The organism is Streptomyces sedi (genome assembly GCF_006335015.1).
Taxonomy (GTDB): Bacteria; Actinomycetota; Actinomycetes; order Streptomycetales; family Streptomycetaceae; genus Streptomyces; species Streptomyces sedi.
The window spans coordinates 167,616-210,150 of record NZ_VDGT01000013.1; the positions used below are offsets into that span (position 1 = coordinate 167,616).

Below are 42,535 nucleotides of genomic sequence, written 5' to 3' on the forward strand. Positions count from 1 at the left end.
ACCGGCCCACACCCGTCACCTGCGGGCGTGTAGGCTGGTCCGGCCTTGAGGGCGCCAGGACGCACGGGCACTCGCCGCCTTAGCTCAGTTGGCCAGAGCAGCTGTCTTGTAAACAGCAGGTCGTCGGTTCGAATCCGACAGGCGGCTCACGCCGTCCCCTCTGGCCTTCGGCGTGGCGCGGTCCGCGGTTCTCCGAATCGGCGCGAAGGCCGGGGGAACGTTTACCTGCCGGCAACGGACACCTTCCGCTCCGGTGGGCGCCCGTCCGAGCGGACGCCCCTTCCCTCCCGGCGCCGGGTTCCCTCCCGACGCGTACCGGCCGGCGCGGGACAACACACCTAGGCCAGGTTCCACTCGCAGCCGCCGGACGCCTCCAGGTACTCGCCGTCGTTGACCGTTACGCGGCCCGGGCCCTGGAGGTTCTCGTTGGCGATGATCGCCTCGAACTCGCCGCTGGAGTCGCTGTTGCGGGACCAGTAGCACATGGGCCACGCCCCGTCGGGGTCCGGGCCCTCGGTGGTGTACTCGCCCGGCGCGATGTCCTCGCCCGCGAGGTGGACGCCGTCGGAGAACGACTCCGCCGGCCCCAGCTGATGGAACCCCGGCTCGGGTTCCGGTTCGGGGTCGGCGTCCCTCGTCTGGGCCACCTCCGGCTCCGACCCCGCCGAGATGGACAGGGACGGCTCCGCGCTGGCGCCGGCGTCGTCCTCGGTGCCGCTCGCGGCACCGATACCGACCCCGACGAGGAGGCAGACGACGCCGACCGCGCCGTGGGTGAGCAGCGTCTTGCGCTGGCTTCGAGGCGGGGCCGGGGGCATGGGGCGGGGGCCGGGGGTCCCGGTGTGTGGCGGCGTGTCTTCGGGGCCCTGTCCCTGTGGCCAGCCGGGCTGATCGGTCATGGTCTCCCCCTCCGGGTCGTGCGAGCGGCGGTGTGGGGGGTGCGCCGATGATGTCGCCCGGCGCGGCGGGGGGAGGACGCTATCGGCACACCGTGATGATTTTGTTACCGAGGGTCAGTGGCGCTGGAGGCTGCGGGGCGGAGGGGGTTTCTGGCGGCGAGAGGCCGAAGCCGTTGGCGTGGTCGGCCTGTTGACCCGCCGGGGCGGGCGAACATAGAAATAACCGCGCACGTCTCAACATGAGCGAACAAGGGATCGTCGATGCACGATGGGTCGTACCTCAACTTCCGCTCGGCGGGCGCCGCGCTGGTGCTGGACTGCACGGGGGACGGGCTGCCCCGGGTCGTGCACTGGGGTGCCGACCTGGGCGAGCTGACCCAGGACACGATGGCGGCCATGGCCCGCGCGGCGGTCCCGCAGATCGCCTGGAACAACGTGGACGTCGTGGTGCCGCTGGCCCTCGTCCCCGAGCACTCGGCCGGCTGGCAGGGAACGCCGGGCCTCACCGGGCACCGTGCCGGCACCGACTTCTCCACCGCGTTCACCGTCACCTCCCTGGTGAACGAGGAGCGCGCGCTGACGGTCGTCGCCGAGGACGTGGTCGCCGCCCTCGAACTGCGGCTGGAGATCGAGCTGACCGCCAGCGGCCTGGTGCGCCAGCGGGCCGTCCTCGCCAGCCTCGCCGACGAGGGCACCGCCCCGTTCACCCTCGACGGGCTGCTGCTGGCCCTCCCGGTGCCGGAACGCGCCGCCGAACTCCTCGACATGACCGGCCGCCACCTGCGCGAACGCACCCCGCAGCGGCATGCGTTCACCCTCGGTACCCATCTGCGGGACGGCCGCAAGGGCCGCACCGGCACGGACGCCGTGACCGTGCACCTCGCGGGCGAGACCGGCTTCGGCTTCCGCGCGGGCGAGGTCTGGGGGCTGCACGTCGGCTGGAGCGGCAACCACCGCTCCCTCGCCGAACGCACCCACACCGGCGTCTCCCTGCTGGCCGGCGGCGAGCTGCCGCTGCCCGGCGAGATCATCCTCGGTCCCGGGGAGAGCTACACCTCCCCGTGGGTCTTCGGCAGCTACGGGCGGCACGGCCTCGACGAGCTGGCCGGCCGCTTCCACGGCCATCTGCGCGCCAGGCCGCACCACCCGAGCGGCCCGCGCCCGGTCACCCTCAACGTCTGGGAGGCCGTCTACTTCCGCCACGACCTCCCCAAGCTCAAGGAGCTGGCCGACGCCGCCGCCGAGATCGGCGCCGAGCGCTTCGTGCTGGACGACGGCTGGTTCCGTGGCCGGCGCGACGACCGGGCCGGCCTCGGCGACTGGTACGTGGACGAGGACGTCTGGCCCGAGGGGCTCCACCCGCTGGCCGAGTACGTCAGGGGCCTCGGCCTGGAGTTCGGCCTGTGGGTCGAGCCCGAGATGGTCAACCTCAACTCCGACCTGGCCCGCGCCCACCCCGAGTGGATCATGGCGACCGGCGACCGGCTGCCCCCGGAGTCCCGGAACCAGCAGGTGCTGGACCTCGGCCATCCCGAGGCCTACGCGTATGTGCGGGGACGCCTCGACTCGCTGGTCGGCGAGTACGCGCTGACCTATCTGAAGTGGGACCACAACCGCGACCTGGTGGAGGCGGGACACCGCCCCACCGGCCGGGCCGGCGTCCACGCGCAGACCCGCGCCGTCTACCGGCTCCTGGACGAACTGCGCGCCCGCCACCCGGGGTTGGAGATCGAGTCCTGCTCCTCCGGCGGCGGCCGGGTCGACCTCGGCATCCTGGAACGCACCGACCGGGTGTGGACCAGCGACTGCATCGACGCCCTGGAGCGTCAACGCATCCAGCGCTGGACCGGCGTGCTGCTGCCCCCGGAGCTGATGGGGGCGCACGTCGGCGCGCCCACGGCACACACCACGGGACGCACCCACGGCCTGGAGTTCCGCGCCGGCACCGCGCTCTTCGGCCACCTCGGGATCGAGTGGGACCTGACCGCCGCCTCGCCGGAGGACCGCGCCGCGCTCGCCGAGTGGATCGCGCTCCACAAGCGGCTCCGCCCGTTGCTGCACACCGGCCGCGTGGTGCGCGAGGACCACGCGGACCCCGCGCTGTGGGTGCACGGCGTGGTCGCCGAGGACGGCGGGCACGCGGTCTTCGCGCTGGCGCAGGTCGCCACCGGGGTGCAGCTCCCGTCCGGCAACGTGCGGCTGCCGGGTCTCGCGCCCGACGCGCTGTACCGCGTCGCGCCGCTGCCGCCGGCCGACCGGTCGCGCGGGCCGGCGCTGACTCCGCTGCCCTGGTGGGGCGAGGGCGTCACGCTGCCCGGCCGGGTGCTCGCCGAGGTCGGCGTGCGGGCGCCGATCCAGCACCCGGAGCGGCTGGTGCTGTTGGAGGCACACCGCGTGGAGGGGTGAACGAGCGCGGCCGGTGCGGGACGCGCGCCCCTCGTGCGCGTCCCGCACCCCCCCCGCTCCGCGCCCCCGCCCCCGGCGCGGGGGCGCGGGGTCAGGGGAGGAGGACCACCTTGCCCGTGGTGGCCCTGCCCTCCAGGGCGCGGTGCGCGGCGGCTGCTTCGGCCAGCGGGAACGTGCGGGTCAGCGGCGCGAACACGCCCTCGGACAGCAGCGCGAGCGCCTCCTCCTCCAGCAGGCGCAGGTTCTCCGCGCCGCCGATCCGCTCGAAGAGCGCCGGCCCGAGCGCGGACCGCGAGGTGACGCCCAGGGCGGCCCGTTCCTCGGGGGCGGCGAGCAGCGGCCCTGAGCCGTCCAGCCCCGACGAGGCCGCCCCGTAGGCGACATGGCCGCCGCCCCGGCCCAGCAGCCCGAGGGCGGCGCGGGCGCGCTCCCCGCCCACGCCCTCGAAGAGATGGCGCACCGGTCGCTCGCCGAAGGCGGAACGCACGGCATCGGTCCAGCCCGGTCGGTCGTAGTCGACCGCGAGGTCGGCGCCCAGCGCCCGCACGGTCGCGACCTTCTCCTGGCCCCCGGCCGCGCCGATCACCCGCGCCCCGCGGTGCCGCGTGTACTGCGTCAGCAGCGAGCCGATCCCGCCGGCCGCCGCCAGCACCAGCACGGTGTCACCGCGTTCGACCGTGGCGAACCGCAGCAGGCCCATCGTCATCCGGCCGGTGCCCAGGACGGCGACGGCGTGGGTCTCCGGCACCCCGTCGGGCAGCCGGTGCAGCCGGGTGACGTCGGTGGCGGCGAGTTCGGCGTAGCCGCCGGGCGCCATGCCGAGGTGGGCGGAGACCCGTTGGCCGAGCCAGGAGGCGGCGACGCCCTCGCCGACCGCGTCGACGGTGCCGGCGACCTCGCGGCCCGGGACCGTCGGCAGCTCGACGCGCGGCCAGGCGCCGCCGGGCGCGACGCCCCGGCGCAGCGCGGTGTCCACCAGGTGCACCCCGGCGGCGGCCACGGCTATCCGCACCTGCCCGGGGCCGGGGGACGGGTCCTGGACGGTCTCGTAGGAGAGGTTCTCCGGCGGGCCGAAGGCGTGCAGACGGATCGCGTGCATGGGTTTCCTCGGTCGTTTGAGAACGGACGGCCCCCAGCCTGCTTCTTCAAGTCGACTTGAAGCCAAGGGTCTTCGGGCCGCCCCGGAACGGCCGGGACCGCGACTGTCAGTGGCGCCCGGCAGGATGGCCGCATGGTGAGCGGAGCGGGCAAGGGACGGACCGGCAGGAGCACGGGCGGGGGCGAGGTGCGGGCGCCCGTGCGCCCGCGGCTCGCGCTGCCGGTCGAGCCGGAGGTCTTCGACGGGGCGGCGGGGCTGGGGGCCGAGGAGGACTACGACGGGTTCGAGTTCGTCTCCACCGACCTGAGCGGCGCCCTCGCGCCCGGGGCGACGTTTCTCGACTGCGCGCTGCGCGGCTGCGTGCTGGACCGGGCGGTGCTGCGGGGCGCGCGGCTGCTGGACAGCCTGCTGACCGAGGTGCGGGGCGTCGGCGTCGAGCTGTTCGAGGCGGAGCTGCGGGACGTGGAGATCAGCGACGCCCGGCTGGGCGGGGTGCAGTGCGGCGGCGCCAGGCTCACCCGGGTGCTGGTGCGCGGCGGCAAGATCGACTATCTGAACCTGCGGCAGTCCCGGCTGGTCGACGTCACCTTCGAGGGCTGCGTGCTGGTCGAGCCCGACTTCGGCGGCGCCACCCTGGAGCGGGTCTCCTTCGACGACTGCGAGCTGCGCTCACCCGACCTCACGGGCGCCACGCTGCGGGACGTGGACCTGCGCGGCCTCTCCTCGTTCGAGCCCGGGCGCGGCGTCGACCGGCTGGCGGGCGCGGTGATCAGCCCCGGCCAGCTGGTGGAGCTGGCGCCGCTGCTCGCCGCCCAGCTGGGGGTGCGGGTGATGCCGACGGCGTAGCACGGCTGAGGAAGGGAGGGGGCGGGCGGTCGCGGGTACCGCACCCGGGCGGTACCCGCGGGAACGTCGGCGGCGTCGGCCGTCAGTGCCCGCCGTGGCGCGGACGGTCGCCGAGGGTGAGCGTCTGCTCGTCGTGCGCGGGGATCCGGTCGTCGGCCGGCCGCGGGGTGTGGGGAACGGGCTGGCCGGGGGCCGGTTCCGGTCGGGCGGCGTGCCGTCCCGACCCGGCGCGGCCGGTCGTCTCGCGCTCGGGCCCCAGCCATCTGCGGAAGACCACCGAGGTCGGCCGGACCAGGGCCGGGCCGAGCAGCAGCAGCGTCGCGGCGGCGACCGCGGTGCCCAGCGTGGCGCCCGCCGCCACGTCGTGCGGGTAGTGCACCCCGACGGCGACCCGCAGCAGCGCGCCGAGTGCGGCGAGCGGCAGCGCGACGACGGCCAGCCGCGGCAGCAGGATCGCCAGGCCGACGCCGAGGGAGACGGCGAGCGTCGAGTGGTTGCTGGGGAAGGACCAGTCACCCGCGGGCGGGCACTCGGCCAGCGCCATGGCGTCGGACACCGCGCGGCACGGCCGCTCCTCCTCGATCACGACCTTCAGCGCCTCGCTGATCCCGTAGGCCGCCAGCATCCCGACGCCCACGGCCATCGCTCCGGCGACACGGCCCGCCTCGCCCGCGCGCAGACCGGCGAACCAGACCCACACCAGCACCAGACCGAGCACGATCAGCGTGCCCTCGGTGGCGATCTCCAGCGCGTGCCCGAACCACGAGGGGGTGCCGTCGACCCACTCGGTGATCGACCGGTAGATGTCGACGGAGGCGCCGTCGACCACGTGCACCGGTCCGTCCTCGCCCAGCCCTCCGGGCCAGAGCCAGAGCAGGATCGCCGCACCCGCGAGGAGCGACGCCACCGCCACCGCCAGTCGGCGGCCGGGTCCGCCGAATTCAGGATCTGTTTCCATGGCAGCTGAACGTAAGCCATCTGGGCGTCATGCTCCCATGCGGGCGGGCGGCGAGCGGTCCCCGCCTTCGACCGGATGAGGGCTGACTGGCCCTCGGATGTCCGAATTCGTCCCTCCGGCGCGACTGTTGACGGGCCGTAGGTGTGAGATCTCTCACCGTGCCCGGCGACGTCGTGGGCGGCTATGCCGCGAGAGAAGGGGCGGGTGATCGCCGGAGCGTGCGTCGGACGACGGCCGACGGAACGCCGGCCCGAGGAAATACGGAACGGTCCGGGATTGTCTCTCGGCGAAGTCGAACGTAGAGTTGTCCGGGTGACTGCCGGGTCGGCCATGGGCCATCAGCGAGTTGGGTTCCCGGCCTCCGAGTGAGGTCGGCGCGGGCGCGAGGCCCGCCCACTCTTCTTCTTTCCTCGCCCTTTCTCGAAACCTTCTTCCGCGCCGTCGCGCGCCCATCTGAGCTGCGCGCTTCGTGGCGTTGAGTCGTTCTGCCGCATTCCTCTGTCTCCAGGCGCGCCTTCGCGCCCGCCGTCGAGAAGAGACGTCTTCCCTGTGCGTCAAACGACGAAATCGGCCTGCCCACATTCGTTCAAAGGAATCAACGTATGGCTTCTTCTTCCCGTGTCGCTCACTCATTCAACGAACAGGTAATCCAGGAGTTCCGCGCGCGCGGCGGCATCGTCTCGGGGCCCCTGGAGGGTGGGCGGTTGCTGCTTCTCACCACACGAGGGGCGCGTACCGGCTCCCCGCACACCACGCCGCTGGGCTATCTGCCCGACGGTGGGGAACGGGTGCTCGTCATCGCCTCGGCGGGCGGCTCGCCGCACCACCCCGACTGGTACCGCAACGTGCTGGAACATCCCGAGGTGACCGTCGAGAACGGGCTGTTCACCTACGACGCGCACGCGACCGTGCTGCACGGCGAGGAACGCGACCGGCTCTTCGCCCGCGCGGTCGCCGACAACCCGGGCTGGGGCGAGTACGAGACCAGGTCGGGCCGAACGCTGCCGGTGGTGGCCCTCGCCGCGGCGGGGCCGCCGATGGCCGACACCCTCGGCGAGACCATCCGGCGGCTCCATGAGGGGTTCCGGCGCGAACTCGCCCTCATCAGGCGGGAGATCGCGGCCGGCGAGCCGACCGGGCTGGGCGCCCAGCTCCGGGTCAACTGCCTGACCCTCTGCCTCGGGCTGCACCATCACCACGCCGGCGAGGAGGGGATGCTCTTTCCCGCGGCCGAGGCGAGTCACCCCGAGCTGGCGCCCGTCGTGCGGAGGCTGATCGAGGAGCACCGGACCGTCGCCGAACTCACCGAACGGCTCAGGGTGGCGGTCTCGGAGCCGGGGACCGACCGGGAGCGGACGATCGCCACAGTGGTGGAGCTGACGGAGCGGTTGGAGGCCCATCTCGACTACGAGGACGAGGCCCTGGTCCCCTTCCTCGACGCCTGACCCTCCGGTGCGGTGAGCCGGGCGCCAGGATGCACCCGGCTCACCGTCCGTGATTCGTCGTTGACTTGGAGTGCACTCGCACTCCTACCGTGACGGCCATGACTGCGAACACGACACCACAGCAGAGGATCGACTCGGGGTTCGGCGTCCGCACCACCGCCGCGGAGGTGCTGCGCGGGATCGACCTCACCGGCACCCTGGCGCTGGTCACCGGGGGCTACTCGGGGCTCGGGCTGGAGACCACCCGCGCGCTGGCCGGCGCGGGGGCGGACGTCCTGGTGGCCGGGCGGCGGCCGGACGAGGCGCGGCGGGTGCTCGAAGGACTCGACCGCGTCGAGGTCGCCGAGCTGGACCTCGCCGACCTGGGCAGCGTGGCGCGCTTCGCCGACGGCTTCCTGGCCTCGGACCGCGTGCTGCCCCTGGTCATCAACAACGCGGGGATCATGGCCGCCCCGGAGACCCGCGTCGGGCCGGGCTGGGAGGCCCAGTTCGCCACCAACCACCTGGGGCACTTCGCCCTGGTCAACCGGCTCTGGCCGGCCATCGCCCGGGCCGGGGGCGCCCGCGTGGTCTCCGTCTCCTCGGTGGGCCACCAGCACTCGCCGATCCGTTGGCACGACCCGCACTTCGCCGAGGGCTACGACAAGTGGAAGGCGTACGGCCAGGCCAAGACGGCCAACGTGCTCTTCGCCGCGTGGCTGGACCGGCTGGGCCGGGGGTCGGGGGTGCGGGCGTTCTCGCTGCACCCCGGGGGCATCCTCACGCCGCTGCAACGGCACATGGAGCTGGCGGAGATGGTGGAGTACGGCTGGGTGGACACCCAGGGGAACGCGTTGAACCCGGACTTCAAGACGCCCGAGCAGGGCGCGGCCACCCAGGTGTGGGCGGCGACCTCGCCGGCGCTCGACGGGTTGGGCGGCGCCTACTGCGAGGACTGCGACATCGCGGACGCCGCGCTGGTGCGGGACTACGCGCTGGATCCGGAGCAGGCGGAGCGGCTGTGGGCGCTCTCGGCCGAGTTGACGGGGGTGAACGCGTTCGCCGGCTGATCGGCGGCGCCGAGGCTTCGGGCCGGGGCCGCCGGCCCGAAGCCGGGGCCGGGGCGGGGTCAGCCGGCGAGGACCGGGCCGAGCAGCGGCAGCCCGCCGAGCAGTTGGCGGGTGCTGGCGCCCTCGCTGAGCTGGCCGGTCAGCAGTTCGGTGGAGACCGGCTGGAAGTCGGCGACCTGGGTGCCCACGGTGTTGCTCAACGGGTCGGTGCCGGTCTCGGCCAGCGGGTAGAGCTGGAGGTCGAGGACCGGGTCGACGGCGCTCTGGAGGGAGCCGCCGGTGACCTCGGTCGCGGTGCCGAGCGCGCCGGCGGGGTCGCGGGGGAGCACCTCGGCGGAGGCGGCGCCCGCGCCGACGGCGAGCACGGCGCCCGTCGCGGTGGCGGTGAGGGAGGCCAGGCGCAGCGTTCGGGCCGCGCGGGGAAACTGAGTCATGCACGCACCGTAGTTGGCCGATGGCGGAAGTCTCATCCCGCTGCCCGGGGATGTCCCCCGAACGAGTAAGCCGGGGGCCGTGGGGACAATGGCGGGGTGACACGTGCCTCGCTGGAGAAGCAACCGAAGGACGTCGCCGCCATGTTCGACGCGGTGGCGGCCCGTTACGACCTCACCAACGACGTCCTCGCGATGGGACAGAACCGCCGCTGGCGCGGCGCGGTGGTGCGGGCGGTCGATCCGCGCCCGGGGGAGTGCGTGCTGGACCTGGCGGCCGGCACCGGCACCTCGTCCGAGCCGTTCGCGGCGGCGGGCGCCTTCACCGTTCCGTGTGACTTCAGCCAGGGCATGTTGACGACGGGGAAGCGCCGTCAGCCGTGGCTGCCGTTCACCGCGGGCGACGCGACCCGACTGCCGTTCGCCGACGCCTCGTTCGACGCGGTGACGATCTCCTTCGGGCTGCGGAACGTCAGCGACCCGGACGCCGCGCTGCGCGAGCTGCTGCGGGTGACCAGGCCCGGTGGGCGGCTGGTGGTCTGCGAGTTCAGCCATCCGACGTGGGCGCCGTTCCGCACGGTCTACACGGAGTACCTGATGCGGGCGCTGCCCGCCGTCGCCTCCCGGGTCTCCAGCAGCCCGGACGCGTACGTCTATCTCGCGGAGTCGATCCGGGCCTGGCCCGACCAGCCCGCGCTGGCGGAACGGGTGCGGGCCGCCGGCTGGGAACGGCCGGCGTGGCGCGATCTGACGGGCGGCGTGGTGGCGTTGCACCGGGGGTTCAAGCCGGGCGGCGAGTGAGCCGGCGCGCGCCCCTCGCGGAGGGGGACGGCGGAGGGGGTATCGCGGAGATGGCGTGCGAAGCCGGGAGAAAGCCCCCGGGTCGCCATCGACCGTGCCCGCTCGGCGAATAGACTCCGCACAGTCTGCCTCTACCGCCGATGGGAGAGCCGAACGTGGCTGAGACCGCCGAGAAGACCCCCTCAGAACACACCGCCGACGTGATCGTGGTGGGGGCCGGGCCGGCTGGCTCGGCAACCGCGTTCCACCTCGCCCAGGCGGGACTCGACGTGCTGCTGCTGGAGAAGACCGCCTTCCCCCGGGAGAAGGTCTGCGGCGACGGGCTCACCCCGCGCGCCACCAAGCAGCTGATCTCGATGGGCATCGACGTCTCCGAGGAGGCGGGCTGGCTGCGGAACAAGGGCCTGCGCATCATCAGCGGCGGGCAGCGCGTCCAGCTGGACTGGCCCGAGCTGGCCGCCTATCCGAACTACGGGCTCGTTCGCAGGCGCGACGACTTCGACGAGCAGCTGGCCAACGCGGCCGAGAAGGCCGGCGCCCGGCTCTACCAGCGCGCCAACGTCTCGGGCCCGATCCGCGACGAGCGCACCGGCCGGATCGTGGGCGTCGAGGCCAAGCTGGGCGCCGAGAAGCGCGAGGTCAGCTTCCGCGCGCCCGTGGTGGTGGCCGCCGACGGGAACTCCTCCCGCCTCTCGCTGGCGATGGACCGCCACCGGGACGACCGCCGCCCGATGGGCGTCGCCGTGCGGACGTACTTCACCAGCCCCCGCCACGACGACGACTACCTGGAGTCCTGGCTGGAGCTGTGGGACCGGCGCGGCAGCAAGGACCGGCTGCTGCCCGGCTACGGCTGGGTCTTCGGCCTGGGCGACGGCACCTCCAACGTCGGCCTGGGCGTGCTCAACAGCTCGCCGGCCTTCCGCGACCTCGACTGGCGCGAGGTGCTGCGCGCCTGGTGCGCGGGGATGCCGGAGGACTGGCAGTTCACCCCCGAGCACATGACGGGCCCGATCAGAGGCGCCGCGCTGCCGATGGCGTTCAACCGCAAGCCGCACTACGGGCGCGGGCTGATGCTGGTGGGCGACGCCGGCGGGCTCGTGAACCCGTTCAACGGCGAGGGCATCGCCTACGCCATGGAGTCCGGCCACATCGCCGCCGAGGTGATCAGCCAGGCGCTGGCGCGCGCCACCCCGCACCAGCGGGAGTTGGCGCTGCTGGGCTACCCGAAGGTGCTGCGGGAGACCTACGGCGGCTACTACACGCTGGGCCGCGCCTTCGTGAAGATCATCGGCAACCCCAAGGTCATGAAGGTCGCCGCCGAGCGCGGGCTGAGCCATCCGATGCTGATGCGCTTCCTGCTGAAGCTGCTGGCGAACCTGACCGACCCGCAGGGCGGTGACGCGACCGACCGCGTCATCAACGGCCTGACCAAGCTCACGCCCCGCGCCTGAACGCACGGCGGGGTCGCGCGCGACGGCCCGGCAGGACACCCGAGGGGTCCTGCCGGGCCGTCGCGCGTTCCGCCGTGGCCTGCGTCAGAGGACGCGCACGGCGCCGGCGGGGGAGTCGTAGCCGAGGTCGCGCTCCACGACGCCCGTCGACGGGTTCTGCGCGCCGATGAACGTGCCGTTCCCGGTGTAGACGGCCACGTGGTAGGCGCTGCTCGCGCTGGAACCCCACCACAGGATGTCGCCGGGCTGGAGCGCGTCGAGGGAGACCTGGGTGCCGGCGGTCGCCTGGGCGCCCGAGACGCGGGGCAGCGAGACGCCCGCCTGCCCGAACGCGGCCTGCATCAGGCCCGAGCAGTCCCAGCTGTCGGGGCCCGTGCCGCCCATGACGTAGCCGTCGCCTATCTGGGCGCGCACGAAGTCGAGCACGGCCCCGGCGCCGCCGGAGGGCGCGGGCGCGGAGAGCGTGCTGACCTCGGCCTCGGCCGCCGGTTCGGCGGACGCGGCCTCCTCGGCCGCCGCCGCTGCCTCCTCGGCCTCGGCGCGTTCGGCTGCCTCGCGCGCCGCGGCCTCGGCCGCCGCGCGCTCCTCCGCCTCCTCGCGCTGCTCGGCGGCGGCGCGTTGGGCGGCGACGATGGCGCGCTCCTGCGCGGAGTCGACGGCGCGGCGCTGTGCGGTGTGGGTGGCCAGGTCCTCGGTCGCCTGGGCGGCGAGGGTGCTGCTGCCGGCCAGGGGTGAGCTGACGACGGGGAGTTCGCCGGTGGACTCGGCGGGTCGCTCGTTCGCGGAGGCGGGGGTGGCGGCGCCGGTCACCGCGACGGTGCCGACCACGCCGGTGAGGACGCCGCCGCGAATCAGGCGCAGGCCGCTGGTGCGGGAGGGCCGGGGCTTGCGGTGCCGACCTCGGTAACGGATTGGGGACATGGCCCAACGGGTATCAGTAGGCGGCCTTTCCCCTCAATCACTGTTGTTTCGGCCACACTCGGCGTGTACGCGTCGAGTTGAGAGTGCATATGCCCGAAGTGTCGGTTCGCCGGGAAGTTGATCTTTCCGGCCAATTGGCAGCGCTGTCCTGCTGATTGTCGGTTTTTCGAAGAACCGTCACCCGGCTAGCACGGCGGCGCACGGGGATCAATGTTGCCCACTCGTTACCGATTCGCGCTGTGGCGGACCTCACGCCCGTGGTACGCGACGGTGTCAGCTCCACCACTGGTCGTAGGCGAGTCGCGCGACCAACGCCGTGACGACGACCAGCAGTACGGCCCGGACGAAGCCGCTGCCCCTGCGCAGCGCCATGTGCGCGCCGGCCCAGGCGCCCGCCATGTTGAACAGGGCCATGGCCGGGGCGAGTTGCCACAGCACGGTGCCGTTCCCCGCGAAGACCGCCAGCGCGCCGAGGTTCGTTCCGACGTTCACGATCTTCGCGGTGGCCGTCGCGCGCAGCATCGACATGCCCAGCAGCCCCACCAGGGTGATCACCAGGAACGTGCCGGTGCCGGGGCCGATCAGTCCGTCGTAGAAGGCGATGACCACGCCGACCACCAGCAGCGCGAGGGCCCTTCGCGCACGCGTGGGCGCCGGTGCGGCCCCCTCGTCCCCGAGGCCGAAGCGCGGCCGGAAGACGACGAAGCCGGCGACGGTCAACAGCACGACCATGATCAGCGGTTGCAGCGCCTCCTTGCTGACCGCGGAGGCGAAGAGCGCGCCACCCGCCGCCGAGAGCAGCGCGAGCCCGGCGAGCCGCCAGGCCAACGGCCGGTCGAGCGGCGCCTTTCGGGCGTAGGTGACGGCTGCGATGGAGGTGCCGGTGACGGCGACGGCCTTGTTGGTGCCGAGGGCGTAGGTGGGGGAGCTGTCCGGTAGGCCGAGCAGCAGCGCGGGGAGCAGCAGCAGCCCACCGCCCCCGACGACCGCGTCCACCCAGCCGGCGAGCGCGGCGACCACGCACAGCACGACGGCGGTGGTGAGGGTTATGTCTGACACGTGGGATCACCCTATGTCTGCGACGCGGGGGCCTTGCCGGCCGGGGCGGGGCGTCGTCCTCGCCCCGGCGTTGGGTTGCTCGCGCAGTTCCCCGCGCCCCTGCACTGCCGTGGGCGGCCTGCTTGGGGGCGCGGGGAACTGCGCGAATGCTGGGTGGCGGGGGTTGGTCGACTACTCACGTGCATGGCTGGGTGGGTTGTCGGCGTGAGCCCGGTGTGTGGTTGCTCGCGCAGTTCCCCGCGCCCCTGGGTGGGGCTGGCGTGGTGGGTCGGGTGCGGGTTCACCTGTGGCCGGTGACGGCCTGTTTGGGGGCGCGGGGAACTGCGCGAATGCTGGGTGGCGGGGGTTGGTCGACTACTCACGTGCATGGCTGGGTGGGGTGTCGGCGTGAGCCCGGTGGGTGGTTGCTCGCGCAGTTCCCCGCGCCCCTTCAGGCCGGTGGGCGGCTTGGGGGCGCGGGGAACTGCGCGGTGCATTGGTGGCGGGGCGAGGGCGACTACGGTGCCGCACCGGCCAGGTGGGTTGTCGGCGTGAGCCCCGGCGACCAGCCGTTTAGCACCGCGGCATCCCCTTCGCGAATTTGCTTGGCCGCTACAGCAAGTGATAAGCGACCGGCCTCCGAACCGCCCTCCACGTCGTCAGATACCCCGAGTAGTCAGCGCATGGTCGCCATGCCGCGACGTTGAGTGAAAAGTCCGCCCGTGGGGCCCGTTGAGGGAAATGGGCGGGTGGGAGAGATCACAAACTTCATGGGTGACCCCGTGTCGAAGGTCACAGGGGTCCGGGCATAGGATGCTCCACAGCCTTGTGAACTGACTCACATAGCGATGATCTTCGTGGTAGCGCAGTCGCCGACGACTGGAAGGAGCGAGGTGGCGTGAACGCCTATGTGCCGATCCTCGTACTTGGGGCCCTAGCAGCGGGATTCGCCGTCTTCTCCGTGGTCACCGCCGCGTTGGTCGGCCCCCGGCGGTACAACCGCGCCAAGTTGGCCGCGTACGAGTGCGGCATCGAGCCCACCCCGCAGCCGGCCGGTGGCGGCCGTTTTCCCGTCAAGTACTACCTGACGGCGATGCTGTTCATCATCTTCGACATCGAGATCGTCTTCCTCTATCCGTGGGCCGTGCACTTCGACGCCCTGGGGATGTTCGGCCTCGTCCAGATGTTGGTCTTCGTCGGCCTGATCGGCGTCGCCTACGCCTACGACTGGCGACGGGGAGGACTGGAGTGGGACTGAGTACTCCCCGACGACGACCACGACGCGAGCGACGCGAGGAAGGGCACTGAGACATGGGCCTCGAAGAGAAGATCCCGAGCGGGTTCCTGCTCAGCACGGTGGAGCAGATGGCCGGCCTGGCCAGGAAGTCCTCCATCTTTCCCGCCACGTTCGGACTGGCCTGCTGCGCCATCGAGATGATGACCACCGGCGCCGGCCGCTACGACCTGGCCCGTTTCGGCATGGAGGTCTTCCGCGGCTCGCCCCGCCAGGCCGATCTGATGATCGTCGCCGGCCGCGTCAGCCAGAAGATGGCGCCGGTGCTCCGCCAGGTCTACGACCAGATGGCCAACCCCAAGTGGGTCATCTCCATGGGCGTCTGCGCCTCGTCCGGCGGGATGTTCAACAACTACGCGATCGTCCAGGGCGTTGACCACGTCGTTCCCGTGGACATCTACCTGCCGGGCTGCCCGCCGCGCCCCGAGATGCTGATGGACGCGATCATCAAGCTGCACGCGAAGATCCGCGAGGAGAAGATCGGCGTCAACCGCGAGGAGGCCGCGCGCGAGGCCGAGGAGGCCGCGCTCAACGCCCTGCCCACCATCGAGATGAAGGGCCTGCTGCGGTGAGCGACGACGGCCACGTGAACGAGAACACGAGCACAAGCGGCCTCCCCGCCACCCAGGGCGACAGCGGCGAGCCCATCGCCCGCCGCCGCGGCATGTTCGGCGCCAACAACGGCGGCGACACCAGCGGTTACGGCGGCCTCGACCGCACCGTCCGGATGCCGGGCGCCAGCCAGCGCCCCTACGGCGGCTACTTCGACGAGGTCGCCGACGAGCTGGAGGGCGCGCTGGAGGAGCAGGGCGTCGACCCGGCCGAGGCCGTCGAGCGCACGGTGGTCGACCGGGACGAGGTCACGTTCCACATCGCCCGCGAGCACCTGCCGGTGGTCTGCCGCACCCTCCGCGACGACCCGGCGCTCCGCTTCGAGATGTGCACCGGCGTGAGCGCCGTGCACAACCCGAGCGACGCGGGCCGCGAGCTGCACGCGGTCTACCACCTGCGGTCGTTGACCCACGGGAGGCTGATCCGGCTGGAGGTCAGCGTGCCCGACAGCGACCCGCACCTGCCGTCGGTCGTGGAGACCTACCCGACCAACGACTGGCACGAGCGCGAGGCCTACGACTTCTTCGGGCTCATCTTCGACGGACACCCCGCGCTCACCCGGATCATGATGCCCGACGACTGGCAGGGCTTCCCGCAGCGCAAGGACTACCCGCTCGGCGGCATCCCCGTCGAGTACAAGGGCGCCCAGATCCCGGCACCCGACCAGCGGAGGTCGTACAGCTGATGACCACACACGCCACCCGGCCGGCCGAGGCCAGGGAGACCACGGAAGGCCCGGTCTACACCGTCACCGGCGGCGACTGGGACGAGTTCGCCGCCGCCGTCGAGTCCGCCGACGACGAGCGCATCGTCGTCAACATGGGCCCCCAGCACCCCTCGACCCACGGGGTGTTGCGGCTGATCCTGGAGATCGACGGCGAGACGGTCACCGAGGCGCGAGCCGGCATCGGCTACCTGCACACCGGGATCGAGAAGAACCTGGAGTACCGCACCTGGTCCCAGGGCCCCACGTTCGTCACGCGCATGGACTACCTGACGCCGTTCTTCAACGAGGCGGCGTACTGCCTGGGCGTGGAGAAGCTGCTCGGCATCACCGACGAGGTGCCGGACCGGGCCAGCGTCATCCGGGTGCTCCTGATGGAGCTGAACCGCCTCTCCTCGCACTTCGTCGCCATCGCCACCGGCGGCATGGAGCTGGGCGCCACCACGGTGATGATCTTCGGCTTCCGGGACCGCGAGTACTGTCTTGACGTCTTCGAGCTGATCACCGGCCTGCGGATGAACCACGCGTTCATCCGCCCCGGCGGTCTCGCCCAGGACCTGCCGCCCGGCGCGATCGACGCGCTGCGCGAGTTCGTGAAGACCATGCGCAAGAACCTGCCGGAGTACGACAAGCTCTGCTCGGGCAACCCGGTCTTCAAGGCCCGCCTGGAGGACGTCGGCTACCTCGACCTCGCCGGCGCCCTGGCGCTCGGCGCCACCGGGCCGATCCTGCGCTCCGCCGGACTCCCGCACGACCTGCGCAAGTCGGACCCGTACTGCGGCTACGAGAACTACGACTTCGAGGTGCCGACGACCGACACCTGCGACTCCTACGGCCGCTTCCTGCTGCGCCTGGAGGAGATGCGCCAGTCGCTGCGGATCATCGAGCAGTGCATCGAGCGGCTGGAGCCGGGCCCCGTCATGGTCGGCGACAAGAAGATCGCCTGGCCCGCCCAACTCGCCGTCGGCCCCGACGGCATGGGCAACTCGCTCGACCACATCAGGAACATCATGGGCACCTCCATGGAGGCCCTGATCCACCACTTCAAGCTCGTCACCGAGGGCTTCAGGGTCCCGGCCGGGCAGGTGTACACGGCGGTCGAGTCCGCCAAGGGCGAGCTGGGCGTGCACATGGTCAGCGACGGGGGCACCCGTCCCTACCGCGTGCACTTCCGCGACCCGTCCTTCACCAACCTCCAGTCCATGGCGGCGATGTGCGAGGGCGGCATGGTCGCCGACGTCATCGTCGCGGTGGCGTCCATCGACCCCGTGATGGGAGGCGTTGACCGATGACCGCCACCGCTGAGGGCCACGGGGTATCCCTGGGGATGCCCCAACTCCCCGCGCCGCCCTACCCGGACGACGTCCGGGCCAGGCTGGAGGCCGACGCCGCCGAGGTCGTCGCCCGCTACCCGGACAGCCGCTCCGCGCTGCTGCCGCTGCTGCACCTGGTGCAGTCGGAGGAGGGCTACGTCACCGCCACCGGAATGCGGTTCTGCGCCGACGTGCTCGGGCTGACCACCGCCGAGGTGACGGCCGTCGCCACGTTCTACTCGATGTACCGGCGCCGCCCCTCCGGCGACTACCAGGTCGGCGTCTGCACCAACACGCTCTGCGCCGTGCTCGGCGGCGACGCCATCTTCGAGGCGCTCCAGGAGCACCTCGGCGTCGGCAACAACGAGACCACCGAGGACGGCAAGGTCACGCTGGAGCACATCGAGTGCAACGCGGCCTGCGACTTCGCACCCGTGCTGATGGTCAACTGGGAGTTCTTCGACAACCAGACCGTCGAGTCCGCCAAGCGCCTCGTCGACCAGCTGCGCGCCGGTGAGGAGGTCGTCCCCACCAGGGGCGCCCCGCTCTGCGACTTCAAGCGGACCGCCCGCGTCCTGGCCGGCTTCCCCGACGAGCGGCCCGGCGCGGTCGCCGCCGGCGGCAGCGCCGGCGAGGCGTCCCTCGCCGGCCTCCGGCTGGCCAAGGGGCAGGAGGGCCCGCGCGTGGTCGTCGCCCCCAGGGACCCGGACGTGCCGGACTCCGAGGAGCCCGCCCGGCACCCCAGCTCCCATGACGCCCCCCAGCAGACTTCGGCCTCGGACCCGGCCAACCCCGCCGGGCCCGCCGCCGAGGAGGGTGAGTGATGACCGTGACCACCGACGACGTCAAGCAGGAGTCCCCGCGGGAGCTGCTGGCACCGGTGCTCTCCGCGTTCTGGGACGAGCCCGAGTCCTGGACCCTCGACGTCTACCGTCGCCACGGCGGCTACCGGGGCCTGGCCAAGGCGCTGGAGATGGCCCCCGACGACGTCATCGCCTACGTCAAGGAGTCCGGCCTCCGCGGCCGGGGCGGCGCCGGCTTCCCCACCGGGATGAAGTGGCAGTTCATCCCGCAGGGCGACGGCAAGCCGCACTACCTCGTCGTCAACGCGGACGAGTCCGAGCCCGGGACCTGCAAGGACATCCCGCTGCTCTACGCCAACCCGCACTCCCTCGTCGAGGGCATCATCATCGCCTGCCACGCGATCCGCTCGAACCACGCCTTCATCTATCTGCGCGGCGAGGTCGTGCCCGTGCTGCGGCGGCTCCAGTCGGCCGTCGCCGAGGCACACGCCGCCGGCTACCTGGGCAAGGGCGCCCTCGGCGACGGCGGTGACCTGGAGATCACCGTGCACGCCGGCGCCGGCGCCTACATCTGCGGCGAGGAGACCGCGCTGCTGGACTCCCTGGAGGGACGACGCGGCCAGCCCAGGCTGCGCCCGCCCTTCCCCGCCGTGGCCGGGCTCTACGCCTGCCCCACCGTGGTGAACAACGTCGAGTCCATCGCCTCGGTTCCCGCCATCATGGCCGAGGGCAAGGACTGGTTCCGCTCGATGGGCAGCGAGAAGTCCCCCGGCTTCACGCTGTACTCCCTCTCCGGACACGTCGCCAGGCCCGGCCAGTACGAGGCGCCGCTCGGGATCACCCTGCGCGAACTCCTCGACCTCAGCGGCGGGATCCGCCCCGGCCACCGGCTGAAGTTCTGGACGCCGGGCGGCTCCTCGACGCCGCTGCTGACCGACGAGCACCTCGACGTCCCGCTCGACTACGAGGGCGTCGGCGCCGCCGGCTCCATGCTCGGCACCAAGGCGCTCCAGTGCTTCGACGAGACGACCTGCGTCGTCCGCGCCGTCACCCGCTGGACCGAGTTCTACGCCCACGAGTCCTGCGGCAAGTGCACCCCCTGCCGCGAGGGCACCTACTGGCTCGTCCAGCTGATGCGCGACATCGAGGCCGGCAAGGCCCTGATGAGCGACCTCGACAAGATCGCCGACATCGCGGACAACATCAACGGCAAGTCGTTCTGCGCCCTCGGCGACGGCGCGGCCAGCCCGATCTTCTCCTCGCTCAAGTACTTCCGCGCCGAGTACGAACAGCACATCACCGAGCGCGGCTGCCCCTTCGACCCCGCCAAGTCCACCGCCTGGTCGGACAGCGCAACCCACCAGGAGGTGAACGCATGACGGTCACCACCGACGCCAAGAACGGTGGTGGGCAGCCCAAGCCGCCCCCGACCGATCTGGTCACCCTGACCATCGACGGCATCGAGATCTCCGTACCCAAGGGCACCCTGGTGATCCGGGCCGCCGAGCAACTCGGCATCGAGATCCCCCGGTTCTGCGACCACCCGCTACTCGACCCGGCGGGCGCCTGCCGGCAGTGCATCGTCGAGGTCGAGGGCCAGCGCAAGCCGATGGCCTCGTGCACCATCACCTGCACCGAGGGCATGGTCGTCCGCACCCAGCTCACCTCGCAGACGGCCGAGAAGGCCCAACGCGGCGTCATGGAGCTGCTGCTGATCAACCACCCGCTGGACTGCCCGGTCTGCGACAAGGGCGGCGAGTGCCCCCTCCAGAACCAGGCGATGTCCACCGGCGAGGCCGAGACCCGCTTCGACGGCGTCAAGCGCACCTTCGCCAAGCCGGTGCCGATCTCCGCGCAGGTGCTGCTCGACCGCGAGCGCTGCGTGCTCTGCGCCCGCTGCACCCGCTTCTCCAACCAGGTCGCCGGCGACCCGATGATCGAGCTGCTGGAACGCGGCGCGCTCCAGCAGGTCGGCACCGGCGAGGGCGACCCGCTGGAGTCCTACTTCTCCGGCAACACCATCCAGATCTGCCCGGTCGGCGCCCTCACCTCGGCCGCCTACCGCTTCCGCGCCCGCCCGTTCGACCTGGTCTCCTCGCCCAGCGTCTGCGAGCACTGCGCCGGCGGCTGCGCCACCCGCACCGACCACCGCCGCGGCAAGGTCATGCGGCGGCTCGCCGCCGACGACCCGCAGGTCAACGAGGAGTGGATGTGCGACAAGGGCCGCTTCGGGTTCCGCTACGCGCAGCGCCCCGACCGGCTGACCACCCCGCTGGTGCGGAACGCCGAGACCGGTGAACTCACCCCCGCCAGCTGGCCGGAGGCGCTGCGCGCCGCCGCCGAGGGGCTGACCGGCGCGCGCGGCTCGGCGGCCGTGCTGACCGGCGGCCGGCTGACGGTCGAGGACGCCTACGCCTACGGCAAGTTCGCCCGCGTCGCCCTCGGCACCAACGACGTCGACTTCCGCGCGCGCGTGCACAGCGCCGAGGAGGCCGCGTTCCTCGCCAGCCAGGTCGCCGGCCACGGCGTCGACCTCGACGGCGCCGGCACCGACTACGCCTCCCTGGAGGCGGCGCCGGCGGTGCTGCTGGTCGGCTTCGAGTCCGAGGAGGAGGCGCCAGGCGTCTTCCTGCGGCTGCGCAAGGCCCACCGCAAGCACGGCCAGCGGATCTTCTCCGTCGCCAGCCACATCACCCGCGGCCTGGCCAAGACCAACGGCACGCTGCTGCCCGCCGCGCCCGGCACCGAGACCGACTGGCTGGAGGCGCTGGCCGGTTCGGACCCGGCGCTCGGCGCCGAGGGCCGCCAGGCCGCCGAGGCGCTGCGCGAGTCCGGCGCGCTGATCGTCGTCGGCGAGCGGCTGGCCGGCGTCTCCGGCGGCTTCACCGCCGCCGTCGCCGCCGCGGCGGCCACCGGCGCCCGGCTGGTGTGGATCCCGCGCCGCGCCGGCGAGCGCGGCGCCATCGAGGCGGGCACGCTGCCCGGGCTGCTGCCCGGCGGCAGGCCCGAGTCGGACGCCGAAGCCAGGGCCGAGATCGCCGCCGCCTGGGGCCTGCGGGCCCTGCCCGAGGCCGCCGGGCGGGACACCGCCGGCATCGTCCAAGCCGCCGCCGGCGGCGAGTTGGCCGCCCTGGTGGTGGCCGGCGTCGAGATCGCCGACCTGCCGGACCCGGCAGGGGCCCGCGCCGCGCTGGACGCGGTCGCCGCCGACGGCTTCCTGCTCAGCCTGGAGCAGCGCCCCTCCGAGGTCACCGACCGCGCCCACGTGGTGCTGCCGGTCTCCGCCGTCGTGGAGAAGGAAGGCACCTTCCTCAACTGGGAGGGCCGCGCCCGGCCGTTCGCCGCCGCGATCAAGCCCGACCAGATGACCAGGCGGCAGACCGTTCCCGACGCCCGCGCGCTCCAGATGCTGGCCGACGCGCTCGACGTGCACCTGGGCCTGCCCGACCTGCCGACGCTCCGCGCCGAGCTGGACGGCCTGGGCGAGTGGCGCGGCGCGCTGCCGCTCGGGCCCACCGCGACGCCCGCCGACCTGCCGAGGCCGGGGGCCGGCGAGGCCGTGCTCGCCGGCCACCGGCTGCTGCTCGACCAGGGGTTGATGCAGCAGGGCGACGACGCGCTGAAGGCCACCCGGCACGCCGCCGAGGCCAGGCTCTCCCCGGCCACCGCCGAGGAGACCGGCGTCGCCACCGGCGACCACCTCACCGTCACCGGCCCCGCCGGCACCGTGACCCTGCCGCTGCGGGTCACCGACGAGCTGCCCGACCGTGTGGTCTGGCTGCCCCTCAACTCCGTTGGTGGCGGCGCCTACCAGGACCTGGGCGCCCGTCCCGGCGAGCTGGTCCGGGTCGCCGCCCAGACCTCGGCCGCTTCCCCGGCCACCGAGGAGGTGAACGCGTGATGCGTGCAGGGACCCTGGCCCAGGGCCTGGCCGAGGAGTCGGACCTGTCCATGTTCGGGCAGGACCCGTTCTGGCTGATCCTGATCAAGGCCGTCTTCTGCTTCGCGTTCCTGCTGGGCACCGTGCTCATCAGCATCGTGATGGAGCGCAAGGTGCTCGGCTGGATGCAGCTGCGCATCGGCCCCAACCGCGCCGGCCCCTGGGGGATGCTCCAGTCGCTGGCCGACGGCGTGAAGCTGATGCTGAAGGAGGACATCATCGTCAAGGGCGCCGACAAGGTGCTCTACGTCCTCGCGCCGATGCTCGCCACCATCCCGGCGCTGATGGCCATCGCGGTGATCCCCTTCGGCCCGGCCGACGACCCGGTGAGCATCTTCGGCACCCAGACGGTGCTCCAGCTCACCGACCTCCCGGTCGCGCTGCTCTACGTGCTGGCCACGGCGGCCATCGCGGTCTACGGCACCGTGCTCGCCGGCTGGTCGTCGAACTCGACCTACCCGCTGCTCGGCGGCGTGCGGGCGACGGCGCAGATCATCTCCTACGAGGTCGCCATGGGCCTCAGCTTCGCCGCCGTCTTCCTCTACTCCGGCTCCATGTCCACCTCGGGCATCGTCGCCGCGCAGGAGGACCGCTGGTTCATGGTGCTGCTGCCGGTGTCGTTCCTGATCTACATGATCGCGATGGTCGGCGAGGCGCACCGCCCGCCGTTCGACATGCCGGAGTCCGAGGGCGACCTGGTCGGCGGGTATCTCACCGAGTACTCGTCCATCAAGTTCGCCTTCTTCATGATGTCCGAGTACATCCACACGGTCACCGTCTCCGCCCTGATGGTCACCCTCTTCCTCGGCGGCTGGCGGGCACCCGCGCCGCTGAGCTTCTGGGAGGGCGCCAACTCCGGTTGGTGGCCGATGCTCTGGTTCACGCTCAAGCTCGTCGCGGTCATCTTCTTCTTCATCTGGATCCGCGCCTCGCTGCCCCGCGTCCGCTACGACCAGTTCATGGTGCTCGGCTGGAAGGTCCTGATCCCCATCGCGCTGGTCTGGCTGATGCTGGTCGCCACCGTGCGCGCGATGCAGAACGAGGACTACGACTTCCAGGACATCGTCCTGTGGGTCGCCGGCGGCGTGCTGACGCTGCTGCTGGTCTCGCTGGTCATCGACTTCCTGCGGGACCGCTCCGAACGGCGCGGCGACGCGGGGAAGGCCGCCGAGACCGAGGAGCCGTTCGACCCGATGGCCGGCGGCTACCCCGTGCCACCACTGCCGGGACAGACCCTGCCACCGGTGCCCCGACGCCCCTCGCGCGCGGAGCGCGGTGAGACCGCCGAGGAGAAGGCGGCCCTCACGACCGAAGGAAAGGAGGGCGACGATGCCTGAGTTCCACAACCCGGTGGCCGGCTTCGGCGTGACGTTCAAGTCGATGTTCAAGAAGCGGCTGACGGAGCAGTACCCGGAGGAGAAGAAGCCGACCGCGCCCCGCTTCCACGGCCGTCACCAGCTCAACCGCCACCCGGACGGGCTGGAGAAGTGCATCGGCTGCGAGCTGTGCGCCTGGGCCTGTCCCGCCGACGCGATCTACGTGGAGGGCGCGGACAACACCGAGGAGGAGCGCTACTCCCCGGGCGAGCGCTACGGCCGCGTCTACCAGATCAACTACCTGCGCTGCATCCTGTGCGGGCTGTGCGTGGAGGCCTGCCCCACGCGCGCGTTGACGATGACCAACGAGTACGAGCTGGCCGACCGCACCCGCGCCTCCCTGATCTACACCAAGGAGGAGCTGCTGTCCGGCCTCACGGACGGCATGGTCGAGGCCCCGCACGCGATGTACCCGGGCACGGACGAGCAGTCCTACTACCGGGGCGAGGTCACCGAGGCCGCGCAGGGCACCGTGCGCCAGGTCGCCTACTCCAAGGGCGAGACGCCCGAGGACGACCGCGAGGCGGACGACGCGCTGGCGGCGGCGTCCCGGCTGACCGACCCGGCCGCCGGCGAAGGACCCTCGGAGGTGCGGCCATGAGCACCCTTGCCTCCCTGGCCGCCGAGACCTCCACCTCCACGGGTGAGGCCGCGCAGTTCTGGGTCCTGGGCCCGATCGCGCTGCTCGGCGGCCTCGGCACCGTGCTGATGCGGCGCGCGGTCTACTCCGCGCTCTGCCTCGCCGGCACGATGGTCATCCTGGCGCTGTTCTACCTGGCCAACGGCGCCTACTTCCTCGGCATGGTGCAGATCGTCGTCTACACCGGCGCCGTGATGATGCTCTTCCTCTTCGTGCTGATGCTCGTCGGCGTCTCGTCGACGGACTCGCTCAAGGAGACGCTCAAGGGCCAGCGCCTGCTCGCCGCCGCCTGCGCGCTCGGGCTCGGGCTGCTGCTGGTCGCCGGCATCGGGCAGGCGTCGACCGGCTCGTTCACCGGGCTGGCGCAGGCCAACTCCGAGGGCAACGTCCAGGGGTTGGCCTCGCTGCTGTTCACCCGCTACGTGGTGGCCTTCGAGGTCACCGGCGTGCTGCTGACCATCGCCGCCGTGGGCGCCACCCTGATGACCCACCGCGAGCGGCTGGAGCGCGCCAAGTCGCAGCGCGAGCAGGCCGAGGCCCGCATCCGCGAGAACAAGCACGTGCCGCCGTTGCCGGCGCCCGGCGTCTACGCCCGCCACAACGCGGTCGACCTGCCGGGCCTGCTGCCCGACGGCACCCCGTCCGAGCTGACCGTCAACCCGACGCTCCGCGCGCGCGGCCAGGTGCGCGAGGTGCACCAGGAGGCGCTCGCCGCCGTGCGCGCGCTGGAGCAGCGCACCAACCGCCACCACGGCCGCGCCGAGACCCCCGGCGAGCCGGGCGAGGGCGGGGCGAACGGCGCGAACGGCGTCAACGGCAAGGGCGTCGGCGCGGGTTCCGACGACGAGGGCGCCGTCACTGACGCCGAGGAGGCCAGGAAGTGAGCCCCGAGAACTACCTCTATCTTTCGGCCCTGCTCTTCACCCTGGGCGCCGCCGGTGTGCTGCTCCGGCGGAACGCGATCGTGGTGTTCATGTGCGTGGAGCTGATGCTCAACGCGGCCAACCTGGCGCTGGTCACCTTCTCCCGGATGCACGGCAACCTCGACGGCCAGATCCTCGCCTTCTTCGTGATGGTGGTCGCGGCGGCCGAGGTCGTCGTCGGGTTGGCGATCATCGTCACGGTCTACCGCTCCCGTCACTCGGCCTCGGTTGACGACGCCAGTCTGATGAAGCTGTAAGGGGACAGGTACCAGTGGAGTCAATGATCGGACTGCTCGTCGGCGCGCCGCTGCTCGGCGCCGCCGTGCTGCTGGTGGGCGGGCGTTTCCTGGAGAGGGTCGGCCACTGGGTGGCGACGGCGCTGGCCGCCGTCTCCCTGGTGCTGGCCGCCACGCTCTTCTTCGACATGCTGGGCCGCGAAGGCGAGGACCGCGCCCTGCACCAGCACCTCTTCAGCTGGATCCCGGTGGCCGACTTCCAGGCGGATGTCGCGTTCCGGCTGGACCAGCTGTCGATGACCTTCGTGTTGCTGATCACGAGCGTGGGCACGCTGATCCACCTCTACTCGATCGGCTACATGGAGCACGACCCGAGGCGGCGGCGGTTCTTCGCCTATCTCAACCTCTTCCTCGCGGCGATGCTGCTGCTGGTGCTGGCGGACAACTACCTCCTGCTGTACGTGGGCTGGGAGGGCGTGGGCCTCGCCTCGTTCCTGCTGATCGGCTTCTGGCAGCACAAGCCGAGCGCCGCCACGGCGGCGAAGAAGGCGTTCGTGGTCAACCGGGTCGGCGACGTCGGCCTGGCCATCGCGGTGATGCTGATGTTCACCACGTTCGGCAGCTTCGCCTTCGAGCCGGTGCTGGCCGGCGCCAACGAGACGGGCGAGGGCACGCTCACCGCGATCGGCCTGATGCTGCTGCTCGCCGCGTGCGGCAAGTCGGCGCAGGTGCCGCTCCAGTCCTGGCTGGGTGACGCGATGGAGGGCCCGACCCCGGTCTCGGCCCTGATCCACGCGGCCACGATGGTGACCGCCGGCGTGTACCTGATCACCCGCTCGGGCGCGATCTTCAACGGGGCGCCGGACGCGCAGACCGTGGTGATCGTGGTCGGCGCGGTGACGCTGCTCTTCGGTGCGATCGTCGGTTGCGCGAAGGACGACATCAAGAAGGCGCTGGCCGGCTCGACGATGTCGCAGATCGGCTACATGATGCTGGCCACCGGGCTGGGCCCGGTCGGCTACGTCTTCGCGATCATGCACCTGGTCACCCACGGCTTCTTCAAGGCGGGGCTCTTCCTCGGCGCCGGCTCGGTGATGCACGGCATGAACGACGAGGTGGACATGCGCCGCTACGGCGGCCTGCGGAAGTACATGCCGATCACGTTCGTCACGTTCGGCCTCGCCTACCTGGCGATCATCGGCTTCCCCTACCTCTCCGGCTACTTCTCGAAGGACGAGATCATCTACGCCGGGTTCAGCAAGGGCGGCGCCGAGGGCTGGATCCTCGGCGGCGTGATGCTGCTCGGCGCGGCGCTCACCGCGTACTACATGACGCGGATCATGCTGCTGACGTTCTTCGGCGAGAAGCGCTGGCAGCCGGACGCGCAGGGCCACGAGCCGCACCCGCACGAGTCCCCGCTGTCCATGACCATCCCGATGATGGTGCTGGCGGTGGGCTCGGTCGGTGCCGGGTTCTTCTTCGACCAGGGCGAGGCGTTCGTCCACTGGTTGGAGCCGGTCACGGGGCTCGGCCACGGCGACTCGCCGGTCAGCCACGGCACGGTCGCGCTGGCCGCGACCGGCGTGATGCTGCTGGGCGTCGCGGGCGCCTGGTGGCAGTACGGCCGCCGGCCGGTCGAGGCGGTGGCGCCCAGCGGGCGCTGGATCACCCGCGCGGCCCGACGCGACCTGCTCCAGGACGACTTCAACCACGCGGTGCTGGTGCGTCCCGGCAACTACCTCACCCGCGGCCTGGTCTACCTCGACCACAAGCTGGTGGACGGCGTGGTGAACGGCACGGCTGCCTCCTTCGGCGGGCTGTCCGGCCGGCTGCGGCGGGTGCAGAACGGGTTCGCCCGCACCTACGCGGTCTCGATGTTCGGCGGTGCGGCTGTGCTGGTCGCCGCGACCCTGCTGATGAGGGCGGTCTGACATGTCATTTCCCCTGCTGACGGCCACGGCCCTGACGCCCGCGGTCGGAGCCGTCGTCACGGCCGCGGTGCCGGCGGCGCGACGCACCGCGGCCAAGTGGCTGGCGCTGCTCTTCTCGTTGGCGACGGTCGTCCTCGCGGCGGCCGTGCTGCTGCGCTTCGACACGGGCGAGGGAGCCGACCGCTTCCAGCTGACGGAGTCCAGGTCGTGGATCGCGGACTTCGGCGTCCGCTACGAGCTGGGCGTCGACGGCATCGGCGTGGCGATGATCGCGCTGACGGCGCTGCTGATCCCGTTCCTGATCGGCGCCGGCTGGAACGACGCCGACCCCAAGGGAGACGAGGCGCCGGCGACCCGGCGGTGGCGGCCCACCCAGGGCTTCTTCGCGCTGATCCTGATGGTCGAGGCGATGGTGATCCTGTCGTTCGCCGCGACCGACATCTTCCTCTTCTACATCTTCTTCGAAGCGATGCTGATCCCGATGTACTTCCTCATCGGGGGCTTCGGGGACCGCGCGGGGGAGCAGGACAGCGAGGAGGGGCAGGCCAGGCAGCGTTCCTACGCGGCCGTCAAGTTCCTGCTGTACAACCTGGTCGGCGGCCTGGTCATGCTGGCCGCCGTGATCGGGCTGTATGTCGCCACGGCCGACCAGCTGCCCGAGGGCACCTTCTCGTTGCAGGCCATCCTGGACGCGCGGGCCGCCGGCGAGCTGGACTTCGGTACCGGCACCGAGCGCTGGCTGTTCCTCGGCTTCTTCGTCGCGTTCGCCATCAAGGCGCCGCTGTGGCCGCTGCACACCTGGCTGCCCAACGCGATGGGCGAGTCCACGGCGCCGGTCGCCGTGCTGATCACCGCGGTGGTCGACAAGGTCGGCACCTTCGCGATGCTCCGCTTCTGCCTGGGGCTCTTCCCCGAGGCCAGCGACTGGGCCACCCCCGTGGTGATCACCCTCGCGCTGGTCAGCATCATCTACGGCGCGCTGCTGGCGCTCGGCCAGCGGGACATGAAGCGGCTGATCGCCTACGCGTCCATCAGCCACTTCGGCTTCATCGTGCTGGGCATCTTCGCGATGACCAGCCAGGGCCAGGGCGGCGCGACGCTCTACATGATCAACCACGGCGTGGCCACGGCCGCGTTGCTGCTGGTCGCCGGGTTCCTGATCGCCCGCCGCGGCTCGCGTCTGATCAGCGACTACGGCGGGGTGCAGAAGACGGCGCCGGTGCTGGCGGGAACCTTCCTGATCGGTGGCCTCGCCACCCTGTCGCTGCCGGGGCTCGGCCCGTTCGTCAGCGAGTTCCTGGTGCTGGTCGGCACGTTCAGCCGCTACAAGGCGGCCGGGATCGTGGCCTGCGCCGGCATCGTGCTGGCCGCGCTGTACGTGCTGATCCTCTACCAGCGCACCATGACCGGGCCGCTCAAGCCCGGCCTGGAGAAGCTGCCCGACCTGAAGGTCAGGGAGCTGGCGGTGGTCGCCCCGCTGATCGCGTTGCTGATCTTCCTGGGCGTCTACCCGAAGCCGCTGACCGACATCGTCAACCCGGCGGTCGAGCACACGCTCTCCGACGTGCAGAAGACGGACCCCGAACCTGAGACGCCCGCAGTGGAGGCCGCACCGTGAATGACTTGCAGGCCCCGGACATCGAATGGGTCGCGCTCTCGCCGAGCCTGATCGTGTTCGGCGCCGCCATCCTTGGCGTGCTGATCGAGGCGTTCCTGCCGCGTAAGCAGCGGTACTACGCCGAAGTGGCCGTCTCCACGCTGGCCCTGGCGGGCGCGTTCGCCGCCGTCGTCGGGCTGGCCGCCTCCGGGCACGGCACCGACGAGTCGCAGGTCGCCGGCATGGGGGCGTTGGCGGTCGACGGACCGGCGCTCTTCCTTCAGGGCGTGCTCTGCCTCGTGGGGCTCGTCTCCGTTCTCCTCTTCGCCGAACGGCGGTTGGAGCCGGCGCTGCACGGCGCCTCCGTCGACTCGTTCGCGGCGGCCCCCGCCGCCGTGCCGGGCGGCCCCGCGGAGCGCGAGGCGGAGAAGGCGGGCTGGACGACGACGGAGATCTTCCCGCTGCTGCTCTTCGCGGTCGGCGGGATGCTGCTCTTCCCCGCGGCCAACGACCTGCTGGTGCTCTTCATCGCCCTTGAGGTGCTGTCGCTTCCGCTCTACCTGCTGTGCGCGCTGGCCCGCAGGCGGCGGCTGCTCTCCCAGGAGGCGGCCGTCAAGTACTTCCTGCTGGGCGCGTTCGCCTCGGCGTTCCTGCTCTTCGGCGTGGCGCTGCTCTACGGCTACGCGGGCACCGTCTCCTACGCCGGCATCGCCGACGTGGTCAGCGGCGAGCCGGGTGCCATCGAGCCGGGCCTCGCCGGCACCATGGGCAACGACGCGCTGCTGCTGATCGGCGGCGCCATGCTGATCATGGGCCTGCTCTTCAAGGTCGGCGCGGTGCCGTTCCACATGTGGACGCCCGACGTCTACCAGGGCGCCCCGACGCCGGTCACCGGCTTCATGGCGGCGGCCACCAAGGTCGCCGCGTTCGGCGCGCTGCTGCGGCTGCTGTACGTGGTGCTGCCGGGGCTGCGTTGGGACTGGGAGCCGGTGCTGTGGGGCGTCACCATCGCCTCCATGGTGGGCGGCGCGGTCATCGCCATCACCCAGACCGACGTGAAGCGGCTGCTGGCGTACTCCTCCATCGCGCACGCCGGGTTCATCCTGGCCGGCGTGGTGTCGGTGACGGAGGACGGGGTCTCCTCGGTCCTCTTCTACCTTGGCGCCTACTCGTTCGTCACGCTGGGCGCGTTCGCCGTGGTCACGCTGGTGCGGGACTCCGGCGGCGAGGCCACCCACCTCTCCAAGTGGGCGGGGCTGGGGCGGCGTTCGCCGCTGCTGGCGTCGGTGTTCGCGCTGTTCCTGCTGGCCTTCGCCGGTATTCCGCTGACGTCCGGCTTCGCCGGCAAGTTCGCGGTCTTCCGGGCGGCGGCCGACGCGGGCGCGATGGGGCTGGTCGTGGTCGGCGTGCTGGCGTCGGCGATCGCGGCGTTCTTCTACATCCGGGTCATCGTGCTGATGTTCTTCAGCGAGCCGAAGGCGGACGGCCCGTCCGTGGTGATCCCCAGCCCGCTGACCAGCACGGTGGTCGGGCTGGCCGCGGTCGTCACGATCGTGCTGGGCGTGGCGCCGCAGTTCTTCCTCGACCTGGCGGGCCAGGCCGGGGTGTTCGTGCACTGAGCGCTGCGCTTGGCTTGGGCGGGCGACAACTGGCCTGGTGGGTTGGGGTGGTTGTCGTCTGCGGCTCGTCGCGGAGCATGCGCGCAGTTCCTCGCGCCCCCAAAGCCGCCACCGGCCCGGGGGGGCGCGGGGAGCTGCGCGAGCAATTTGCCGCCGGGGTGCGGGCGACAACTGGCCTGGTGGGTTGGGGTGGTTGTCGTCTGCGGCTCGTCGCGGAGCATGCGCGCAGTTCCCCGCGCCCCTGGGACGCCTGCTGGCGTGCCGGGGAGCGCGGGGTTTCTGTTGTCGGGGTGGGCGACTACTGGCCTGGTGGGTTGGGGTGGTTGTCGTCTGCGGCTCGTCGCGGAGCATGCGCGCAGTTCCTCGCGCCCCCAAGCCGCCCAGCGGCGTGGAGGGGCGCGAGGAACTGCGCGGATAAGTGGCTACCGGGGTGCGGTCGACTATTCACCTGGTCTGGTGGGACGGTTGTCGTCCCCGCTTCGCCACGGCCGAAGGGCCGTGCACGCGGACGCCCCCGCGTCCCGGACCCGGCACGGGCAGTGCACCGTGCGGGGTGGGCGCGGGGGCGGGGGCGTCGAGGCTGCCTCCGGGGCCGCCTGCGGCGGCCCGGCCTCGGATCCGGATCCGGCTCAGTAGCCGAGGTCCTCCAGCTCCTGCTGCATGTCCTCCAGCTCGGCGAGGTCCCCTTCCAGGTCCTCCATCCCCGGCATGTCACCCATGTCGGGGATGTCCTCCATCCCCGGCATGCTGCTGAGGGACTGGTAGGTCTGGGTGGTGCCCGAGGCCCAGTTGACGTTCAGCTGCTCGCCGTTGAGCGCGAGCGTGGCCTCGTTCCAGTCGGTGCCGCTGTCGCACTCCAGCTGGATCGAGTCGCCGGAGAGGGTGCCGAAGCAGGCGGCGCCGCCCGCCGACAGGTCGGTGGACTCGGAGAAGGTGACGGTGCTGGAGCTGAAGGTCATGACCGACTCGTCGTCGCTCAGCCCGGTGGCCCAGGCGCCCTCCAGCTGCTCGGCCGTCGGGGCCTCGCCGCCGCCGTCGCCCCCGGAGTCGCCGCCCTCGCCGTCGGAGTCACCCTCGGCGTTGGCTTCGCCCTCCTCCTGCTCGCCGATACCCAGCGAGCCGCCGTCCCCGCCGTCCTCGTCGTCGTCGCTGCCGCAGGCGCTGAGCGCCAGCATGGCCGCCGCCGCGGCGGCGGGGACGGCGAGACGTATGGACCTACGCATGTGATTCCCCTCGAAGTCGAGCGTGTTCCCGGCGAACACTAGCGCTGCATTAGAGGGGAATTGACCACTGTTACGGTCCTATTTCATGGACGGCGCTCCGCTGCAATGTTGTGCACGGGTCGCGCACATACCCACCGCGCGTACTCCCCGGTACCGCCCCGCTATCGAGCCAGCGTCGCCCCGAGGCCGACCTCGGACGAACGCGAACCCGCGCCGACCGGGGGTCGCCCGGCGCCCCGCCGACCCTCAGCGGCGGCTCAGGCCCCCTCCGCGGCCTCGGGGGCCGACTCCACCGTGCCGCTGACCTCGCCGAGGCCGACGCGTCCGCCGTCCGGGCCCGGCGCCCACGCGGTGAGCGTGACCCGGTCGCCGTCGGCGAGGAACGCCCGCTCCCCGTCCGCCAGCCGCAGCGGGCGCTCGCCGTTCCACGTCAGTTCCAGCAGGCTTCCACGCTCGCCCTCCTCGGGGCCCGAGACCGTTCCGGAGGCGAAGAGGTCCCCGGTCCGCAGGTGCGCGCCGTTGACCGTCAGGTGCGCCAACTGCTGCGCCGGCGTCCAGTACATGGTGGCGAACGGCGGGTGGGACACCGGCTCGCCGTTGAGCAGCACGGTCAGCCGCAGGTCGAGCCCGCCCGGCCCGCCGGCCGTGTCGTCGAGGTACGGCAGCGGCGGCACGTCCCGCGCCGGCGGCGCGGTCCAGGCCGCGTCCAGGGCGTCAAGTGGCGTGATCCAGGCGGAGATCGAGGTCGCGAACGACTTCCCGAGGAACGGGCCGAGCGGCACGTACTCCCACGCCTGGATGTCCCGGGCCGACCAGTCGTTGAGCAGGCACACCCCGAAGACGTGCTCGCGCAGCGCGGCCGGCGGCACCGGCCGGCCCGGCGTCGACGGCGTGCCCACCACGAAGCCGACCTCGGCCTCGATGTCCAGCCGCACCGAGGGCCCGAACCCGGGCGTCGCAGCGCCGTCCGCCGGCCGGCGCTGCCCCAGCGGGCGCACCACGGGCTCTCCAGAGACCCGGACCGAGCCGGCCCGGCCGTGGTAACCGATCGGCATGTGCTTCCAGTTGGGCGTCAGCGCGTCGCCACCCGGGCGGAAGATCTCGCCGACGTTCTGCGCGTGGTGCTCGCTGGAGTAGAAGTCGACGTAGTCGGCGACGGTGAACGGCAGATGGAGCGACACCTCGTCCAACGGGCGCAGCAGCGGCGCCACGGCCTCCCGGTGCGACGCGTCGCCGAGCCAGGACCGCGCCTCGGCGCGCACCGCCGCCCAGACCTGCCGGCCGGCGGCAAGCAGCGGGTCGAGGGAGGGCGCCGTCCACAGCGCGACATGCGCGGAACCGAGGGCGCGCGCGGCGGCCCCGGCGTCCAGCACCCGGTCACCGAGGCGTACCCCGATCCGCCGGGCCGCGGGCTCGTCGCGGGGGCTGAAAACGCCGTAGGGAAGGTTGTCGATACCAAACAACACCGGGTCGGACGACATGGCCACATTTTAGGGGTGTCGCCGGCGCGCACCAGCGGTACGTCCTCGAAGTGATCGACTTGCGACCGGATACGCTGCCTGGAACAACCCATCGAAAGATCAGGGGAGAGCGCTCGTGACCGTCATGGGGCCCTTCGGGGTGAGCGTGCGGGACCCGGCCCTGGAGGCCGAGGTCCAGGCGGGGCTTTCCGCCGTCGAGGCGGGGCTGGTCGAAGCGACCAAGAGTGACGTCCCCTTGATAACGGAGGCCGCCCAGCACCTCGTTCGGGCCGGGGGGAAGCGGTTCCGGCCGCTGTTGCTGCTGTTGGCCGCGCGCTTCGGGGACGCCCACGCCCCCGGTGTCGTGCCCTCGGCCGTGGTGGTGGAGTTGACCCATCTGGCCACGCTCTACCACGACGACATCATGGACGAGGCCGAGGTCAGGCGCGGGGTGCCGAGCGTCAACGCCCGCTGGGACAACTCGGTCGCCGTGCTCACCGGGGACTTCCTCTTCTCCCGCGCCTCGACGATAGTCGCCGAACTGGGCGCGCCCGCGGTGCGGGTGCAGGCCGAGGCGTTCGAGCGGCTGGTCACCGGGCAGATCCAGGAGACCCAGGGGCCGCCGCCCGGGCAGGACCCGATCGCCCACCACCTGGAGGTCGTCGCGGGCAAGACCGGCTCGCTGATCGCCGTCGCGGGGCGCATGGGCGCGCTGATGGCGGGCGCGCCGGAGGCGACGATCGAGCTGCTGGCGCGGTACGGGGAGCTGATCGGCGTCGCGTTCCAGCTGGCCGATGACGTGCTGGACATCGCCAGTGACGGTACGGAGTCGGGCAAGACCCCGGGGACCGACCTGCGGGAGGGCGTGGCGACGCTGCCGGTGCTGCGGCTGCGGGAGTTGGCCGAACGGGAAGGGGCGGCGGCCGACCGCGAGCTGGTCGCGCTGCTGGACGGGGACCTGACCGACGACGGGCGGCTGGCCGAGGCGCTGGCCGGGCTGCGCGGCCATCGGGCGCTGGACCTTGCCAGGGCGGACGCCCGGGCCTTCGCGGAGCGCGCGGGGCAGACGCTGGAGCCGCTTCCTGAGGCGCCGGCCAAGGCCGCGCTTCTGGACCTGTGCACCTCGGTCTCCGACCGTACGCACTGAAGCACGGAGAGTGGCCGCCGCCTTCGTGTGCGGCCTCACCGAGGGGCCGACCCCTGAGGCCGGTCCCTGAGATCCGGTCGTTCTTCCCCTAGGGAAGGGGCGGACCGAAGGCCGGTCCGGTCGTCCTCTGGTCGTACGCGGGATGCCGCCCACGGGCGGATGCCCCGGCGCCGTCGAGCTGTTGCAATGGAGACAGCCAGCAAGGGCGAGTGGAGGGGCATCCGATGGCCATGCAGGAGAACATCAGGAGGGCGGGGCTTCCCGTCGCCGTCCTGGCCGGGGTCGCGGCGATCGGCGTGGGTGTCTGGCCCGCGCTCGCCAGCGACGGCAGCCCCGACCTGCCGGAGATGACCGCCGAGGAGCTGGTGGTGCTGGTCGCCGAGTCCGACACGGCGCAGCTCTCCGGCACGGTGCGGGTGGAGAGCGACCTGGGTGTCCCGGACATGGGCGGCCTCGCCGAGGGCGTGCTGGGCGGCCTGGACGGCCCGGCCGGCCGGCTGGCCTCGCTGGCCGCGGGCGAGAGTACCCTGCGGGTCGCGATGGACGGCCCCGACCGGCAGCGCCTGGCCCTGGTGGACGGCCCCGACGAGTTCGCGGTGATCCACAACGGCGACCAGCTCTGGGCGTACGACAGCACGGAGAACGTGGTCTTCCGCGCCGATCTCGCCGATGTCGAGGGGCAGACCTCCGACGAGGGCGAGACCGAGGCGTGGATGGGCGACCTCACCCCGCAGGAGGCCGCCGAGCGGCTGCTGGCCGAGGCGGACCGGGACGCGGAGATCGCGATGGACGGCACCGGCCGGGTCGCCGGGCGCGACGTGTACCAGCTGTCGATCGAGCCGAGGGACGAGAACATCCCGCTGGCCTCGGCGCGGATCTCGGTGGACGCCGAGACCGGGGTGCCGCTCGCGGCGCGGGCCGAGTCGACCGGCGGGCAGACCGTCGATGTCGCGTTCTCCCAGGTCGACTTCGCGGTGCCGGCGGGCGGCGCGTTCGAGTTCTCGCCGCCGGAGGGCGCCGAGGTGCTGGAGGCCGACCCGAACGAGCCGTTCGGCGGGCTGCTGGAGGAGCTGCTGCCCGGCGCGGTCCCCGGCGACCTGCCGCAGATCGACCCGGGCGAGCTGCGGGACGAGCTTCCCGAGGAGCTGCTGAACGAGCTGCCGCGCGAGGAGTTGGCGGAGACCAGGGACGAGGTCTCCGGCGAGCTGCCGGAGTTGGCCGAGCTGATCGACGCGCTGATTCGCTGACGCGCGGGATCGCTGACGCGCTGATTCGCCGACGCGTCGGGGGACGCGTCCGGGGGGACGGGGGCGGGTGGACCGTGGGGGCGGTCGGCCCGCCCCCACGGTGTTCTCCGGGGAGGAGAGGCGGCCCCTTGCCGGTCGCCGGCGGCCCGCCGGGTGACGGGTGATGTACTTCCGGTATGAGGATTCCACTGGCGCTCGCCGCTCTGGGCGTGCTGCTGGGGTCCGTGGTCCTGATCTGTTTCGCGTTCTGGCGCCTTCTGCGCCGGGCCGGGATACCCGCCTGGTTCACGGCGGTGTTTCTGGTGGCCGGCGCGGTGATGGTGCTGGTGTCGGTCGGGCTGTGGGTGAGCGCGCACCCGGTGCTCTTTCCCGAGACGTCTCCGTGCTGGCCCTCGATGGAGCCGGAGACGCGCTGGTTCCCGCCCGACTCCCACTGCCGGCACGCCGACGGCGAGCTGAGATCGGTCAACGGGGCGCGCGGCAAGGCGGTGTTCTGGATCGCGTTCGGCGTCGTGACCGGCACCCTCGGCGTCGCGGCGGCTCGCCGCGTGCGCCGCTGACGTGAGCGGTCACCGGCGGTCGGAGTCGGTCGCGTCCGGTCGGGGCGAGGGGGAGTCGTCGAACGGGGCGGCGGGCTGTTCCCTGGGGCGCCTGCCGTAGCGGTTGACCCGCTCGGTCTCCGCCTTCAACCCCCGCAGCCACGGCACCCAGGGGCCCGGCCTGGCCTGGTTCGCCAGCCACAGGCCCCAGGCGACGACCACGCCCAGGGTGCCGAGGACCAGCGGCCCGTCGTCCGTGGACATCATCCTCGGATGCAGCCAGTCGTTCCCCAACTGGAGCGCGCAGGCGCCCAGTACGCCGAGCGAGCCGCCGACGAGATGACCGCGCCACACCGGGCCGCGCCGCCCGCGCGGGGGCAGACCCACGTTCCGCTCCACCGTCGTGAAGGTGATCAGGGCGAGGATCGCCACCAGCAGCACGCCGGCGCCCCAGTCCGTCCAGTTGGGCGGCTGGACCGTGTTGACCGACTCCTCCAGCGTGTTCAGCACGAGCGCGAACGGGACGAACCCCCACAGCAGCCCCGACGTCCCCGCCAACCACACCCGCCAGGACGGGACTCGCCCGTCCCGCTCGGACACCGTCCGCTCAGCCACCTCACGCCTCCTCGAAGCCTCACGTTCGCGCGTCTCACGTGCGCGCGTCGCGCCTCGCGCTCGCCGCGCCCCTGCGGTGCCCGTTCCGGGGTCCTAGCCGGCCCGCTCGGTGCTCCCCGGCTTCCCGGCGGGCCCCTGGTCGGTTTCGAGCTGGTCGACCGGGACCTCGGCCGGGTCGGCCGGGGTGTGGCGGGCGATCGTGCGGTGGCGGCGGCGCGCCTGCCGCAGCGCGTCCCAGGTCAGCAGCGACAGGGCCGTCCACACCAGCCCGAAGCCGACCCAGCGCTCCGGCGGCATCTCCTCGTGGAAGACGAGCAGGCCCAGCACGAACATCGTGGTCGGGGTGATGTACTGCAACAGCCCGATGGTCGACAGCGGCAGCCGCACGGCGGCGGCGCCGAAGAAGATCAGCGGCAGCGCGGTGGCCAGCCCGCTGACCACCAGCAGCGCCGCCTGGCTCGGCCCGCCGGTGGTGAACGTGCCCTCGCCGTTGGCCGCGACCACCATCAGGAAGACGAAGGCCGGCACGAACTGGAAGACGGTGTCCGCGCTGAAGCCCTCCAGGCCGTTCAGCGCGAGCCGCTTCTTCACCAGGCCGTAGGTCCCGAAGCTGACGGAGAGCGTCAACGACAGCCAGGGCACCTGCCCGTAGGCGACGCTCATCACGACGACGGCGGTGCCGCCGACGCCGACGGCCACCCACTGGAGCGGGCGCAGCCGCTCGCCCAGCAGCAGCACGCCGAGGGCGATGCTGAAGAGCGGGTTGATGAAGTAGCCGAGGGACGCCTCCAGCACGCGGTCGTTGGCGACGCACCAGATGTAGACGGACCAGTTGACGGCGATCAGGGTGGCGGAGGTGAGGGAGAGCGCCAGCTTCCTCGGCTGCCGCGCCAGCGGGCGTATCCAGGACCAGTTGCGGACGAAGATCAGCAGCAGCAGGGCGGTGGGCAGCGACCAGACGATCCGGTGGGCCAGCAACTGCGCGGGAGCGATGCCGTCGAGCAGCTCCCAGTAGAGCGGCATCAGCCCCCAGACCCCGAACGACGAGAGCCCGAACGCCAACCCCGACCTACTGGTCGTCGCCGTTGCCATTGCCGACCGCCTTCGAGAGAGTCCAGACCAGAGCCACCACCGACAGTAGCGTCGATGAGCGGCGCGGTCATTCCCGTCCCGAGTGGTGAACCTATGCGGGCAGCGTGAGGTCGATGTCGATCGGGAAGGGCACGGTGAGCTTGAGCTGTTCGCGGTGGATGCCGGTCGGGACGTAGGTGCCGGTCGCGGGCTCCAGTTCGTGGACGAAGACGACGGGGCGGTCGTTCTCCGGCTCCACGCGCCAGAAGTGCGGGATGCCGGCCGCCGCGTACTTGCGCGGCTTGGCCTCCCGGTCCCGCGCCCGCGACTCGGTGGAGACCACCTCGACGGCGAGCACGACATGCTCGGGCGCGAACGACGTCTGGCTCAGCCCGGAGACCCCCTCGGCACGCAACACCATCACGTCCGGCTCGGGCCTGTCCTTGGCCCCCAGCGTGACCGTCATCTCCCGGAAGGCACGCAGCTCCGGGGGCGTGGCCCGCGCCAGTTGGCCGGTCAGCAGCTCGACCGTCAGCAGGTGGAAGAGGGTCTGCGGACTCACGATTACCAGGCTCCCGTCGATCAGCTCCGTGTGGGGAGGCAGATTCGGCAGCCGGTCCAGATCATCCGCGACATAGCCGTCCTGCGGAGGGCGTGGCCACTGGTAGGTGGGGGTGGGCTCAACACTCATCACTGCTCCCATGGCCAGATCCTCGCAGGGGATTTCAGGCTACTCGCCTCATACGACGATCCCCCACTCGAACGAGAGGGCGGGGGATCGGCGTGTTGACGAATATGCGGAAGGTGCTGGTCAGCCCGCCACGGTCCAGGTGTCGCCGCCGGCGAGGAGGGCGGCCAGGTCGCCCTTGCCGCGGCGTTCCACCGCGTGCTCCAGCTGGTCGGCCATCTGGTCCTCGTAGGTCGGCCGGGGAACGCTGCGCAGCACGCCGATCGGGGTGCGGTGCAGCGTCTGCGGGTCGGCCAGCCGGGAGAGGGCGAACGCCGTCGTCGGGGTCGCCGCGTGGGCGTTGTGGACGAGGATGTCGTCCGTGCCCTCGGTGGCGACGTCGATCACCCGCAGCTCGCCGGACTCCCGGTCGCGGACGACGCCCTTATCGCCGAGGCCGTCCTCGGCCGGCAGGCCGAAGCGGATCGGCTCGCCGTGTTCGAGGCGGATCACGGCCTCCTGCGCCTGCTTCTTGTCCTTCAGCACCTCGAAGGCGCCGTCGTTGAAGATGTTGCAGTTCTGGTAGATCTCCACCAGCGCCGAGCCGTGGTGCTCCGCCGCCGCGCGCAGCACGCCCGTGAGGTGCTTGCGGTCCGAGTCGACCGTGCGGGCCACGAAGGACGCCTCCGCGCCCAGCGCCAGCGAGACCGGGTTGAACGGGGTCTCCAACGAGCCCATCGGCGTCGACTTGGTGACCTTCCCGGTCTCCGAGGTCGGCGAGTACTGGCCCTTGGTGAGCCCGTAGATGCGGTTGTTGAAGAGCAGGATCTTCAGGTTCACGTTGCGGCGCAGCGCGTGGATCAGGTGGTTGCCGCCGATGGAGAGCGCGTCGCCGTCGCCGGTCACCACCCACACCGACAGGTCGCGCCGGGCGGCGGCCAGGCCGGTGGCGATCGCCGGGGCGCGGCCGTGGATGGAGTGCATCCCGTAGGTGTTCATGTAGTACGGGAACCGCGACGAGCAGCCGATGCCGGAGACGAACGTGATGTTCTCCCTGGCCAGGCCCAGCTCGGGGAGGAAGCCCTGGACGGCCGCCAGCACGGCGTAGTCACCGCAGCCCGGGCACCAGCGGACCTCCTGGTCGGACTTGAAGTCCTTGGCGGTCTGCGGCTTGTCGGCGGTGGGGATGAGGGCCAACGGGGTGCGGGGCTGGAAGGGCGCCTCAGTGGACATCGTCCAGAGCCTCCTTGAAAGCGGACGCGAGCTGCTCGGCCTTGAACGGCAGTCCGGTCACCTGCGTCAGGGACCGCACGTCGACCAGGTACCTGGCGCGCAGCATGGTGGCCAACTGGCCGAGGTTCATCTCGGGGAGCAGCACCCGGTCGTAGGAGCGCAGCACCTCGCCGAGGTTGGCGGGCAGCGGGTTGAGGCTGCGGACATGGGTCTGCGCCACCTTGCCGCCGTCCCTGCGGACCCGCCGGACGGCGGCCGTGATCGGGCCGTAGGTCGAGCCCCAGCCGAGGACCAGCACCCGGGCCTCGCCGCTCGGGTCGTCCACCTCGACGTCGGGCACGGTGACGCCGTCGACCTTGGCCTGCCGCACGCGCACCATGTGCTCGTGGTTGGCCGGGTCGTAGGAGATGTTGCCCGTGCCGTCCTGCTTCTCGATGCCGCCGATGCGGTGTTCGAGCCCGGGGGTGCCGGGCACCGCCCAGGGGCGGGCCAGCGTCTCCTCGTCCCGCTTGTACGGCCAGAACACCTCGCTGCCGTCCGCCAGCGTGTGGTTGGGCGCGGTGGTGAACCGCGTCCGCAGGTCGGGGAGTTCGGACTGCTCGGGGACGCGCCACGGCTCGGAGCCGTTGGCCAGGTACCCGTCGGAGAGCAGGAAGACCGGCGTGCGGTAGGTCAGCGCGATGCGCACCGCCTCCAGCGTCGCGGTGAAGCACTCGCCGGGGGTGGCGGGCGCCACGATCGGCACCGGGGCCTCGCCGTTGCGCCCGTACATCGCCTGGAGCAGGTCGGCCTGCTCGGTCTTGGTCGGCAGGCCAGTGGAGGGGCCGCCGCGCTGGATGTCGATGATCAGCAGCGGCAGTTCGAGGGAGACCGCCAGGCCGATGGTCTCCGACTTGAGCGCCACCCCGGGGCCCGAGGTCGTCGTCACGCCGAGCGCGCCGCCGAACGCCGCGCCCAGCGCCGCGCCGATGCCGGCGATCTCGTCCTCGGCCTGGAAGGTCCGCACCCCGAAGTTCTTGTGCTTGGACAGCTCGTGCAGCACGTCGGAGGCCGGGGTGATCGGGTAGGAGCCGAGGAAGAGCGGCAGTTCGGACAGTTGGCCGGCGGCGACCAGGCCGTAGGCCAGCGCCAGGTTCCCCGAGATGTTCCGGTAGGTGCCGGCGGGGAACGCGGAGACCGCGGGCGCCACCTCGTAGGAGACGGCGAAGTCCTCGGTGGTCTCGCCGAAGTTCCAACCGGCGCGGAACGCCGTGATGTTGGCCTCGGCGATCTCCGGGCGCTTGGCGAACTTGGCGCGCAGGAACGCCTCGGTGTTCTCCGTCGGGCGGTGGTACATCCAGGAGAGCAGGCCGAGCGCGAACATGTTCTTCGAACGGCCGGCCTCCTTCCTGGTGAGTTCGTACGCCTTCAGCGCCTCGACGGTCAGCGTCGTCAACGGCACCCGGTGGACCCGGTAGCCGTCGAGGCTGTCGTTCTCCAGCGGGTTCTCCGCGTAGCCGACCTTGGCCAGCGCGCGGGAGGAGAACTCGTCCGTGTTGACGATGATCTCGGCGCCGCGCGGCAGGTCGCCCACGTTGGCCTTGAGCGCCGCCGGGTTCATCGCCACCAGCACGTTCGGGGCGTCGCCCGGCGTGAGGATGTCGTGGTCGGCGAAGTGGACCTGGAAGGAGGAGACGCCCGGCAGGGTCCCGGCGGGCGCGCGGATCTCGGCGGGGAAGTTGGGCAGGGTGGAGAGGTCGTTCCCCAGCGACGCGGTCTCCGACGTGAATCGGTCGCCCGTCAGCTGCATTCCGTCCCCGGAGTCCCCCGCGAACCGGATGATCACCCGGTCCAGACGCTTCACGTCCTTGTGGTCCCGGCTCCCCTGGTTGACCTCGGTGGTCACTGCTGTAGCCCTCCTTCGAGGCGGCTCTTGTCGGCCATGGTACGGGGAGTAAGGGTTGCCTTCCCATCCATCTCACGCAGCGGCTTCACGCGGTCGCCATCGGTGAACGGGAGCGGTGCGCGCCCCCGGTTCCCCCGTTGTCCCGCGCGCCCCGTCCTGTGAGTCAACTTCCGGTGCGGTACCGGTCGTTCGCCCCCCTTCAAGCGTGTCAGCGGGCTAGGAGTTGAGATAGGTCAGGACCGCCAGAACACGGCGGTGATCTGTGTCACTCTGCGCCAAACCGAGCTTGATGAAGATGTTGCTGACGTGCTTCTCCACCGCCCCGTGGCTCACCACGAGTTGCTTCGCGACCGCCGAGTTGGTGCGGCCCTCGGCCATCAGCCCCAGCACCTCGCGCTCCCTGGGCGTCAACCCCGCCAGCACGTCCTGCTTGCGGCTGCGGCCGAGCAGCTGCGCGACCACCTCCGGGTCCAGCGCGGTGCCGCCCTCCGCGACCCTGGTGACCGCCGCCACGAACTCGCTGACGTCCGCCACCCGGTCCTTCAGCAGATAGCCGACGCCCCGCGAGGAGCCGGCGATCAGCTCCGTCGCGTACTGCTCCTCCACGTACTGCGAGAGCACCAGCACCCCCAGCGAGGGAAAACGCTGCCGCAGCCGCACCGCGGCCCGCACCCCCTCGTCCGTGTGGGTCGGCGGCATCCGCACGTCCGCCACCACCACGTCCGGCGGACTCCCCGTCGCCGCCAGCCGCTCCACGGCGGTGACCAGCGCCTCGGCGTCGCCCACGCCCGCCACCACCTCGTGGCCCCGGTCGTGCAGCAGCCGCGTCAAACCCTCCCGCAGCAGCACCGAGTCCTCAGCGATGACTACCCGCACCGGCCCACTCCCCGTGTCGAACCAACAGCTCTCAGCATCTCACCCCGCGGCCCCCGCCCGCCCCCGCTCACCGGGGGCGCACACCGCCACTGGTCCCGTCGCGGTCGCGCCAGGGGAGTTCGGCGGTGATGGTGGTGGGGCCGCCGTGGGGTGAGTCGATGGCGAGGAGGCCGTCGACGGCGGTGAGGCGTTCGGCGAGGCCGGCGAGGCCGCTGCCGGG

General features: G+C 72.0%; 37 protein-coding genes, 1 tRNA gene and 1 pseudogene. 24 read left to right on the forward strand and 15 right to left on the reverse strand.

Annotated features, from left to right (window positions below; all coding sequences use genetic code 11):
• The first annotated feature begins 73 nt into the window (after positions 1-73).
• Positions 74-147: transfer RNA gene (locus FH715_RS18240), tRNA-Thr, on the forward strand.
• A gap of 191 nt (positions 148-338) precedes the next feature.
• On the opposite strand, the gene FH715_RS18245 is transcribed toward FH715_RS18240, so the two are convergent.
• Positions 339-899 (reverse strand): Rv1352/Rv1906c domain-containing protein, encoded by a 561-nt coding sequence (locus FH715_RS18245; RefSeq protein ID WP_139646605.1) that lies wholly within the window; start codon positions 897-899, stop codon positions 339-341.
• A 261-nt stretch (positions 900-1,160) separates the two neighbouring features.
• On the opposite strand from FH715_RS18245, the gene FH715_RS18250 reads away from it, so the two are divergent.
• Entirely contained in the window at positions 1,161-3,305 is a 2,145-nt protein-coding gene (locus FH715_RS18250) for an alpha-galactosidase (protein WP_139646606.1), read from the forward strand.
• 91 nt (positions 3,306-3,396) lie between these two features.
• On the opposite strand, the gene FH715_RS18255 is transcribed toward FH715_RS18250, so the two are convergent.
• Entirely contained in the window at positions 3,397-4,404 is a 1,008-nt protein-coding gene (locus FH715_RS18255) for a zinc-binding dehydrogenase (RefSeq protein WP_139646607.1), read from the reverse strand.
• A gap of 132 nt (positions 4,405-4,536) precedes the next feature.
• On the opposite strand from FH715_RS18255, the gene FH715_RS18260 reads away from it, so the two are divergent.
• A complete protein-coding gene (locus FH715_RS18260; protein WP_139646609.1) occupies positions 4,537-5,250 on the forward strand; it encodes a pentapeptide repeat-containing protein in 714 nt (237 codons plus the stop codon).
• 82 nt (positions 5,251-5,332) lie between these two features.
• Here FH715_RS18260 and FH715_RS18265 read toward each other — a convergent pair whose 3' ends face one another.
• Positions 5,333-6,208 carry a phosphatase PAP2 family protein gene (locus tag FH715_RS18265; protein ID WP_139646611.1) on the reverse strand — a complete coding sequence of 292 codons (876 nt, stop codon included), beginning with the start codon at positions 6,206-6,208 and terminating at the stop codon, positions 5,333-5,335.
• Between the two features lie 602 nt (positions 6,209-6,810).
• On the opposite strand from FH715_RS18265, the gene FH715_RS18270 reads away from it, so the two are divergent.
• Positions 6,811-7,653: a nitroreductase/quinone reductase family protein gene (locus FH715_RS18270; RefSeq protein ID WP_139646613.1), complete on the forward strand. Its 843-nt coding sequence runs from the start codon at positions 6,811-6,813 to the stop codon at positions 7,651-7,653.
• 98 nt (positions 7,654-7,751) lie between these two features.
• Positions 7,752-8,702, forward strand: a complete 951-nt coding sequence (locus tag FH715_RS18275; protein ID WP_139646615.1) for an SDR family NAD(P)-dependent oxidoreductase — start codon at positions 7,752-7,754, stop codon at positions 8,700-8,702.
• A gap of 59 nt (positions 8,703-8,761) precedes the next feature.
• Here the strand turns inward: FH715_RS18275 and FH715_RS18280 are convergent, their stop codons facing one another.
• On the reverse strand, positions 8,762-9,136 hold the full coding sequence (locus FH715_RS18280; protein WP_139646618.1) for a hypothetical protein: 375 nt from the start codon (positions 9,134-9,136) through the stop codon (positions 8,762-8,764).
• A gap of 96 nt (positions 9,137-9,232) precedes the next feature.
• Here FH715_RS18280 and FH715_RS18285 point away from each other — a divergent pair, with 96 nt between their 5' ends.
• Positions 9,233-9,934 carry a demethylmenaquinone methyltransferase gene (locus tag FH715_RS18285; protein ID WP_097233156.1) on the forward strand — a complete coding sequence of 234 codons (702 nt, stop codon included), beginning with the start codon at positions 9,233-9,235 and terminating at the stop codon, positions 9,932-9,934.
• Positions 9,935-10,074: 140 nt separating this feature from the next.
• Complete coding sequence (locus FH715_RS18290) at positions 10,075-11,385, forward strand: geranylgeranyl reductase family protein (RefSeq protein ID WP_139646620.1); 1,311 nt, start codon at positions 10,075-10,077, stop codon at positions 11,383-11,385.
• 84 nt (positions 11,386-11,469) lie between these two features.
• Here FH715_RS18290 and FH715_RS18295 read toward each other — a convergent pair whose 3' ends face one another.
• Positions 11,470-12,306 carry a C40 family peptidase gene (locus FH715_RS18295; protein ID WP_139646622.1) on the reverse strand — a complete coding sequence of 279 codons (837 nt, stop codon included), beginning with the start codon at positions 12,304-12,306 and terminating at the stop codon, positions 11,470-11,472.
• Positions 12,307-12,579: 273 nt separating this feature from the next.
• Positions 12,580-13,365 carry a sulfite exporter TauE/SafE family protein gene (locus FH715_RS18300; protein ID WP_139646624.1) on the reverse strand — a complete coding sequence of 262 codons (786 nt, stop codon included), beginning with the start codon at positions 13,363-13,365 and terminating at the stop codon, positions 12,580-12,582.
• An 877-nt stretch (positions 13,366-14,242) separates the two neighbouring features.
• On the opposite strand from FH715_RS18300, the gene FH715_RS18305 reads away from it, so the two are divergent.
• The 14 genes from FH715_RS18305 to nuoN are packed head-to-tail and all read left to right on the forward strand — an operon-like array spanning position 14,243 to position 30,352.
• Positions 14,243-14,602, forward strand: a complete 360-nt coding sequence (locus FH715_RS18305; RefSeq protein WP_139646626.1) for an NADH-quinone oxidoreductase subunit A — start codon at positions 14,243-14,245, stop codon at positions 14,600-14,602.
• Positions 14,603-14,655: 53 nt separating this feature from the next.
• Positions 14,656-15,210: a NuoB/complex I 20 kDa subunit family protein gene (locus FH715_RS18310; RefSeq protein ID WP_139646628.1), complete on the forward strand. Its 555-nt coding sequence runs from the start codon at positions 14,656-14,658 to the stop codon at positions 15,208-15,210.
• Positions 15,211-15,224: 14 nt separating this feature from the next.
• Positions 15,225-15,935, forward strand: a complete 711-nt coding sequence (locus tag FH715_RS18315; protein ID WP_246108825.1) for an NADH-quinone oxidoreductase subunit C — start codon at positions 15,225-15,227, stop codon at positions 15,933-15,935.
• Positions 15,932-17,266: an NADH-quinone oxidoreductase subunit D gene (locus FH715_RS18320; RefSeq protein WP_425472742.1), complete on the forward strand. Its 1,335-nt coding sequence runs from the start codon at positions 15,932-15,934 to the stop codon at positions 17,264-17,266. The genes FH715_RS18315 and FH715_RS18320 overlap by 4 nt, the downstream gene beginning before the upstream one ends.
• Positions 17,263-18,111 (forward strand): NADH-quinone oxidoreductase subunit NuoE, encoded by an 849-nt coding sequence (gene nuoE, locus FH715_RS18325; protein WP_139646634.1) that lies wholly within the window; start codon positions 17,263-17,265, stop codon positions 18,109-18,111. The genes FH715_RS18320 and nuoE overlap by 4 nt, the downstream gene beginning before the upstream one ends.
• Positions 18,111-19,469 (forward strand): NADH-quinone oxidoreductase subunit NuoF, encoded by a 1,359-nt coding sequence (nuoF, locus tag FH715_RS18330; protein WP_139646637.1) that lies wholly within the window; start codon positions 18,111-18,113, stop codon positions 19,467-19,469. Before nuoE ends, nuoF begins: the two co-directional genes overlap by 1 nt.
• Positions 19,466-21,991, forward strand: a complete 2,526-nt coding sequence (locus tag FH715_RS18335; RefSeq protein ID WP_139646639.1) for an NADH-quinone oxidoreductase subunit G — start codon at positions 19,466-19,468, stop codon at positions 21,989-21,991. The genes nuoF and FH715_RS18335 overlap by 4 nt, the downstream gene beginning before the upstream one ends.
• On the forward strand, positions 21,991-23,367 hold the full coding sequence (nuoH, locus tag FH715_RS18340) for an NADH-quinone oxidoreductase subunit NuoH (RefSeq protein ID WP_139646640.1): 1,377 nt from the start codon (positions 21,991-21,993) through the stop codon (positions 23,365-23,367). The genes FH715_RS18335 and nuoH overlap by 1 nt, the downstream gene beginning before the upstream one ends.
• The gene (gene nuoI, locus FH715_RS18345; RefSeq protein ID WP_139646643.1) at positions 23,360-24,007 is read left to right on the forward strand and encodes an NADH-quinone oxidoreductase subunit NuoI; all 648 of its coding nucleotides are present in this window, start codon (positions 23,360-23,362) and stop codon (positions 24,005-24,007) included. The genes nuoH and nuoI overlap by 8 nt, the downstream gene beginning before the upstream one ends.
• Positions 24,004-24,930, forward strand: a complete 927-nt coding sequence (locus FH715_RS18350) for an NADH-quinone oxidoreductase subunit J (RefSeq protein ID WP_139646645.1) — start codon at positions 24,004-24,006, stop codon at positions 24,928-24,930. Before nuoI ends, FH715_RS18350 begins: the two co-directional genes overlap by 4 nt.
• On the forward strand, positions 24,927-25,226 hold the full coding sequence (nuoK, locus tag FH715_RS18355) for an NADH-quinone oxidoreductase subunit NuoK (protein ID WP_097233142.1): 300 nt from the start codon (positions 24,927-24,929) through the stop codon (positions 25,224-25,226). Before FH715_RS18350 ends, nuoK begins: the two co-directional genes overlap by 4 nt.
• Before the next feature lie 14 nt (positions 25,227-25,240).
• Positions 25,241-27,136: an NADH-quinone oxidoreductase subunit L gene (gene nuoL / locus FH715_RS18360; protein ID WP_139646648.1), complete on the forward strand. Its 1,896-nt coding sequence runs from the start codon at positions 25,241-25,243 to the stop codon at positions 27,134-27,136.
• Between the two features lies 1 nt (position 27,137).
• Positions 27,138-28,754 carry an NADH-quinone oxidoreductase subunit M gene (locus FH715_RS18365; RefSeq protein ID WP_139646650.1) on the forward strand — a complete coding sequence of 539 codons (1,617 nt, stop codon included), beginning with the start codon at positions 27,138-27,140 and terminating at the stop codon, positions 28,752-28,754.
• A complete protein-coding gene (gene nuoN / locus FH715_RS18370; RefSeq protein WP_139646652.1) occupies positions 28,751-30,352 on the forward strand; it encodes an NADH-quinone oxidoreductase subunit NuoN in 1,602 nt (533 codons plus the stop codon). The genes FH715_RS18365 and nuoN overlap by 4 nt, the downstream gene beginning before the upstream one ends.
• Before the next feature lie 629 nt (positions 30,353-30,981).
• Here nuoN and FH715_RS18375 read toward each other — a convergent pair.
• Together FH715_RS18375 and fahA are read right to left on the reverse strand one after the other, a co-directional pair.
• Positions 30,982-31,575, reverse strand: a complete 594-nt coding sequence (locus tag FH715_RS18375; RefSeq protein ID WP_139646654.1) for a hypothetical protein — start codon at positions 31,573-31,575, stop codon at positions 30,982-30,984.
• A gap of 257 nt (positions 31,576-31,832) precedes the next feature.
• Positions 31,833-33,056, reverse strand: a complete 1,224-nt coding sequence (fahA, locus tag FH715_RS18380) for a fumarylacetoacetase (RefSeq protein WP_139646656.1) — start codon at positions 33,054-33,056, stop codon at positions 31,833-31,835.
• Positions 33,057-33,171: 115 nt separating this feature from the next.
• Between fahA and FH715_RS18385 the strand changes: the two genes are divergently transcribed.
• The 3 genes from FH715_RS18385 (at position 33,172) to FH715_RS18395 (ending at position 35,989) form a co-directional block, all read left to right on the forward strand.
• On the forward strand, positions 33,172-34,182 hold the full coding sequence (locus tag FH715_RS18385; RefSeq protein ID WP_139646658.1) for a polyprenyl synthetase family protein: 1,011 nt from the start codon (positions 33,172-33,174) through the stop codon (positions 34,180-34,182).
• A gap of 224 nt (positions 34,183-34,406) precedes the next feature.
• Positions 34,407-35,429: a LolA family protein gene (locus FH715_RS18390; RefSeq protein ID WP_139646660.1), complete on the forward strand. Its 1,023-nt coding sequence runs from the start codon at positions 34,407-34,409 to the stop codon at positions 35,427-35,429.
• Between the two features lie 176 nt (positions 35,430-35,605).
• Positions 35,606-35,989: a hypothetical protein gene (locus tag FH715_RS18395; protein ID WP_097233134.1), complete on the forward strand. Its 384-nt coding sequence runs from the start codon at positions 35,606-35,608 to the stop codon at positions 35,987-35,989.
• 9 nt (positions 35,990-35,998) lie between these two features.
• On the opposite strand, the gene FH715_RS18400 is transcribed toward FH715_RS18395, so the two are convergent.
• From FH715_RS18400 to FH715_RS29015, 7 genes and pseudogenes are all read right to left on the reverse strand, one after another.
• The gene (locus tag FH715_RS18400; RefSeq protein ID WP_139646662.1) at positions 35,999-36,583 is read right to left on the reverse strand and encodes a hypothetical protein; all 585 of its coding nucleotides are present in this window, start codon (positions 36,581-36,583) and stop codon (positions 35,999-36,001) included.
• Positions 36,584-36,676: 93 nt separating this feature from the next.
• Positions 36,677-37,675: an EamA family transporter RarD gene (rarD, locus tag FH715_RS18405; RefSeq protein WP_139646664.1), complete on the reverse strand. Its 999-nt coding sequence runs from the start codon at positions 37,673-37,675 to the stop codon at positions 36,677-36,679.
• Between the two features lie 91 nt (positions 37,676-37,766).
• A complete protein-coding gene (locus FH715_RS18410) occupies positions 37,767-38,345 on the reverse strand; it encodes a Uma2 family endonuclease (RefSeq protein WP_139646667.1) in 579 nt (192 codons plus the stop codon).
• 120 nt (positions 38,346-38,465) lie between these two features.
• Positions 38,466-39,554: a 2-oxoacid:ferredoxin oxidoreductase subunit beta gene (locus FH715_RS18415; RefSeq protein WP_139646668.1), complete on the reverse strand. Its 1,089-nt coding sequence runs from the start codon at positions 39,552-39,554 to the stop codon at positions 38,466-38,468.
• A complete protein-coding gene (locus FH715_RS18420; RefSeq protein WP_139646670.1) occupies positions 39,544-41,439 on the reverse strand; it encodes a 2-oxoacid:acceptor oxidoreductase subunit alpha in 1,896 nt (631 codons plus the stop codon). The genes FH715_RS18415 and FH715_RS18420 overlap by 11 nt, the downstream gene beginning before the upstream one ends.
• Before the next feature lie 216 nt (positions 41,440-41,655).
• Positions 41,656-42,315, reverse strand: coding sequence for a response regulator transcription factor (locus FH715_RS18425; RefSeq protein ID WP_139646672.1), 660 nt, complete (start codon positions 42,313-42,315; stop codon positions 41,656-41,658).
• Between the two features lie 67 nt (positions 42,316-42,382).
• Positions 42,383-42,535: pseudogene (locus tag FH715_RS29015) on the reverse strand (sensor histidine kinase); the annotation flags it as partial.

Excerpts from the sequence above, each read along its gene's own strand:
- FH715_RS18245 (WP_139646605.1), bottom strand. The coding sequence starts at position 899 with ATGACCGATCAGCCCGGCTGGCCACAGGGACAGGGCCCCGAAGACACG.
- FH715_RS18250 (WP_139646606.1), top strand. The coding sequence starts at position 1,161 with ATGCACGATGGGTCGTACCTCAACTTCCGCTCGGCGGGCGCCGCGCTG.
- FH715_RS18255 (WP_139646607.1), bottom strand. The coding sequence starts at position 4,404 with ATGCACGCGATCCGTCTGCACGCCTTCGGCCCGCCGGAGAACCTCTCC.
- FH715_RS18260 (WP_139646609.1), top strand. The coding sequence starts at position 4,537 with ATGGTGAGCGGAGCGGGCAAGGGACGGACCGGCAGGAGCACGGGCGGG.
- FH715_RS18265 (WP_139646611.1), bottom strand. The coding sequence starts at position 6,208 with ATGGAAACAGATCCTGAATTCGGCGGACCCGGCCGCCGACTGGCGGTG.
- FH715_RS18270 (WP_139646613.1), top strand. The coding sequence starts at position 6,811 with ATGGCTTCTTCTTCCCGTGTCGCTCACTCATTCAACGAACAGGTAATC.
- FH715_RS18275 (WP_139646615.1), top strand. The coding sequence starts at position 7,752 with ATGACTGCGAACACGACACCACAGCAGAGGATCGACTCGGGGTTCGGC.
- FH715_RS18280 (WP_139646618.1), bottom strand. The coding sequence starts at position 9,136 with ATGACTCAGTTTCCCCGCGCGGCCCGAACGCTGCGCCTGGCCTCCCTC.
- FH715_RS18290 (WP_139646620.1), top strand. The coding sequence starts at position 10,075 with ATGGGAGAGCCGAACGTGGCTGAGACCGCCGAGAAGACCCCCTCAGAA.
- FH715_RS18295 (WP_139646622.1), bottom strand. The coding sequence starts at position 12,306 with ATGTCCCCAATCCGTTACCGAGGTCGGCACCGCAAGCCCCGGCCCTCC.
- FH715_RS18310 (WP_139646628.1), top strand. The coding sequence starts at position 14,656 with ATGGGCCTCGAAGAGAAGATCCCGAGCGGGTTCCTGCTCAGCACGGTG.
- nuoE (WP_139646634.1), top strand. The coding sequence starts at position 17,263 with ATGACCGCCACCGCTGAGGGCCACGGGGTATCCCTGGGGATGCCCCAA.
- nuoF (WP_139646637.1), top strand. The coding sequence starts at position 18,111 with ATGACCGTGACCACCGACGACGTCAAGCAGGAGTCCCCGCGGGAGCTG.
- FH715_RS18335 (WP_139646639.1), top strand. The coding sequence starts at position 19,466 with ATGACGGTCACCACCGACGCCAAGAACGGTGGTGGGCAGCCCAAGCCG.
- nuoH (WP_139646640.1), top strand. The coding sequence starts at position 21,991 with ATGCGTGCAGGGACCCTGGCCCAGGGCCTGGCCGAGGAGTCGGACCTG.
- nuoI (WP_139646643.1), top strand. The coding sequence starts at position 23,360 with ATGCCTGAGTTCCACAACCCGGTGGCCGGCTTCGGCGTGACGTTCAAG.
- FH715_RS18350 (WP_139646645.1), top strand. The coding sequence starts at position 24,004 with ATGAGCACCCTTGCCTCCCTGGCCGCCGAGACCTCCACCTCCACGGGT.
- FH715_RS18365 (WP_139646650.1), top strand. The coding sequence starts at position 27,138 with ATGTCATTTCCCCTGCTGACGGCCACGGCCCTGACGCCCGCGGTCGGA.
- FH715_RS18375 (WP_139646654.1), bottom strand. The coding sequence starts at position 31,575 with ATGCGTAGGTCCATACGTCTCGCCGTCCCCGCCGCCGCGGCGGCGGCC.
- fahA (WP_139646656.1), bottom strand. The coding sequence starts at position 33,056 with ATGTCGTCCGACCCGGTGTTGTTTGGTATCGACAACCTTCCCTACGGC.
- FH715_RS18390 (WP_139646660.1), top strand. The coding sequence starts at position 34,407 with ATGGCCATGCAGGAGAACATCAGGAGGGCGGGGCTTCCCGTCGCCGTC.
- FH715_RS18395 (WP_097233134.1), top strand. The coding sequence starts at position 35,606 with ATGAGGATTCCACTGGCGCTCGCCGCTCTGGGCGTGCTGCTGGGGTCC.
- rarD (WP_139646664.1), bottom strand. The coding sequence starts at position 37,675 with ATGGCAACGGCGACGACCAGTAGGTCGGGGTTGGCGTTCGGGCTCTCG.
- FH715_RS18410 (WP_139646667.1), bottom strand. The coding sequence starts at position 38,345 with ATGAGTGTTGAGCCCACCCCCACCTACCAGTGGCCACGCCCTCCGCAG.
- FH715_RS18415 (WP_139646668.1), bottom strand. The coding sequence starts at position 39,554 with ATGTCCACTGAGGCGCCCTTCCAGCCCCGCACCCCGTTGGCCCTCATC.